At 73.0% G+C, this 57,671-nt stretch carries 46 protein-coding genes and 1 pseudogene (2 of these 47 running past the window's edge); 30 read left to right on the top strand and 17 right to left on the bottom strand.

Features of this window, described 5'->3' with window-relative positions:
* The 6 genes from ACFY1T_RS18695 to ACFY1T_RS18670 form a co-directional block, all read right to left on the bottom strand.
* Positions 1–13: the 5' end (the start) of a molybdopterin-dependent oxidoreductase gene (locus ACFY1T_RS18695; protein WP_390789116.1), read on the bottom strand. Its footprint begins 1,595 nt before the window's first position; only the first 13 of its 1,608 coding nucleotides appear in the window; the start codon lies at positions 11–13; its stop codon lies off the left edge, out of view.
* 172 nt (positions 14–185) lie between these two features.
* The gene (locus ACFY1T_RS18690) at positions 186–1,379 is read right to left on the bottom strand and encodes an oxygenase MpaB family protein (RefSeq protein WP_390789115.1); all 1,194 of its coding nucleotides are present in this window, start codon (positions 1,377–1,379) and stop codon (positions 186–188) included.
* 91 nt (positions 1,380–1,470) lie between these two features.
* A complete protein-coding gene (locus ACFY1T_RS18685; RefSeq protein ID WP_390789114.1) occupies positions 1,471–2,508 on the bottom strand; it encodes a polyprenyl synthetase family protein in 1,038 nt (345 codons plus the stop codon).
* Complete coding sequence (locus ACFY1T_RS18680; protein ID WP_390789113.1) at positions 2,501–2,896, bottom strand: hypothetical protein; 396 nt, start codon at positions 2,894–2,896, stop codon at positions 2,501–2,503. The genes ACFY1T_RS18685 and ACFY1T_RS18680 overlap by 8 nt, the downstream gene beginning before the upstream one ends.
* Positions 2,897–3,124: 228 nt before the next feature.
* The gene (locus tag ACFY1T_RS18675) at positions 3,125–5,479 is read right to left on the bottom strand and encodes an alpha-N-acetylglucosaminidase TIM-barrel domain-containing protein (RefSeq protein WP_390789112.1); all 2,355 of its coding nucleotides are present in this window, start codon (positions 5,477–5,479) and stop codon (positions 3,125–3,127) included.
* Between the two features lie 23 nt (positions 5,480–5,502).
* Entirely contained in the window at positions 5,503–7,185 is a 1,683-nt protein-coding gene (locus tag ACFY1T_RS18670; protein ID WP_390789111.1) for a ricin-type beta-trefoil lectin domain protein, read from the bottom strand.
* Between the two features lie 193 nt (positions 7,186–7,378).
* On the opposite strand from ACFY1T_RS18670, the gene ACFY1T_RS18665 reads away from it, so the two are divergent.
* Together ACFY1T_RS18665 and ACFY1T_RS18660 are read left to right on the top strand one after the other, a co-directional pair.
* Positions 7,379–8,023, top strand: coding sequence for a TetR/AcrR family transcriptional regulator (locus ACFY1T_RS18665; protein WP_390789110.1), 645 nt, complete (start codon positions 7,379–7,381; stop codon positions 8,021–8,023).
* Between the two features lie 13 nt (positions 8,024–8,036).
* A complete protein-coding gene (locus ACFY1T_RS18660; RefSeq protein ID WP_390789109.1) occupies positions 8,037–8,993 on the top strand; it encodes a serine/threonine dehydratase in 957 nt (318 codons plus the stop codon).
* Here ACFY1T_RS18660 and ACFY1T_RS18655 read toward each other — a convergent pair.
* A complete protein-coding gene (locus ACFY1T_RS18655; RefSeq protein ID WP_390789108.1) occupies positions 8,990–9,451 on the bottom strand; it encodes a universal stress protein in 462 nt (153 codons plus the stop codon). The two genes, ACFY1T_RS18660 and ACFY1T_RS18655, sit on opposite strands and share 4 nt — an antisense overlap.
* A gap of 195 nt (positions 9,452–9,646) precedes the next feature.
* Between ACFY1T_RS18655 and ACFY1T_RS18650 the strand changes: the two genes are divergently transcribed.
* The 10 genes from ACFY1T_RS18650 (at position 9,647) to ACFY1T_RS18605 (ending at position 22,018) form a co-directional block, all read left to right on the top strand.
* A complete protein-coding gene (locus ACFY1T_RS18650; RefSeq protein ID WP_390789107.1) occupies positions 9,647–10,006 on the top strand; it encodes a hypothetical protein in 360 nt (119 codons plus the stop codon).
* A gap of 450 nt (positions 10,007–10,456) precedes the next feature.
* Positions 10,457–11,791, top strand: coding sequence for an ABC transporter substrate-binding protein (locus ACFY1T_RS18645; RefSeq protein ID WP_390789106.1), 1,335 nt, complete (start codon positions 10,457–10,459; stop codon positions 11,789–11,791).
* Complete coding sequence (locus ACFY1T_RS18640) at positions 11,788–12,723, top strand: carbohydrate ABC transporter permease (RefSeq protein ID WP_390789105.1); 936 nt, start codon at positions 11,788–11,790, stop codon at positions 12,721–12,723. The genes ACFY1T_RS18645 and ACFY1T_RS18640 overlap by 4 nt, the downstream gene beginning before the upstream one ends.
* Positions 12,720–13,550, top strand: coding sequence for a carbohydrate ABC transporter permease (locus ACFY1T_RS18635; RefSeq protein WP_390789104.1), 831 nt, complete (start codon positions 12,720–12,722; stop codon positions 13,548–13,550). The genes ACFY1T_RS18640 and ACFY1T_RS18635 overlap by 4 nt, the downstream gene beginning before the upstream one ends.
* 57 nt (positions 13,551–13,607) lie before the next feature.
* Positions 13,608–16,637, top strand: a complete 3,030-nt coding sequence (locus ACFY1T_RS18630) for an alpha-mannosidase (RefSeq protein WP_390789103.1) — start codon at positions 13,608–13,610, stop codon at positions 16,635–16,637.
* Positions 16,638–16,811: 174 nt separating this feature from the next.
* Positions 16,812–17,471 carry a DUF4328 domain-containing protein gene (locus tag ACFY1T_RS18625; RefSeq protein ID WP_390789102.1) on the top strand — a complete coding sequence of 220 codons (660 nt, stop codon included), beginning with the start codon at positions 16,812–16,814 and terminating at the stop codon, positions 17,469–17,471.
* A 91-nt stretch (positions 17,472–17,562) separates the two neighbouring features.
* Positions 17,563–19,596 carry an FAD-dependent oxidoreductase gene (locus ACFY1T_RS18620; RefSeq protein ID WP_390789101.1) on the top strand — a complete coding sequence of 678 codons (2,034 nt, stop codon included), beginning with the start codon at positions 17,563–17,565 and terminating at the stop codon, positions 19,594–19,596.
* A gap of 236 nt (positions 19,597–19,832) precedes the next feature.
* Positions 19,833–20,246, top strand: coding sequence for a PaaI family thioesterase (locus ACFY1T_RS18615; RefSeq protein WP_390789100.1), 414 nt, complete (start codon positions 19,833–19,835; stop codon positions 20,244–20,246).
* Between the two features lie 6 nt (positions 20,247–20,252).
* Positions 20,253–21,530, top strand: a complete 1,278-nt coding sequence (locus ACFY1T_RS18610; protein ID WP_390789099.1) for an MFS transporter — start codon at positions 20,253–20,255, stop codon at positions 21,528–21,530.
* Between the two features lie 44 nt (positions 21,531–21,574).
* Complete coding sequence (locus tag ACFY1T_RS18605) at positions 21,575–22,018, top strand: SRPBCC family protein (RefSeq protein ID WP_030870287.1); 444 nt, start codon at positions 21,575–21,577, stop codon at positions 22,016–22,018.
* A gap of 22 nt (positions 22,019–22,040) precedes the next feature.
* On the opposite strand, the gene ACFY1T_RS18600 is transcribed toward ACFY1T_RS18605, so the two are convergent.
* Both ACFY1T_RS18600 and ACFY1T_RS18595 read right to left on the bottom strand, forming a co-directional pair.
* Positions 22,041–23,594, bottom strand: coding sequence for an alpha/beta hydrolase (locus ACFY1T_RS18600; protein ID WP_390789141.1), 1,554 nt, complete (start codon positions 23,592–23,594; stop codon positions 22,041–22,043).
* Positions 23,595–23,775: 181 nt separating this feature from the next.
* Positions 23,776–24,894 (bottom strand): PP2C family protein-serine/threonine phosphatase, encoded by a 1,119-nt coding sequence (locus tag ACFY1T_RS18595; RefSeq protein ID WP_390789098.1) that lies wholly within the window; start codon positions 24,892–24,894, stop codon positions 23,776–23,778.
* A 197-nt stretch (positions 24,895–25,091) separates the two neighbouring features.
* Between ACFY1T_RS18595 and ACFY1T_RS18590 the strand changes: the two genes are divergently transcribed.
* The 4 genes from ACFY1T_RS18590 (at position 25,092) to ACFY1T_RS18575 (ending at position 30,552) form a co-directional block, all read left to right on the top strand.
* Complete coding sequence (locus tag ACFY1T_RS18590; RefSeq protein WP_390789097.1) at positions 25,092–27,272, top strand: SpoIIE family protein phosphatase; 2,181 nt, start codon at positions 25,092–25,094, stop codon at positions 27,270–27,272.
* Positions 27,273–27,521: 249 nt separating this feature from the next.
* A complete protein-coding gene (locus ACFY1T_RS18585) occupies positions 27,522–28,187 on the top strand; it encodes a DUF4142 domain-containing protein (RefSeq protein ID WP_390789096.1) in 666 nt (221 codons plus the stop codon).
* A 9-nt stretch (positions 28,188–28,196) separates the two neighbouring features.
* On the top strand, positions 28,197–29,600 hold the full coding sequence (locus ACFY1T_RS18580; protein ID WP_390789095.1) for a DUF1996 domain-containing protein: 1,404 nt from the start codon (positions 28,197–28,199) through the stop codon (positions 29,598–29,600).
* A gap of 154 nt (positions 29,601–29,754) precedes the next feature.
* Positions 29,755–30,552, top strand: coding sequence for an RNA polymerase sigma factor (locus tag ACFY1T_RS18575; protein WP_390789094.1), 798 nt, complete (start codon positions 29,755–29,757; stop codon positions 30,550–30,552).
* A gap of 146 nt (positions 30,553–30,698) precedes the next feature.
* Here ACFY1T_RS18575 and ACFY1T_RS18570 read toward each other — a convergent pair whose 3' ends face one another.
* Positions 30,699–31,871 (bottom strand): PucR family transcriptional regulator, encoded by a 1,173-nt coding sequence (locus ACFY1T_RS18570; protein WP_390789093.1) that lies wholly within the window; start codon positions 31,869–31,871, stop codon positions 30,699–30,701.
* 652 nt (positions 31,872–32,523) lie between these two features.
* On the opposite strand from ACFY1T_RS18570, the gene ACFY1T_RS18565 reads away from it, so the two are divergent.
* The 5 genes from ACFY1T_RS18565 to fusA all read left to right on the top strand — a co-directional run bounded on the left by ACFY1T_RS18565 (position 32,524) and on the right by fusA (position 39,232).
* The gene (locus tag ACFY1T_RS18565; protein WP_390789092.1) at positions 32,524–33,513 is read left to right on the top strand and encodes a hypothetical protein; all 990 of its coding nucleotides are present in this window, start codon (positions 32,524–32,526) and stop codon (positions 33,511–33,513) included.
* Positions 33,510–34,958: an NADH-ubiquinone oxidoreductase-F iron-sulfur binding region domain-containing protein gene (locus ACFY1T_RS18560; RefSeq protein ID WP_390789091.1), complete on the top strand. Its 1,449-nt coding sequence runs from the start codon at positions 33,510–33,512 to the stop codon at positions 34,956–34,958. The genes ACFY1T_RS18565 and ACFY1T_RS18560 overlap by 4 nt, the downstream gene beginning before the upstream one ends.
* Before the next feature lie 154 nt (positions 34,959–35,112).
* Positions 35,113–36,141 carry an SCO0930 family lipoprotein gene (locus ACFY1T_RS18555; RefSeq protein ID WP_390789090.1) on the top strand — a complete coding sequence of 343 codons (1,029 nt, stop codon included), beginning with the start codon at positions 35,113–35,115 and terminating at the stop codon, positions 36,139–36,141.
* Between the two features lie 58 nt (positions 36,142–36,199).
* Positions 36,200–36,748: a hypothetical protein gene (locus tag ACFY1T_RS18550; RefSeq protein ID WP_390789089.1), complete on the top strand. Its 549-nt coding sequence runs from the start codon at positions 36,200–36,202 to the stop codon at positions 36,746–36,748.
* Positions 36,749–37,132: 384 nt separating this feature from the next.
* Positions 37,133–39,232 carry an elongation factor G gene (gene fusA / locus ACFY1T_RS18545; protein ID WP_390789088.1) on the top strand — a complete coding sequence of 700 codons (2,100 nt, stop codon included), beginning with the start codon at positions 37,133–37,135 and terminating at the stop codon, positions 39,230–39,232.
* 53 nt (positions 39,233–39,285) lie between these two features.
* Here fusA and ACFY1T_RS18540 read toward each other — a convergent pair whose 3' ends face one another.
* Positions 39,286–41,733, bottom strand: coding sequence for a SpoIIE family protein phosphatase (locus ACFY1T_RS18540; RefSeq protein WP_390789087.1), 2,448 nt, complete (start codon positions 41,731–41,733; stop codon positions 39,286–39,288).
* Between the two features lie 240 nt (positions 41,734–41,973).
* On the opposite strand from ACFY1T_RS18540, the gene panD reads away from it, so the two are divergent.
* From panD to ACFY1T_RS18525, 3 genes are read left to right on the top strand one after another with little or no spacing between them, the layout of a single operon-like run.
* Entirely contained in the window at positions 41,974–42,393 is a 420-nt protein-coding gene (gene panD / locus ACFY1T_RS18535; protein WP_030870250.1) for an aspartate 1-decarboxylase, read from the top strand.
* 15 nt (positions 42,394–42,408) lie between these two features.
* Positions 42,409–42,768, top strand: a complete 360-nt coding sequence (locus ACFY1T_RS18530; protein WP_390789086.1) for a GNAT family N-acetyltransferase — start codon at positions 42,409–42,411, stop codon at positions 42,766–42,768.
* A complete protein-coding gene (locus ACFY1T_RS18525) occupies positions 42,762–43,391 on the top strand; it encodes an aspartate/glutamate racemase family protein (protein WP_390789085.1) in 630 nt (209 codons plus the stop codon). Before ACFY1T_RS18530 ends, ACFY1T_RS18525 begins: the two co-directional genes overlap by 7 nt.
* 287 nt (positions 43,392–43,678) lie before the next feature.
* On the opposite strand, the gene gndA is transcribed toward ACFY1T_RS18525, so the two are convergent.
* Complete coding sequence (gene gndA, locus ACFY1T_RS18520) at positions 43,679–45,121, bottom strand: NADP-dependent phosphogluconate dehydrogenase (protein WP_390789084.1); 1,443 nt, start codon at positions 45,119–45,121, stop codon at positions 43,679–43,681.
* Between the two features lie 185 nt (positions 45,122–45,306).
* Between gndA and ACFY1T_RS18515 the strand changes: the two genes are divergently transcribed.
* Positions 45,307–46,554: a transglycosylase family protein gene (locus tag ACFY1T_RS18515; protein WP_390789083.1), complete on the top strand. Its 1,248-nt coding sequence runs from the start codon at positions 45,307–45,309 to the stop codon at positions 46,552–46,554.
* A gap of 105 nt (positions 46,555–46,659) precedes the next feature.
* Here the strand turns inward: ACFY1T_RS18515 and ACFY1T_RS18510 are convergent.
* Positions 46,660–47,415 (bottom strand): annotated as a pseudogene (locus tag ACFY1T_RS18510) (DMT family transporter); the annotation flags it as partial.
* Positions 47,416–47,675: 260 nt separating this feature from the next.
* On the opposite strand from ACFY1T_RS18510, the gene ACFY1T_RS18505 reads away from it, so the two are divergent.
* Positions 47,676–49,169, top strand: coding sequence for an SDR family NAD(P)-dependent oxidoreductase (locus ACFY1T_RS18505; protein WP_390789082.1), 1,494 nt, complete (start codon positions 47,676–47,678; stop codon positions 49,167–49,169).
* A gap of 87 nt (positions 49,170–49,256) precedes the next feature.
* Here the strand turns inward: ACFY1T_RS18505 and ACFY1T_RS18500 are convergent, their stop codons facing one another.
* Positions 49,257–49,784, bottom strand: a complete 528-nt coding sequence (locus ACFY1T_RS18500) for an HD domain-containing protein (protein ID WP_390789140.1) — start codon at positions 49,782–49,784, stop codon at positions 49,257–49,259.
* Between the two features lie 346 nt (positions 49,785–50,130).
* Between ACFY1T_RS18500 and ACFY1T_RS18495 the strand changes: the two genes are divergently transcribed.
* Together ACFY1T_RS18495 and ACFY1T_RS18490 are read left to right on the top strand one after the other, a co-directional pair.
* The gene (locus ACFY1T_RS18495; RefSeq protein ID WP_384706988.1) at positions 50,131–50,307 is read left to right on the top strand and encodes a hypothetical protein; all 177 of its coding nucleotides are present in this window, start codon (positions 50,131–50,133) and stop codon (positions 50,305–50,307) included.
* Positions 50,308–50,488: 181 nt separating this feature from the next.
* Positions 50,489–51,472, top strand: a complete 984-nt coding sequence (locus ACFY1T_RS18490) for an NAD-dependent epimerase/dehydratase family protein (protein WP_390789081.1) — start codon at positions 50,489–50,491, stop codon at positions 51,470–51,472.
* Here the strand turns inward: ACFY1T_RS18490 and ACFY1T_RS18485 are convergent.
* From ACFY1T_RS18485 to ACFY1T_RS18475, 3 genes are read right to left on the bottom strand one after another with little or no spacing between them, the layout of a single operon-like run.
* Positions 51,458–52,897 carry a lipase maturation factor family protein gene (locus ACFY1T_RS18485; RefSeq protein ID WP_390789080.1) on the bottom strand — a complete coding sequence of 480 codons (1,440 nt, stop codon included), beginning with the start codon at positions 52,895–52,897 and terminating at the stop codon, positions 51,458–51,460. The genes ACFY1T_RS18490 and ACFY1T_RS18485 overlap by 15 nt on opposite strands.
* A 20-nt stretch (positions 52,898–52,917) precedes the next feature.
* Entirely contained in the window at positions 52,918–53,451 is a 534-nt protein-coding gene (locus tag ACFY1T_RS18480) for a DUF1990 family protein (protein ID WP_390789079.1), read from the bottom strand.
* Positions 53,448–54,317 (bottom strand): YndJ family protein, encoded by an 870-nt coding sequence (locus tag ACFY1T_RS18475; protein WP_390789078.1) that lies wholly within the window; start codon positions 54,315–54,317, stop codon positions 53,448–53,450. Before ACFY1T_RS18475 ends, ACFY1T_RS18480 begins: the two co-directional genes overlap by 4 nt.
* A 214-nt stretch (positions 54,318–54,531) precedes the next feature.
* On the opposite strand from ACFY1T_RS18475, the gene ACFY1T_RS18470 reads away from it, so the two are divergent.
* Both ACFY1T_RS18470 and ACFY1T_RS18465 read left to right on the top strand, forming a co-directional pair.
* Entirely contained in the window at positions 54,532–55,959 is a 1,428-nt protein-coding gene (locus ACFY1T_RS18470; protein WP_390789077.1) for a DUF6777 domain-containing protein, read from the top strand.
* A 7-nt stretch (positions 55,960–55,966) separates the two neighbouring features.
* A protein-coding gene (locus ACFY1T_RS18465) for a SpoIIE family protein phosphatase (RefSeq protein WP_390789076.1) crosses the window boundary here: on the top strand, positions 55,967–57,671 show its 5' portion. Its footprint extends 359 nt past the window's final position; 1,705 of the gene's 2,064 nt are visible here — the first part of the coding sequence; its start codon is at positions 55,967–55,969; its stop codon lies beyond the right edge, outside the window.

Below are 57,671 nucleotides of genomic sequence, written 5' to 3'. Positions count from 1 at the left end.
CACGGGTCGTCATCAGCAGGTCACCGTCCGCGTCGCCGTCCGCCGGGGAGCCGGGCCTCCAGTGTGACTCCGACCGGTGCGGACCTGCGCCCGGCCGCGCCCGTTCGGGTCAGTGCCCGTCCGGGTCGGTCCCCCCGGGTCAGTGCCCGTCCGGGTCGGTCCCCCCGGGGCGGTGTCCGTGCGGGTCAGCGCACCGGCGCCGCCGGCGGCGGCACCCAGCGCCCGGTGCGCGGCGCCTTCACCCCGTACTCCGCCTTCAGCTCGGCCGGGATGGCGTGGTGCATGACCCGTCCCCGGGTCAGCGAGGACAGCTCGAAGCCCGCGAGCAGCGAGCCGGCCTTGTCCAGCGCCCACTCCGCGAGCGGGCTGCTGTCCTCGAGGCTCTCCAGCAGCCCGAGCACCACGGGGACGGCCCTGGCCGCCGTGTCCCAGGGGCCGCGCGGGACCTGCAGCCAGTCGCCGATGGTGTCGCCGACCAGGTAGCGGACGGTGGCCGGGACCATCGGGTCGAACAGCGTGCCGGGCACCACGTCCTCGTACAGCCGCAGCAGCTGGGAGTTGAGGACCACGCCCTCGGGGGAGGGGCCGAGGTGGCGCTGCAGGTAGAGGTCGCAGTACGCGCGGGCCCCGGCGAGGTCCTCCGGTACGGACGCGGTGTCGCAGCCCAGCAGGGCGGCCACGACCCGCCAGGCGTAGTAGTAGGCCTCCGCGCCCTCCTCGGTCATGTGGATGCCGAGCCGGTGCATGGCGTCGAGCACCAGCAGCGAGAAGAAGGTGTGCCCGGCGATCATGTCCTCCTGGCAGATGGGCATGCCGTCCCGCTCCACGTCCCAGTGGCCGCCGTGGCGCAGGTGGTGGCGGACCGCCGCGTGCAGCAGCCGGACCTTCTGGGCGGCCGGGATGAACTTGCTGCCCTCGGCGAAGGAGTCCGTCCGCATGAGGTACGTGACGAACTGTCCGGTGTTGGCCATCCGGCGGGAGGGGTACGCGAGCGAGTGCGTCGAGGACAGCAGCCGGGCCATCCGGGGGACGGCGTAGCTGACGGGCATCGCCGCGAAGGACAGGCCGGTGTTGATGTGGGCGGCGTTGTCCATGAAGAACAGCCGGGCCTGCTCCATGACGTCCCAGTCGACCCAGGCCGGGGGCAGGGCCGTGGCCTCGAAGTAGCCGCGCGCGGAGGCCGGGAGCCGCTCGGGGAGCGGGTCGCCGGAGGTGGTGAAGAACCGCATGAGCGTGTTGAAGTCGCCCACCTCGTCACGGTGGAACAGGGCGGCGACGGTGTCGTCGGCGAGCGGGTCGCCCTGGGTGGACAGGGCGTCGAGGGCGGCGTCGTCGTACCGGGGGCGCGGCGGGGCGGAGGGGGTCTCGGCGGTGGTCACGTGACTCGTCCTTCTCGTGTGTACGGGGCGGGTGCGGGGCGGCCGGCCCGGGCGGCCCCGTGGGCATCGGGTCCCGGGCGCGGGCCCGCGGCTACAGCGAGCGTTCGGCGGCGGTGCCGGCGAGATCGCGCAGTGCGGACCGCGCCTCCGCGGGCATCGGTACGGTGTCCAGCGCGTCGGCGGCGCGGGCGATGCGCTCCCGGATCATGTCCTCGACCTGCTGCCGCGCCCCGCAGCGCTCCATCAACGCGCGTACGCCGGCGGCCTCTTCGCAGCTCAGGTCGGGCCGGCCGACCAGTTTCGCCAGCAGCCGCCGCTCGTCGGCGTCCGCTGCGGCGACGGTCAGGGCGAGCAGCGCGGTCGGTTTTGCGTCCCGCAGGTCGTCCACGTTCGACTTGCCGGTCCTGGCCGGGTCGCCGAAGGTGCCCAGCAGGTCGTCGCGCAGCTGGAAGGCCTCGCCGAGCGGCAGCCCGTACGCGGAGAAGGCGTCGAGCAGGGCGCGCGGGCCCCCGCCGAGGGTGGCGCCCAGGTGCAGCGGCCGCTCGACGGTGTACTTGGCCGTCTTGAAGCGGGCCACCTCCAGCGACTCCGCGACCCGCGGGAGCGGCTCCGCCCGGGTGCGCAGGACCTCCAGGAACTCGCCCGCCATCGTCTCGCGCAGCACTGTGGCCCACAGGGGGACGGTCCGGGCCAGGTAGGCGCCGGGCAGTCCGCAGGAGCTGAAGACGTGGCCGGCGTAGCCCATCAGCAGATCGCCGAGGATCATCGCGAGGGCGGTGGAGCGCTGCCCGGCGGCCGCGGAAGCGGCGAAGGCGGCGTGTGCGGTGAGCCGGCCGTGCCGCATCCGGCTGTCGTCGATGATGTCGTCGTGCGTACAGGCGGCCGCGTGTACCAGCTCCATCGCGGCCGCGGCCCGGATCACCCCCTCGCAGTCGGGCTGCCCCGCCGCCCGCCAGCCCCAGTACAGGTAGGCGGCCCGGATCCGCTTCCCGTCCGCCAGGGAGCGGCGCAACTGATCGGACAGCGGCGAGAGTTCGGCGTGCAGTCCGAGCAGTGCCCGCTCCTCCTCGTCGGCCAGCCGGACCAGCACCTCGTCGATGCGCTCCTTGAAGCCGGCGTGGTCATGCACGGGGGTGGCCCTCGGAGGCGACCCGCTCGGCGGCCCGCCGGGCCATGGCCTCCAGGTGGTTCTCCGCTCCCGCGCCCGAGCGGCGGGCGGCCAGCTCGCCGCGCTTGCGCAGCTCCACCACCCCGTCGGTGAGCAGTTCGCGCAGGTCGGAGCGGCGCAGTACCTCCTGGGCCCGGTCGGCGGACTGCCGTAACTGGTCGAGGGCCAGATCGGCGACCCCGGCGGCGAGCAGCGCCAGCAGCTCCAGGGTCACCGGCGGGCTGCCGGGCGTGGAGTCCTGCTCCGGCCCGGGCTGCGCGGGCTGTTCCGCCGGCCCGGGCCGCCCCGGCCGTTCGTCCTGCGGGGACTGCCCGGGCTGTCGGGGCCGTTCGTGTCCGGTCTGGGACATGGTCCGTTCACTCCTGTGGGCGTCGGGCCGTGTGACGGCGTCGGAAGGGGCGGCCGCCGGATGTTCCGGCGGCCGCCCCTGAATGGTCCTTCCGTGCCAGTCAACCGAGTGCACGTCCCGTGCGTCGACCCACCTGACGTGTTCTCCCCCGCACGGGTAGCGGGATTCGCACGGCCGGGTGACGATCAGCGCATCATCCGATCGCCCCGCCCCGGGTGGTGTAGGAGGTCAGCGGGCCGCCCCCTCCGAGGACTTCAGGGCCGCCGCGACGGCCGCCGCGAGGGTGTGCGGATCCCCGCTCGGGCCGTCCGCCCCGCTCGGGTGCCGGGTGGTGCGCCGCGCCCACTCCTCCTCGTAGGCGTGCCAGTCGATCTCCCGGGGCGCCGCCCGCCGGACCAGGGACTCCTCCAGCGTCTCGAAGTACGCCGCCCAGCGGGGCGCGTACAACTCCTTGATCAGGCCGCTCCATTCGCGGTTCGCGTAGTCGTGCAGGAAGCCGCCCTCGCTGGTGCTGCGCCGGCCCCACACGCTCAGGATCGAGCGGGCGTCGTACTCGTACCGGTCCTGTTCGGCCTCGTCCGCACCCCAGGATCGGGCCGCCGACAGCCAGTCGCCGAGCAGGAAGTTCGGGTCGGAACCGGTGATGGCGTCCAACTGCCTTTCCCCGTCCGCCCATTCGGAGGTCAGGGCCCGGAACCGGGTCAGGTCCTTGGCCTCGTACGCCGCCTTGATCTTCGGCAGCAGCACCCGCGAGTGGTTGGCCAGCGCCTGCCGCGCGGTGTCGACCAGGTCGAAGCGGTAGGCGCTGGACCCGCGCAGCTTCGGATCCACCTTGAGCAGGTGGTCCAGGGCCCGGCGCACCCCGTCGGCCGGGTACCGCATCGACTTGGGGCTCCAGTAGGCGGCCCCCACCGCGCCCAGGCTCGGCCGGGCGGTGAACAGGCTGTCCTGGGACTCCGACCACAGGCCCGAAGAGGTGCTGTACGGGCCGGTGCGCAACTCCTCCCAGGCGGCCGCCGCCTCCTTGTCGGGCCGCCCGTAGCGGCGGGCCGCGAAATCGGCGAACCACGTGCGCTGGTCGATCGTCCCGGGCTCCCAGGCGAGATCGGTGAACAGGTCGAAGGCGGCCGGGTTGGTGCCGGTGGCCTCCGGAAGGTAGGCGATGCCCTTCAGCGCGCTGTTGGACTTGGCCCGCCAGGGGCCGAACCGCTCGATCCACACGGAGGTGTTCGCGCCGATCGTGGTGTGCCCGCCGAAGTTGTAGATCGTGCCCATCGCATACGGGGCGCCGCCCCAGCGCGCCTCGCGGTCCAGGCGGTTGTACCGGTCGGACAGGCCGTCCAGGATCAGCAGCTTCGAGGTGTCCACCCCGGCGAGCAGCTCCGCCTTCGGACTGTCCTGCCAGCCCAGCACCGCCCACATCGCGCCCGGGTGTGCGGTGTGCAGCGCCGACTGGACCGCCCGGGCGGCCGCCTTCACGTCGACGGTGCCCGCCGTCCCGCCCTCGTGCAGCGGGCTCATCCGGTACATCGAGCTGTCCCCGAACACGGCGCGCTGCTCCGTGTAGTACGCGGCGGCCAGCTTCGCGAACACCGGGGAGGTCGGGTCCAGCCAGTCGGGCCGGTCGAAGCCCGCCCAGTCGCCCTGAGCCACCGTCTCGGCGCCCGCGTTGCGGGTGGCGAACCCGGGCGGCACCGTGCCGAAGAAGCCGGGGAGCACCGGGGTCATGCCGAGCCCGCGCAGCTGCTCGGCGATCCGCCCGCCGAGCTCGGCGCGCTCCCGCATCAGCCGCTCGGAGACCGGGCCGCCGAAGCCGCTCAGGTTCTGCAGCAGCCACCAGCTCTGGTGTCCGGGGCCGGGGATCCACTCGCGCAGTTCGGCGGCGGAGTAGCCGAAGTCCTGGAGCGCCCGGTAGTACGGGTACTCGGCGCCGGCCTGGACGAACACCTCGTTGATGCCGTGCAGGGCGAGCAGGTCGATCTGCCGCTGGTGCTGCTCGAAGGTGCGGTACGCGCCCGAGTAGCCGTCGTCGGTGTCGTTGAGGGCGTACCGGTGCGGGACGAGGGCGCTGCGGGTGACCGGCGCGGGTACGGCGGGCAGCCGCGCGGGCAGCATCCCGATGCTGTCGCCCGGCCAGCCGATGTCGGCGCCGGCGACGTGCTGGAGGTACCAGCCCACGCCGGTGAGCAGGGTGGCCCCCGTGGAGGCGCGCACGGTGATCGCGCCGGCCGGGCCGGACACGGTGAACCGGTCGGCGCCGGCGGCCGGATCGGGCACGAGGGTGAACTGGGCGGCGTGGCGCGGCAGCAGCCGCTCCAGCGCGTCCCGCGCGGGCCCGACGTCGAAGGCGCGCGGCTTGGCCGCGCCGGGAGGTCCCGGCCGCGCCGCGGCCGGCCCGGGCGCGCCGCCGCGTACGGGCGCCGGCGCGGGACCTCGTACGCCGGGCACGTCGGCCGGGCCGGCCAGCGCGGGGGAGCCGGCCAGCGCGGGGGAGCCGGCGCCGAGCAGGGCCGCCAGGGCGGCGAGGGCGACCCGGCGGCGCAGCCGCGCGCGCCGCCGGTGCCGGGGAAGGGAGTTCGTCATCCGAGGAGTCACCGATCCGGGTGTCAGACGGGCAGGGACCAGGCCTGGTCGACGCGGTGGTCCCCGCAGTCGGTCAGGCGCAGCCGCTCGGCCGGGGCGTCGGGGGTGGCGGCCGCGGCGGGTGCCGTGAGGCACAGCCCGCTCACGTCCTCGACCAGCGCCCCGTCCCGGCGGTGCGTCCAGCTCTGGCCCGGCTCACCGGACGCGCAGGCGGCCAGTTCCACCACTCCGCCCTCGCCGGCCGACAGGCACTTGCCGGTCAGGCGCACGCTCGACTCCGGCCCGAGCACCCAGCGCTGGTCGCCGGCCGCGGTGCACGGCGAAAGGACCAGCGCGCCCACCCCGGTGGTGTTGACCCCGTCCACGCACTGCACGCCGTTCCCGGTGATCTGCCCGGTCGGCCGGGCCTCGCCGCACCCCTCGTGCGGGGTGAGCCGGAAGACCGCCGTGTCGTGTGCGGCCACCTTCCCGGTCAGGGAGGTCGAGACCTCGGCGCTCTTGCCGCTCCACAGGTCCTTCGCGTCGACCGTGCAGGAGTACAGCCCGACGTCGGAGAGCGGTACGGAGATGTCCCGCGCGCTGCCGGACCGGTTGAGCACGGCGACGGCGCGGTCGCCGTTCGCCAGCGGCCGGGCCAGCACCTCGAAGGTGGCGTTGGCGGAGAGGACGGCGCCCTGGCGGCCCATCGGGTCCTGGTCCAGCGCGATCAGGTCGCGGTTGCCGAGGGCGGCGAGCCCCGCCGGGGTGAGCTTGGAGACGTCGGAGGACAGGATGAACGGGGCCGCCATCATCGCCCACAGGCCCACCTGGCTGCGGCTCTCGGCCTCGGTGAGCCCGGGGGCGCCCGCGATCAGGAAGTCGGGGTCGTTCCAGTTGCCGGGGCCCGCGTACCGGCCGAGCCAGCGGTTGTAGCCGTAGTTTCCGAGCACCGAGCTCCACCGGGAGGTCGCGGGCGCGGCGGCGTTGTAGACCTTGATGTCCTTGCCCTCGCGCCACAGCTGGCCGGTCTCCCCGACCCAGCCGATGACCTTGTGCCAGTCGGATCCTCCCCACTCGCCCTGCTGGAAGTAGGCGGGGGCGGAGGCGGAGAGCACCATGGCCCGGCCGCTCGTGCGCAGGGCGTCGGCGACCGCGTTGTACGCGTCGCGGTACGCCTGCTCCTTCGTCGTCCCGGGCGGCACCCACAGGTTGCAGCCGTCCATCTTGACGTAGTCGACCTTCCACGACGCGAACTGCCGCGCGTCCTGGGCGTAGTGGCCCGGGCCGCCGCCGTCGGGGGAGCCGCTGCCGGGGTAGCGCTCGCAGGTGAGGGAGCCGGCGTCCTCGTAGATGCCGAACTTCAGGCCCTTGGCGTGCAGGTACTCGCCGAGCCAGGCCATGCCGTGCGGGAACTTCTGCGTGTCGACGACCAGGCTGCCGTCCGCGTCCCGGCTCTTGGTCATCCAGCAGTCGTCGACGGTCACCGTGTCGTACCCCTTGGCGGCGAGGCCGCTGGAGACGAGTGCGTCGGCGTTCGCGACCACCTTGGCCTCGTCGATGTCGCACATGTAGTGCGCCCAGTTGTTCCAGCCCATGGGCGGGGTGAGCGCGAGCGGGGTGTCCGAGGTGGCGTGGGGCTCGGCCGCCGCGGGGGCGGGGGCGAGGCAGAAGGCGAGCAGGGCGGCCGCGGTCAGACAGGGGAGCGACGCACGCAGGCGAGGCGGCACGGAGACTCCTTGAGGTGGGGGGCGTACCCGTGGGGCTGCAGTGGGCTCAGTGCAGCGGTGCGACTACCCTCTGTCAACATAAGTCGATGGATATGGCTCAATGACCAGCAATATGGCCGTAGTCGACGTCACACGATCGGGGAGTCCAGAGGCTGATACGTCGTATGTGTCGTTGGCTGATACGCTGTATCTCATGCCGAGGAGATCAGTGGCCCTGGACCGTGCGACACCCGAGGCGATCGCCGTCGCCGCCCTGCGCCTCCTCGACGAGGAGGGGCCGCACGCGCTGAGCTTCCGCGCCCTCGCGGAACGGCTCGAGGTCTCCCACGCCACCGTCCAGCGCCGCTGCACCGACCTCGCCGGGCTCCTCGACCTCTGCACCGAGCACCTCGCCGGGCAGCTGCCCGAGGTCCCGGCCGCGACCGGCTGGGCCGAGGCCGCCGAACTGCGGTTCACCGCCCTGTACCGGCTGCTCGTCGCGCACCCCGGGCTGCTGGTGCTCCGCGGCGGCCGCCCCTGGCTCGGCCGCCAGCTGCTGGCCCGGCTCGTCGAGCCCGCGCTCGCCGACAGCGTGGCCGCCGGGATGACCGCCGCCGAGGCGATGGAGGCGTACCGCCGCATGTACCTGCTCACCCTCGGCAGCGCCGCCTTCGTGGACCACCGGGATCCGGCCGGCGCCACCGCCGCCTCGCGGGCGGCCCTGGCCGCGCTGGATCCGCAGGAGTTCCCCGTGCTCACGGGCGGGCTGACCGACGTGCTGCCCGCCCTGACCGACCACGAGGTGTACTACGGCGCGCTGCGCCAGCTCATCGAGGCCAACCGGCCCGCCGCCGCCTGAACGGAGCCCCATCGTGGAACAGCAGCTCGACTATGCCGCCGTGCGCGCCGCCGCCGACCGGGTTGCCGGTTCGGTCCGCCCCGTCGCCGTCGTACCCGCCGCCGGAGGACTCTGGTACGCGCTGGAGTACCTCCAGCACACCGGGTCCTTCAAGGCCCGCGGCGCCCGCAACTTCCTGGCCGCCCACCGTGAGGCCGGCACCCTCCCGGACGCGGGCGTCACCATCGCCTCCGGCGGCAACGCGGGCCTCGCCTGCGCCTGGGCGGCCCGCGCGCAGTCCGTGCGCGCCACGGTGTTCCTGCCCGCCAACGCGCCGCGGGTGAAGGTGGAGAGGCTGCGGGGGTACGGGGCCGACGTACGGCTCGTGGGCGACCGGTACGCCGAAGCGCTGGCCGCCTGCGAGGAGTTCGCCGCGCGCAGCGGCGCCCTGAGCAGCCACGCGTACGACCACCCGCTCATCGCGGCGGGCGCCGGTACGCTGCTGGACGAGATCCGGGCCGGGCTGCCGGGGCTGGACACCGTGGTCGTCGCGGTGGGCGGCGGCGGGCTGTTCGCGGGGGTCGCGACCGCGGCGCGCGAGCACGGCGTACGGGTGATCGCGGCGGAGCCGGAGAACTGCCGGGCCCTGAACGCGGCCCTGGAGGCGGGCCGGGTCGTCGACGTGGCCGTGGACTCGGTCGCCGCCGACTCGCTGGGCGCCACCCGGGTCTCGGCGGCCGCGCTGGCCGCCGCGCGGGAGCGGAACGTACGGTCCGTCCTGGTCCCGGACCCGGCGATCACGGCGGCCCGGCGCGCACTGTGGGAAGAGCACCGGATCGTGGTGGAGGCGGGCGCGGCCACGGCCCTGGCGGCCGTCCGGACCGCCCGGGAGCCGCTGGGCGAGCGCGTGGCCGTCGTCCTGTGCGGTGCGAACACCGATCCCGGGGACCTGACGGCTCCCGAGAGGATCCAGTCCCAGTCCCAGCTCTAGTCCTGGTCCTCGTCCTGGTCGCCCTCGCGGACCACCACCACCGTGCTCGTCGCGTACTGCACCACCTGCTGGCTCACCGAGCCGAGCAGGGCGCCCTTGAAGCCGCCGTAGCCCCGGGTGCCGACGACCGTCAGGTCCGCCTCCTTGGAGGCGTCCACGAGCACCTGGGCCGGCGAGCCCTGTTCGACCCGGCGGAAGACGGGCACGCCCGGTGAGGTGCCGACGGCCGAGGCCACGGTGTCCGCGAGGCGACGCCGGGCCGTCTCCTCGGCGTCCACCAGCTCGTCGGGCGTTCCGGTGCCCATGGCGAAGGGGTTGGTGTTCCACTGCCAGCTCATGACGGCGTGCACCCGGCCGCCGATGGCCTTGGCCTGGGCGACGGCCCAGCGCAGGGCTTCCTTCGAGTGGTTCGAACCGTCGACGCCGACGACGATCAGAGGCTCGATGGTCTCGCTCACGGTGGGTTCCTCTCGTTTCGTCCGGATCGTCCTTGCTTCGTCTCTTGTATACACGGATGAGGGGGGCCGACCACGAACGGCGACGATCGTTGCGGGGGCCGAAGACTTTGGAGGACAGCGCGCGGTGCCGCCGGCTTGCGAAGGTCTGGGTGTCAGCGAGATCGGCAGGGTTCGGCAAGGTACGGAGGAACGGACGTGGCACAGCGCAAGGGCTGTCTCATCGGCTGCGGGGTGGCGTTGGTGCTCGGCATCGCGGCTGTCGGGGCGCTCGTCTTCGGGGTCGGGAAGGTCGTGGACGCCGCGGGGAAGACGATGCTCGAACCCGGTGTCTACCGGTCCGTGAACGTCGGCGACCCGGAGGACGCGGTCCGCGCCAAGATGCCGTCCGGGGAGAGCTTCATCAAGGCGGCCCTGAAGGAGGGCGGCCCGGCCGAACCCGAGGGAAGCACCTGCTCCTGGTACGTGTCCGCCGAGGACGGCGAGGGGGAGACGGTCTACCGCTTCTGCTTCAAGGACGGAAAGCTCGCCGAAAAGGTCGACTACCGGATGAAGTAGGGAGACCGGCGCCCGGCCGGAGCCGCGCGAGGGCGGGGGAGAGCCGGGGCGCGCCCCGCGAGGGCCTGCTCGGCCGCCGGACGGCGAGCGCTCGGGGGTGCGCCTCGACCGCGGGCTTCGGCTTCGGCGGCTGCCGGTCCGGTGCCAGGTAAAGCGCATTAGTGCGGGGGCTGTTGCAGCGCCGGTAAACAGTCAACATCCGGCGCCGTACGGGCGTTGTTATGCAATCGATATCGCGTTGTGGCGGGTTGGAACTAAAGCGCATTAGTGCAGGCCGTCGCGGTGTTGACTCGGGCGGTTTCCTCTGCCTGTACGGCCGCCGTCACCATTCGGGACCCACCGGTACCCGCCCATCCGGACTTCGGCCGCATTGACGCGATCTGGATTTGGGGTCAGCGTGGGCTGCGCGCTCCGACAGTGAGGCCGGAACTCCCCCCGAAGGTGGCGACGATGACCCGTTCGAACGCGACCCGTACAGCCGTCGCCACGCTCGTGGCCGGCACGTTCCTCTCGGTCTCCGCCTGTGGGGTGAGCGGGGGCGCCGCGGAGGTGCGGCAGGGCGCGAAGACCGGCGAAGTCGCCGGCGAGATCACCTTCCGCACCCTCCAGCTCAAGCCCAAGTTCACGGCGTACGTACAGGGCGTCATCGACGCCTTCGAGAAGAAGTACCCCGCGGCGAAGGTCAGATGGGAGGACGTCCCGGGCGACGGCTACAACGAGAAGCTCGTCGCCGACGCCCAGGCCGGCGCCCTCCCCGACGTGGTCAACCTCTCCACCGACTCCTTCCAGCTCCTCGGCGACCGTGGTCTGCTCGCCGACGTCGCGGGGCTCGACCCCGAGGTCGCCGAGGAGTACGTCCCCGGGGCCTGGGAGCAGTTCAAGCTCCCGGGGAAGGGCGACGGCGTGTACGCGTATCCCTGGTACGTGACCCCGGAGATCCTCACGTACAACAAGGAGCTCTTCGAGAAGTCCGGCCTCGACCCGGCGCAGCCGCCGACCAGCGTCGAGCAGTTCTTCGACTACGCCGACAAGATCGCCGCCGCGTCCGGCGGCCGGTACTCCGCCTTCATGGCCGACCCCAAGGGCCGCTTGCCCGGGGACTGGCAGAAGATGGGCGTACCGATCCTGAATGACGCGCAGGATCGTTTCGTCTTCGACACTCCCAAGGCCGTCGAGTGGGTCGGGCGGATGAAGGACCTGTACGCCAAGGGCGCCATGCCCAAGGAATCCCTCCTCAAGTCCGACGACATCAACCAGCTGTACGGCGGAGGCAAGCTCGTCTTCGGTCCCGGCTCCCCGGGCTTCGTCAAGGACATCAAGCAGAACGCCCCGCAGGTCTACGCCGGCACCCAGGTCGCCGGCGCCGTCACCGGCACCCTCGGCCACATCGGGATCTACGCCCAGTCGCTCGGCATCAAGAAGGACACCAAGCACCTCGACGCGGCCACCGAGTTCGCCAAGTGGGTCACCAACGGCCCCAACCAAGTGGAGTTCTCGAAGAACGCGACCATCTACCCGTCCAACGCCCAGGGCCTGGCCGATCCGCGCTTCGCGGACCGGGGCGACGGCAAGGACGCCGAGACCGTCGCCCGGGCGGTCGGCGCCGAGCAGCTGCGGAGCGCCGCGCTCGACGCCAACACCCCGGTCCAGTGGACCAACCAGGTCGGCGACGCGGTCGTGCGCGAGATGCAGAAGGCGATCCAGGGCGAGCAGGACCCGCAGACGGCCGTACGCAGGGCCCAGGAGGAGGCGAACCAGCTGCTCGCCAAGTCGGCGCGGAAATGACCGCCGACGCCAGACGCCGCCGCAAGGCCCTCGCGGCCATGGAGGCGGAGACCGGTCTGGTCCACCGCCGGTGGTGGACCCCCTACCTCTTCCTCGCGCCCGGCCTGGTCATGGTGGCCCTGTTCAGCCTCTGGCCGTTCGTCAACACCGTCATCCTGTCCCTCACCGACGCCCAGATCCTGCGCGGCGGCACCTTCGTCGGCTTCGACAACTACACCCGCGCCTTCGCCGACCCCGACTTCTGGACCGCCACCGGCAACAGCGTGCTGTACCTCGTGGTCGTCGTGCCCTGCCTGGTCCTGCTGCCGCTCGCGCTCGCCGTGCTCGTCCAGGCCAAGGTCCCCGGCATCGGATTCTTCCGCTCCGCCTTCTACACCCCGGTGATCGCCTCCGCCGTGGTCGTCGGCCTGATCTGGCAGTGGGTGCTGCGCAGCGACGGGCTCGTCAACACCGTGTTCCGGAAGCTGAGCATCGTCTCGGAGCCGGTCCCGTTCCTGACCGACAGCACCATGCTGCTGGTCTCCGCCATGATCGTGACCGTGTGGAAGGGGCTCGGCTACTACATGGTCTTCTACCTCGCCGCGCTCGGGAACGTGTCCCCGTCGCTCCACGAGGCCGCCGCGCTCGACGGCGCCGGCCCCGTACGCCGCTTCTTCAGCATCACCGTCCCCCAGGTGAAGCCGATGATGCTGCTGGTGGGCACCCTGTCGGCCATCTCCGCGCTGCGCGTCTTCACCGAGATCTACATCCTGGGCGGCGAGAGCGGCGGCCCCGGCGGCGGCGCCCGCACGCTGCCCTTCCTGATCCGGCAGGTCGGCCTCGGCTTCTCCGGCGAGACCGGCTACGCCTCGGCCATCTCGATCCTGCTGTTCCTGCTGACCCTGGTCTTCAGCCTGCTGGGCCGCCGACTGTCGAAGGGGGACGACGGGTGAGCGCCACGCCCCGGGGGCGGCTCGGACTCGCCGTCCGGTACGCCACGCTGGTCCTGATGCTCGTCGTGATGCTCGGGCCGATCGTCTGGCAGTTCCTGACCTCGATCCGCGGCCGCACCGAGAACGTGTACGACGGGGTGCTGCCCGCCCGGCCCACCCTCGACAACTACGCGCTCGTCGCCGACTCGTTCCCGCTGCTCCAGTACGTCGGCAACACGCTGATCGTGGCCGCCCTCGCTATCACCTCGAACATGCTGTTCGCGGCGATGGGCGGCTACGCCCTCTCCCGGGCCGGGTGGAAGGGCCGCAGGTCCGTCTTCACGGTGCTGGTGGCCACCCTCATGTTCCCCTTCGAGTCCGTGATGATCTCGATGTTCCTGACCGTCCGCGAGATGGGCCTGGTCGACACCCTCATCGGGGTCTGGCTGCCCGGCGCGGTCTCCGTCCTCAACATCATGATCATGCGCTCGGCCTTCCTCGCCGTGCCCAAGGAGGTGGAGGAATCGGCGGTCCTGGACGGTGCCGGCGAATGGACCCGGTTCACCCGGCTCTTCCTCCCCGCCGCCAAGGGGGCCCTGGCCGTCGTCTGCATCACCAGCTTCATCGGCGCCTGGGACGATTTCCTCTGGCCGCTCCTGATCCTCACCGACAGCGACCACTACACCCTCCAGCTCGGCCTGAAGTCCCTGGCCGGCGCCACCACCACCAACGACCAGCGGATCATCGCCGCCGGCGCGATGGCGGCACTCCTGCCGATCATGCTGCTCTTCTTCGCCCTCCAGCGTTTCTTCTTCAAGGGAGTGGGCGAGGGAGCCGTCAAGATCTGAGCCTCGCCCGCCCCCTCCTGCCGTCATACGAACCCTCCCTCCCTTGGAGCAGCCGTCATGCACGACGACCGCAGCATCACCGAGCACCGCCTGCGCAGGGTCCTCAAGGAGCGCATCAAGCCCGCCGTCCACTCCCGTGCGGTCCCGCTGGAGATCGGGCGCTGGGAGGCGCCGGGCGAGCCCGTGCCGGTCGCCGACGGGCTGGCGGCCCCGTACGAGCCCTGCGCGGTCGGCGAGACGTGGGGCCCGGCCTGGGGCACCACCTGGTTCAAGGTCACGGGCACCGTCCCGGCCGACTGGGCGGGCCGTACGGTCGAAGCCGTCCTCGACCTCGGCTTCGACCGCATGATGCCCGGCTTCCAGTGCGAGGGACTCGTCCACCGGGCCGACGGCGGCGAGGTCAAGGCGCTGAACCCGTACAACGACTGGGTGCGGGTGGCCGACGCGGCGGCCGGCGGCGAACGGGTCGAGTGGTACGTGGAGGCCGCCTCGAACCCGGTCCTGGTCGACCACGCGGCGACGTACGAGGGGGACCGGCAGACCAGCGGCGAGCAGCCGCTCTACCGGCTCGCCCGGATGGACCTCGCCGTCTTCGAGACCGAGGTCTGGGAACTCGTACAGGACCTCGAGGTCCTCCACGACCTGATGACGCAGCTCGGCGAGGCCGACGCGCGGCGGTACGAGATCCTGCGCGCGGTCGACGCGGCCCTCGACGCGGTGGACCTCGGCGACGTCCCCGGGACGGCCGCCGCCGCCCGCGCGCGCCTGACCGGCGTGCTCGCCGCGCCCGCCCGCGCCTCCGCCCACCGGATCAGCGCGGTCGGCCACGCCCACATCGACTCCGCCTGGCTGTGGCCGCTGCGCGAGACGGTCCGCAAGGTCTCCCGGACCGCGTCCAACATGGTCAACCTGATGGACGCGCACCCCGAGTTCGTCTTCGCCATGTCGCAGGCACAGCAGCTGGAATGGATCAAGACCCACCGGCCCGAGCTCTTCGAGCGGATCAAGAAGAAGATCGCGGACGGGCAGTTCGTGCCGGTCGGCGGCATGTGGGTGGAGTCCGACACCAACATGGTGGGCGGCGAGGCCATGGCCCGTCAGTTCCTGTACGGGAAGAAGTTCTTCCTGGACGAGTTCGGCATCGAGACCCACAACGTCTGGCTCCCCGACTCCTTCGGCTACACCGCCGCGATGCCGCAGATCGTGAAGCTGTCCGGCTCGAAGTGGTTCCTGACGCAGAAGATCTGCTGGTCGCAGGTGAACGCGTTCCCGCACCACACCTTCTGGTGGGAGGGCATCGACGGCACCCGTGTCTTCACCCACTTCCCGCCCGTCGACACCTACAACAGCGACCTCGGCGGCGCGCAGTTGGCGCACGCGGCATCCAACTACCGCGAGAAGGGCCGGGGTTCACGTTCCCTCGTACCCTTCGGCTGGGGCGACGGCGGCGGCGGCCCCACCCGCGAGCACCTGGCCCGGGCCCGGCGCCAGCGGGACCTCGAAGGCTCCCCGCGCGTGGAGATCGAGCGGCCCGACGCGTTCTTCGAGAAGGCGCACGCCGAGTACGCGGACGCGCCCGTCTGGGCCGGCGAGCTGTACCTGGAGCTGCACCGCGGCACGTACACCTCGCAGGCCAAGACCAAACAGGGCAACCGGCACAGCGAATCTCTGCTGCGCGAGGCCGAGTTGTGGGCGGCGAGCGCCGCGGTCCGGGTGCCGGGGTACGGGTATCCGTACGAGGACCTGGAGCGGATCTGGAAGACCGTGCTGCTCCACCAGTTCCACGACATCCTCCCCGGATCGTCCATCGCCTGGGTGCACCGCGAGGCGCGCGCGACCTACGCGCGGGTGCGGGAGGAGCTGCGCGGCATCACGTCGGCCGCGCAGTCGGCCCTGGCGGGGGAGGGCGCCGAGGAGCTGGTCTTCAACTGCGCCCCGCACGCCCGGCGAGGCATCCCCGCGGGCGGCGCGGGAGTGCCGCGGGCGGCCGCCGGGCAGCAGCCGGTCACGGTGGAGGAGCGGCACGGCGGCGGGCACGTCCTCGCCAACGGGCGGCTGCTGGTGGAGATCGACGGCCGGGGGCTGCTCGTGTCGGCGTACGACCTGGAGGCGCGCCGGGAGGCGCTGGCCCCGGGGCGGGCCGCCAACCTGCTCCAGATCCACCCCGACTTCCCCAACATGTGGGACGCGTGGGACATCGACGCGTTCTACCGCAACAGCGTGACCGACCTGGTCGGGCTGGACGCGCTGGAGGTGGCGCAGGCCGGCCCGGACGCGGTGACGGTCCGGGTCTCCCGCTCCTTCGGCCGCTCGAAGGCGGTCCAGTCGATCACGCTGCGGGCGGGGGCCAAGACGGTGGACATGGTCACGGAGGTGGACTGGCACGAGACGGAGAAGTTCCTGAAGGCCGCCTTCCCCCTGGACGTGAAGGCCGAACGGTCCGCCTCGGAGACCCAGTTCGGGCACGTGTACCGGGCGACCCACACCAACACCTCGTGGGAGGCGGCCAAGTTCGAGATCTGCGCGCACCGCTGGATCCACGTGGAGGAGCCGGGGTGGGGGACGGCGATCCTCAACGACTCCACGTACGGCCACGACGTGACCCGCGACGTGCGGCCGGACGGGGGCCAGACCACCACGGTCCGCCTCTCCCTCCTGCGGGCTCCGCGCTATCCGGACCCGGAGACCGACCAGGGCGGCCACACCCTGCGGTTCTCCCTCGCGCCGGGGGCGCAGATCGCGGACGCGGTGCGCGAGGGCCACGCGCTGAACCTCCCGGAGCGGGTGGTCCGGGGAGCGGCCCCGGTGGCCCCGCTGCTGGCCGTGGACAACGAAGCGGTCGTGGTCGAGGCGGTCAAACTGGCCGAGGACCGGGGCGGCGACGTGATCGTCCGCCTCTACGAATCCCGCGGCGGCCGCGCGACGGCCTCCCTGACCGCGGATTTCCGCATCGCGCAGGCATGCGAAACCGACCTCCTGGAACGACCCCTGCCGGGTCCCGCGGTCGCCGCTCCCGCGGCGGACGGCGCGGTCGCCCTCACCCTGCGCCCCTTCCAGATCGTCACGGTCCGGCTGCGCCGGGCCTGACGGATCGCGGCGGAACCCTGCCTGCGCGGGCCCGGGTTCCGCCGCCCGGTCCTCCGCGAGGTGTCTCGCGGGGCCGCCGTGGACGGGGCCGTGCCGGTGGCGTAAGTTCCTGGCTGCCCGCCCGCGTCGGCGGGCCTTTTCATGCCACCGTGCACCCATGGGGGGTTCCTCGTCATGTCCTTCGGCACCAGATCACTGCCTCCGCTCGGCCCGCCCCCGGTGCGCTCGCTGCTCCGCTCGCCCCGGGGGCTGGCCACCGCGCTGACGGTGCTGCTGGGGGTGTGCGCGGTGACCCGGCTGCTCCTGTTCGCCGCCGACGCCGGCTGGTACCTGGCCCTCGACGGCGCCCGGGACACGGATCCGTGGGGGCGGCTGCTCGCCATGGCCACCAGCCTGACCCTGCTGGCGATGCTCCCCACGGCCGTCGTGTTCGTCGTCTGGTTCCACCGGGTCCGGGTGAACGCGGGGGTCTTCGCCCCCGAGCTGTTCCGCCGGGGCCCGGGCTGGGCGATCGGGATCTGGTTCATCCCCGTCGTGGGCTGGACCTTCCTCGCGTACGGGATCGCCACCGGCGTGTGGGCGGCCGGTGCGCCGAAGTCCTCCCGGGCCGCCGCGCCCCTTTCCGCGGCCCCCGTCACCGCCTGGTCCGTCTCCTTCGGTGCGGCGATGCTCACCTCGCTGGTCTCCGGCCGGATGGGCGCCGCCGCCGAGGACGAGGCCGGGCTGCGCGCCGCCGAGCTGGTCGCCATGGCCTCCGACCTGCTCTTCGTCGCGGCGGCCGGCTTCGCCGTCGTCTTCGTGCGGAAGGTCTCTGCCATGCAGGCGCGGGCGTGAACTCCGCCACTTGGTTATGCACCTAGTTGCACAATCGGGCCCTCCTCGCCTAGAACAGGTTCATCACCCCCGTGCGAGGAGGCACACCCCAATGAGCACGCAGAGTCCCCAGAGCCGGTACCCGCACCTGCTGAGCCCCTTGGACCTCGGCTTCACCACGCTGCCGAACCGCGTGATCATGGGGTCGATGCACACCGGCCTCGAAGAGCACCAGGGCGGCTTCGAGCGGCTCGCCGCCTTCTACGCCGAGCGCGCCCGCGGCGGCGCCGGCCTGATCGTCACCGGCGGCATCGCCCCGAACGACGCCGGCCGCCCCTTCGAGGGGGGATCGCGCCTGACCACCGAGGACGAGGCCGCCGAGCACCGGGTGATCACCGAGGCGGTGCACGCCGAGGGCGGGAAGATCGCGATGCAGATCCTCCACTTCGGCCGCTACGCCTACCACAAGGACCTGGTCGCCCCCTCCGCCCTCCAGGCCCCCATCAGCCCCTTCGTCCCCAACGAGCTCAGCGACATCGAGGTCGAGCGCACCGTCGAGGACTTCGTCCGCGCCGCCCGCCTCGCCAAGCTCGCCGGCTACGACGGCGTCGAGATCATGGGCTCCGAGGGCTACCTGATCAACGAGTTCATCGCCGCCGCGACGAACAAGCGCACCGACCGCTGGGGCGGCGCGTACGAGAACCGCATGCGCTTCCCGCTGGAGATCGTCCGGCGCACCCGCGCGGCCGTGGGCGAGGACTTCATCCTCATCTACCGCCTCTCCATGCTCGACCTGATCCCCGGCGGCTCCACCCTCGACGAGGTCGTCCGCCTCGCCAAGGAGATCGAGGCGGCCGGCGCCACCATCATCAACACCGGCATCGGCTGGCACGAGGCCCGCATCCCCACCATCGCCACCTCCGTCCCGCGCGGTGCCTACACCTGGGTCACCAAGCGGCTGATGGGCGCGGTCTCCGTCCCCCTCGTCACCAGCAACCGCATCAACACCCCCGAGATCGCCGAGGAACTGCTCGCCGACGGCCGCGCCGACCTGGTCTCGCTGGCCCGCCCCTTCCTCGCCGACGCCGACTTCGTGGCCAAGGCCGCGGCCGGCCGCTCCGAGACCATCAACACCTGCATCGGCTGCAACCAGGCCTGCCTCGACCACACCTTCAGCGGCAAGATCACCAGCTGTCTGGTCAACCCGCGCGCCTGCCACGAGACCGAACTCGTCCTCTCGCCCACGCGGTCGAAGAAGCGCGTCGCCGTCGTCGGCGCCGGTCCGGCCGGCCTCGCCTGCGCCGTCTCCGCCGCCGAACGCGGCCACAGCGTCACCCTCTTCGAGGCCTCCGGCCACATCGGCGGACAGCTCGACATCGCCCGCCGCATCCCCGGCAAGGAGGAGTTCGAGGAGACCATCCGCTACTTCGGCACCCAGCTCGCCGCCCGCGCCGTCGACGTCCGGCTGAACACCCGCGCCGACGTCGAGACCCTCCAGGGCTACGACGAGGTCGTCGTCGCCACCGGCGTCACCCCCCGCACCCCCGACATCGAGGGCGTGGAGCGCGCCAACGTCGTCAGCTACCTCGACGTGCTGCGCGACGGCGCCCCCGTCGGCGAGCGCGTGGCCGTCGTCGGCGCCGGCGGCATCGGCTTCGACGTCGCCGAGTTCCTCACCGACAGCGGCGAGGGCGCCTCCCAGGACCCCGAGACGTACTTCCGCCACTGGGGCGTCGACACCGCGTACGCCGGACCCGGCGGGCTCACCGCCCCCGAGCGGCCCGCGCCCCCGCGCCAGGTCCACCTCCTCCAGCGCAAGGCCACCAAGGTCGGCGCGGGGCTCGGCACCACCACCGGCTGGATCCACCGCGCGGAGCTCAAGCACCGCGGTGTCGTCTCGGTCGCGGGCGCCACGTACGACCGCATCGACGAAGAGGGCCTGCACATCACCGTCGGCGGCGAGCAGCGGCTCGTCCCCGCCGACACGGTGGTGCTCTGCACCGGCCAGGAGCCGCGCCGCGACCTGTACGAGGCCCTCCTCGCGGCCGGCGTCCGGCCGCACCTGATCGGCGGCGCGGACGTGGCCGCCGAACTGGACGCCAAGCGGGCGATCCGCCAGGGCACGGAACTGGCAGCCACCCTCTGACCGGTCCCGGAGCCACGGCCCCGCCGCGGTCTGCGAGACGGTCCGCGCACCGCACCCCGGCCTACCGCGCGGCCGGCCACCCGGACGTCGAGTACCGCACCTACGAGGACGCCCGCCAGGAGCCGTTCAACGAGACGGACCGGGACGGGGTCGTCGCCGACGTGCTCGACCGGCCGGAACGGGTGGTGAGCCGAAAGGTGTTGTGGCGGCCGGGGCCCGGCCGCCACAATCTGCGGGTGACCTTGACACCCGCTGACGCAGACAAGATCCTCGCCGACAACTTCGCCCCCTGGGTGCTCGCCCTCGGGCTGACCGTCCAGGAGACGGGCGAGCGGCACGCCGTGCTGCGGCTGCCCTGGTCCGAGGAGCTGGCCCGGGACGGCGGCGGCATGTCCGGCCAGGCCCTGATGGCGGCGGCCGACACCGCCACCGTCATCGCGATCTCCGCGGCGCGCGGGGCCTACGGGCCGATGACCACGGTCCAGCAGTCGACCAGCTTCCAGCGGCCGGTGGTCGCCGCGGACGTGCTGATCGGGGTCCGGGTGACCAAGCTCGGCAAGCGCATGGCCTTCGCCGACATCACGATGACCCCCGAGGGAGCGCAGGAGCCGTCCGCGACGGCGTCGACGGTCTACGCCCTGCTGGGCTGAGCCGGGGTGCCGGCCCCGGTCCGCCATCCCCCGCTCTGGCAGAACCGCGACTTCACCGTCTTCTGGCTCGGCCAGGCACTGTCCGTGCTCGGCGGGTCGATCTCGCTGCTCGCGCTGCCCCTGCTGGTCTTCGAGGCCACGGGGTCCGTGGTCCAGATGGGCCTGATCACGGTCATCTCGGGGGTCGGGACCATCGCGACCGGGCTGTTCGCCGGGTACGTGGTGGACCGGACGGACCGGCGCCGCCTGATGATCGCCTGCGATCTCGTACGGGCGCTGCTGCTGGGCGCGGTGCCGTTCGTCTGGCTGGCCGGGCCTCGGATCTGGGTGCTGTACGTGCTGACGGCGCTGGCCACCGTCTTGAAGACGCTGTTCGACGTGGCGTACGTGACGGCGGTGCCGAACCTGGTCCGCGAGGAGCACCTGATCACCGCCAACGGGCGGCTGACGGCGACCTTCGCCTTCGGGACCCTGGTCGGGCCGGCCGCGGCCGGGTTCATCGCGGCCGGGGTCGGAGCGGACTGGGCCCTGGGGGTGGACGGGGCGACCTTCCTGGTCTCGGCCCTGAGCCTGCGGTGGGTGGCCTTCGGGCGGGAGGGCACCGCCGCCGCGCCGGCGGCCGGGGAGCCGGGAGCCTCCCGGGCCGGGAAGCTGCGCGAGATGTTCCTCGAAGGGTTCCGCTTCCTGTGGGCCCATCCCGTGCTGCGGGCGCTGACCGTTCTGCTCACGCTGCTGACCTTCGTCACCATGGGCGCCACCGACCTGCTGGTCTTCCGGATCCGGCACGACCTCGGGCTGGGGGCGGCCACCGTCGGCTCCGTCATCGCCGTCAGCGGGCTCGGCGTGGTCGGCGCGGCCTTCGCCGCCGCGCCGCTGCGCCGGACCTTCGGGTTCGGCGCCTGCTGGCTGGGGTCGGTGGCCCTGATCGGCGTGGCGATGGCGGTGACGGGCGTCAGCGGCAGCCCGCCGGTGATCGCCGTGGCGGCCGCCGTGTTCATGTTCGGGCTCACCCTCGGCGCGGTCTGCTCCCTGACCCTGCGCCAGGAGGTGACCCCGGATGCGCTGCTCGGGCGGGTCACCTCCGCCTTCTGGACCGTGCACGGTGCCTCCGGCCCGGTGGGCGCGGCCGCCCTCACCCTGCTGGCCGGCCGGCACGGGGTGCCGGCGGTCAGCGTGGGCGCCGGGGCGTTCTGCCTGGCCATCGTCGGGGCGGGGCTGCTGACGCCGCTGCGGGGGAGCCGGGCCGGGCGCGCCCGGGTGGCGGACGCCGCGCGCACGGGCTGAGGGTCTGCGATCGTGGATCGTGGGGAGCGTACGGAGGAGCAGTCATGTCCGGACAGTTCGAGTCGACCGTCGAGATCGACCGGCCCGTCGGGGAGGTCTTCGCCTATCTGGCCGACGGCCGCAACGACCCGCAGTTCAGTCCGCGGGTCCAGGAGATCACCAAGACGCCCGACGGCCCGACCGGTGTGGGCACCGTCTTCCGCAGCACGGTGAAGGACGCGGGGATGAAGACGGGCCGTGAGTTCCGCATCACCGGATTCGAACCGCAGAAGCTGATCCGCTGGACGGAGCAGAGCAAGAACCTGGTCACCGCCGAGGGCGGGTACGACTTCGAAGCCCTCTCCGGCGACCGCACCCGGGTCCGCATCTTCAACACCCTCGAAGGGCACGGACTGGGGAAGCTGCTGGTGGGCCTCGCGCTGAGCGCGGCCCGCAAGGACGCGCCCGACTTCGGCCGCCGGATCAAGGCCGCCGCGGAGGCGGCCTGACCGGCGGCCGAAGCCCGCGGGATCAGAACCTCCCGTCGCCGAGGACCGGGAAGCGCTGCGGGGACTGCGGGGCGATGTCGGAGCGGCGCTCCTGAGCGCCCGGCGCCGTCCGGCAGGTCACGTCCTGGGCGGGCAGCTTGCCCGTCGCCAGGTAGGAGTTGACCGTGGCGTTGGCGCAGGAGTTCGGGTCGGCGAGGTACACGCCGTGGCCCTCACCGCCCATCGCGAGCACCATCCGCGAGCCCTTGAGCGCCTTGTGCAGGCCCTGGCCGCTGACCAGCGGGGTCTGGGAGTCCCACTCGTTCTGCACGGTCAGCACGTTGGTCTTCGTCTTCATGGCCGTCGGCGGCTCGATGGGCCGCTGCCAGTAGGCGCACGGCTTGATGTTGGACGCGAAGTCCCCGTACAGCGGGTACTCGGCCTTGTCCTTCGCGGCCTCCCGCTGGTACTGCTCCGGGTAGCGGGGCCATTCCGTGTCCCCGCACACCACGGACCAGAACACGGCCGTGCCGTTGTCCGATGCCGGTTCGGCGGCCGGCTTCAGCAGCTTGCGCTGGGGCTCGGTCAGGTGGACGGGCTTGCCGTCGGCCGCGTCCTTCAGCGCCTTGACCAGGGGGGCCGCCTGCGAGGGGTAGAAGAACAGGGCGCGCGCGGTGCGGATGTCATCGCCCGTGAGCTTCGTGCCCTCGAACTCGATCGGCTCCTTGTCCGCCCGGGCCACGAGGTCCCAGAAGGTCTTGGAGACCGCGTCCGGGGTGTCGCCCAGCCCGTAGTCGGCCGAGCGCTCGGCCGTCCACTGCGTCCACCGCTTGAACGCGGGCTCCGCCTCGGTCGCCCACACCTGGATCATGCCCCGCCAGATGCGCTGCGGGTCCACGCCGCTGTCCAGCACGAAGCGGTCGCTGCGGTCGGGGAACATCTGCGTGTACACCGCGCCCAGGTACGTGCCGTACGAGTAGCCGACGTACGAGATCTTCTTCTCGCCCAGCGCGGCGCGGATCGCGTCCATGTCGCGCGCGGTGTTCCGCGTGGTGACGAAGGGCAGGAGGGAGCCGGACTTCTCGCGGCACTTGTCCGCGACCGTGCTCGCCCAGGCCACGTCCGCCGGGAACGTCTCCTCCTTGTACGGCCGGTCGATGTTCTGCTCGGCGTCGGTCAGCCCGCAGGTGATGGGCGTGGACGCGCCGACCCCGCGCGGGTCGAAGCCGATCAGGTCGTACTGGTCGCGCACGTCCTTCGGCATCAGCTCGTTCATCATCAGCGGCAGATCGAGCCCTCCGCCGCCCGGCCCGCCCGGGTTGAGCAGCATGGCGCCGTGCCGCTTGGCCGGGTTCTCGCTCTTGATCCGCGATATCGCGAGGTCGATCGTGCGGCCCTGCGGGCGCCGGTAGTCGAGCGGGACCTTGATCGTCGCGCACTCGTACGAGGCGGGCTGGTCGGCGTTGCAGCGCTGCCAGGCCGGCTTCTGCGGGGTGTACTCCGCAGCCGGGGCGGCCGAGGCCTGCGTCGCGGAGAGCAGCGGGACACCGGTCGCGACGAGACCGGCGGCGGCGAGCATGGGTGCGAGGCGTTTCATGTTCACGAAGAGCCGTTTCCTTCCGTGAATGCGATGGCCTCACCACCTTGTTGTACGAAGACCCCCGGGCGAATCATCCCGAAGGGCCGGTGTGCATGCGTCTCACGAACGAGCTCAAATCCGGACAACTGGCCGACACGCCACAGGAACTGACGTCACGGCGGATTCCGGATCCGCCGGTTCAGGCACCGCCGCCGATGCGCTCGATGGCCACCATCGCCGCGTCGTCGCCCAGACGTCCTCCGGGGGAGTGTGCCAGCAGGTCCGCGCACAGGTGGCGCAGCAGCGCGTCCGGACCGTCCCCCGGCCAGTCGGCGGCGCGCTCCGGCAGCGGATAGAAGGCGCCTTCGGCGTCCCGGGCCTCGATGACGCCGTCCGTGTAGAGCAGGACCACGTCGCCCGGCTCGAAGGAGAAGGACTGCGGGGCGAAGCCGGTGTCCACGTACTGCGTCAGGCCCAGCGGCGGCGCCGGGTGGTCCACCTCGAGGGGGATGGCCCGCCCCCCTCGCAGCAGCAGGGGCGGCGGGTGCCCGCAGCTGATGAGCCGCAGGGTCATGTCCTGATCGGGGACGTCCAGTACCGCCGCCGTGGTGAACGCCTCGCCGGGTTCGCCGGCCGGCTCGCCCGTGCCGTCGGGGTCGGCGGCCACGGCGGCCTCCAGGTGGGCGATCAGGGTCGGCAGGTCCGCCTCCTGGTGGGCGGCGGCCCGGAAGGCGCCGAGCACCAGGGCGGCGTCCCCGACCGCCTCCAGGCCCTTGCCGCGGACGTCGCCGATGATCAGCCGGGTGCCGTGCGGGGTGCGGCTGGCGGCGTACAGGTCCCCGCCGATCTGGGCCTCGGCCTCCGCGGCCAGGTAGACGGAGGCCAGGCGCAGCGGACCCATCCGGTCGCGCAGCGGCCGCAGGACCACCTCCTGGGCGGCCTCGGCGACCGAGCGCAGCTGCGTCAGCTGCTTCTCGTGGACCTCGCGCAGGTGTGCGAAGAGGGTGACGGAGATCGAGATCAGGACCAGCGCGATGATCTGGAAGGTGTGGTTCAGGTCGGTGGCGGTGGTCCGCACCACGGCGACCGCCGCCTGGGCCGTGACCGCCACCGCGCCGACGAACCCCGTCATCCAGGGCCCGGCGAAGGAGGCGGTGAGGGCCGGGGCCGCGACCAGGAACGGACCCAGGTGGACATCGGGCGGAGCCAGGACGTCCACCACCGTGACGACCGCGATGAGCGCGAAGGGAACCGCCAGCAGGGGCAGGCGCGGTTCGCCGACGTGGCGATGGCTCGGATGCGGCGGCCGGTGGTCCATGACTCCTGAATACACCGCGCCTATTGTTCCCGCGCACCGGCCGCCCTCCGTCGTACGGCCGTATCGGGGGGCGGCTGCGCTGCCGGTCCGGGGGAGTGGGGGGAGGATGGGAGCACCCCGGGCGCGGACCCGGGGCGAGGAGACCGAGCGGGCCGGTGCACCGCCCCTGCGGCAGCGGACGGGAAGGAGCGGCCGGCATGAGTACGGCGGACCCCTCCCCGGCCGAACCGGACCCGGAGCACGCGGACCTCGCGGCCCCGGACCACGGGGACCCGGAGCACCCTGCGCCGGACCCCGCGGGCGCGGAACCCTCGGGCGGCCTCTCCGTCGACCCCGCCACCGGGCCCGGCCTCCTCGACGTGCTCGGCGTCGCGGGGGTGGTCCTCGACGCGGAGGGGCGGATCGCACTGTGGAGCCCGCAGGCCGAGGAGCTGTTCGGCTACACCCCGAGCGACGCCCTCGGCCACTTCGCGGCGAAGCTGCTGGTAGACGAGGAGAACCTGGCCACGGTCCTCGCCCTCTTCGAGGAGGTGATGGCCGGCACGGGCTCCTGGGCCGGGGCCTTCCCCGTACGGAACAAGGACGGCACCACCCGCCTGGCGGAATTCCGCAACATGCGGCTGGAGGACGCCGAAGGGCGGCGCTACGCCCTCGGCATCATCTCCGACCAGGCCACCCTGCGGCGCATCGAACGCGACCTGGCCCTGTCGATGCGGCTGGTCGCGCAGTCCCCGATCGGTCTGGCCGTCCTGGACACCGAGCTGCGCTACGTCCTGGTCAACCCGGCCCTGGAACGGATCAACGGGCTGCCCGCCGCCGCACACATGGGCCGCCGCGTCCACGAGGCCCTGCCGCACGTGGACGCCGCGTCCATCGAGTCGGCCATGCGCGACGTCCTGTCCACCGGCCGGCCGCAGTTGAACCGCTTCACCACCGGCCGTACGCCCGCCGACCCCGAGCAGGACCACGCCTGGTCACTCTCCCTCTACCGGCTGGAGGACCCGGCCGGCCGGCCGCTCGGAGTCGCCGCCTCCATCGTCGACGTCACCGAACAGCACAAGACCTCGATGGCCGTCGCCCTGGCCCGCCAGCGGCTCTCCCTGATCGCCGACGCCTCCGTACGCATCGGCACCACCCTCGACCTGTGGGTCACCGCGCGCGAGCTCGGCGACATCGCCGTGCCGCAGCTCGCCGACCTCGCCACGGTCGACATCCTCGACGCCGTCCTGACGGGCGAGCACCCTCCCGGGGCCCCGACGGACGAGACCGTGCGCTTCCGCGCCCTCGCCGTCAAGGCCGCCCGCCCGACCCCCGCCACCCTCGCGGCCGACCCGGTCGGCACGATCGCCCGCTACGACACCACCCGCGTGGTCACCCAGTGCGTACGGGCCGCCCGCCCCGTGCTCGTGGCGCGGGTCACGGAGGCCGAGCTGCCCAGCGTCGCCCGGGACGCCGAGGCCGCCACCCTCCTCGCCGCGGCCGGGCTCCACTCGTACCTGGCGGTTCCGCTGATCGCCCGCGGTGAGGTCATCGGCGCACTCGGTCTCCAACGCACCGACAACCCGCTGCCGTTCGACCAGGACGACGTCCTGCTCGCCAGCGAGCTCGCGGCCCGCGCCGCCGTCTGCATCGACAATGCCCGCTGGTACCAGAAACAGCGGCACGCGGCCCTCGCCCTCCAGCGCCACCTGCTGCCCCACAGCCCGACGCCCACCCCGGGCCTGGAGATCGCCTACCGCTACCAGCCCGCCGAGGCGGCCGGTGAGGTCGGAGGGGACTGGTTCGACGTCATCCCGCTGCCGGACGACAAGACGGCCCTGGTCGTCGGGGACGTCATGGGCAGCGGCATCAACGCCGCCGCCACCATGGGCCAACTGCGCACCGCGGCCCGTACCCTGGCGGAGCTCGACCTGGACCCGGCCACCGTCCTGACCCGGCTCGACCACACGGCCACCGGGCTGGGGCACACCATGGCCACCTGCGTGATCGCCGTCTACGACCCGCACCGCAACCGGTGCCGCATCGCGACCGCCGGACACCTGCCGCCCGTACGGACGAGCCCCGGGCGCCCGCCCGAGCTGCTCGACCTGCCGACCGGCGCGCCCCTGGGGGTCGGCGGTGTGCCCTTCGAGGCCACCGCCCTGGACCTGGGCGTCGGCGACCAGCTCGTCCTCTACACCGACGGACTCGTCGAAACCCGGGACGAGGACATCGACATCCGCCTGCAGGCGCTCACGGCCCTGCTCCAGGACCCCGCCCGTCCCCTCGAGGAGACCTGCGACCTGTTGCTGGCCGAACTGCGCCAGCCGGACGGCCGCGACGACGTGGCCCTGCTCGTGGCCCGCACCCGCCCGATGCCCACGGCATCCGACAGCTAGCGCCCGCGAACGGTACCAGCCTTTCGGGGCGTTGACCGGATGTTTGTCCATTCGTGATGGTCCTTCCAAACAGGCACCACAACTGGCACTAGCGTCCCGTGGCACCCGGGGAGCGCGGGTGAATTGGACACGGGCAACTGCCGGAGCCCGAGCCGGCGCACCCCCTCCCGGTCCACGCAGCAAGGAGGCGCAGTGCTGTCTTTCCGTCGGTCGGCCGTCGGTGGCATGTCGGTGGCATCGAGACACGTGATGGCAACCGGCGTCGTCATCGGCGCCCTCGCCTTCACCCTGATCGCGTTGCTCATCCCCGTGCAGAAGTTCGGCGGGAGAAACGCCGCGGCCGCCACCGCTCCGGCGGCCGAGGACGACGGCGCCGGAATCCAGAGCACGGCCTTCGGGCCGCTGACCCCCCAGGACCGGGACTTCGTCCGCAAGGTACGGCTCGCCGGCCTGTGGGAGCTGCCCGCGGGGCGGCAGGCCATGCAGCGCAGCACACGGCCCGCGATCCGCACCGCGGGGGAGCACCTCGTCGAAGGCCACACCGAACTGGACCGCAGGGTCATGGAGGTGAGTCAGGCCCTCGGCATGGAGATCCCCAACCAGCCCAGCGTGCAGCAACAGGGCTGGCTCGACCAGATGGACAGGGCCCAAGGACCCCAGTACGAGCAGCTGTTCATCCAGCTGCTGCGCAGGGCCCACGGCAAGGTGTTCGCCCTCGTGGCCCAGATCCGGGCGCAGACCCGCAATTCGATGGTCCGGGCCCTCGCCACGGACGCCAACAGCACGGTCCTGGACCACATCACGGTCCTCGAGGCCAGTGGGCTCGTCGACTTCGACGGTCTCGCGGACGCCCCGTCGGGCACCCCCTCCGCACCCGCCCCCGCCTCCTCCCCCAATTCCCGACCGACGAAGTGAAGTGATCGCATGAGCCAAAAGGGCCACAAACGCCGTCTGCGGCCGAAGCACAAGATCCTCGCCGCGATGTCCGCCCTGGTCCTGGGCGGCGGCGGGGTCGTGCTCGTCTCGCAGGGCGCCTTCGCGGGACAGAACTCCCGCAGCGCGCCCGTGACCGCCACCATCGACTGCCCGGACGTGGGCGACAAGCTCGACAACGTCCCCGACCAGGCCCGCAAGGAGGTGGACGCGAACCTCGCGCAGCTCGACACCCAGGTCGCCGACGCCTACAAGCAGCTCTCCTCCGGCCAGGCCAAGAGCAAGACGCTGCTCGGCGGACTGAAGCAGCAGCGCGACAAGACCATCACCAACCTCTCCGACACGCTCGGGAAGGCGGGCCAGAAGCCCGCCGGACTGCAAGGGCTCAGCGGGTGCGTGATGAAGGAGGCGGCGGCCGCCGACCCGGCGGACGAGGCGGCCGCCGACAACGGAGCCCAGGGCGCCGCGAAGCAGAGCGCACCGCAGCAGCAGCAACAGCAGCAGCAGGCCAAGGGCGGCCCGGCCCGCAGCGACTTCGTCAACATCGGCACCGTCAAGCCCAACGTGCGCAAGCCCGCGGCCCGCGGCGGCGCCTCCACCGGATCGTTCGCCGTGCAGTGCGGGCGCAACGAGAACGGTCACTTCAACCCCGACAACGTCATCGTCGCGCCCGGTGTGAGCAACGGCGCCCACCACATGCACGACTACGTCGGCAACAAGACCACCGACGCCTTCTCCACCAACAACAGCCTCGCCCAATCCGGGACCACCTGCACCAACGGCGACCAGTCGACGTACTACTGGCCCGTGCTGCGCCTGCGCGACGGCAAGGCGGAGAAGGACGCGAAGGCGCCCGGCGGCGGCCAGGACGCCAACATCGGCACGATCCTGAAGCCGAAGCAGGTGACCATCGAGTTCAAGGGCAGCCCCGTCAGCAAGGTCGCGGCCATGCCCCGCTTCATGCGGATCATCACCGGTGACGCCAAGGCCCTCACCAACGGCAATGCCAACGCCAACGCGTCGTGGAGCTGCACCGGCTTCGAGAACCGCCAGCTGAAGGACAAGTACCCGGTGTGCCCCAAGGGCAGTGACGTCGTGCGGACGTTCAACTTCCAGAGCTGCTGGGACGGCAAGAACATCGACAGCGCCAACCACCGCACCCACGTGGCCTTCGCCGACAACAACGGCAACTGCAAGCAGGGGTTCAAGGCCATCCCGCAGCTGGTCCAGCGGATCGTCTACAGCGTGCCGCCCGGTTCCCGGTTCGCGGTGGACAGCTTCCCCGAGCAGCTCCACAAGCCGGTGACCGACCACGGGGACTTCATCAACGTCATGTCGAACGGCCTGATGGCCGGCGCGGTGCGCTGCATCAACGACGGGCGCGCCTGCCGCTGAGAACCCTCGGGACGGCGCCCCCCTCCCACCTCCCCCGCGTCGCCCCGAGAGCGGTGCCGGTCCGAAGCCGACTTCGGACCGGCACCGCACAGGCGTTTGTGCCACCGCCCGACGGGGTCCGTGACCGGGCCCTGAGACCCATACGAGGAGTGCCATGTCCGGCTCTCGTCACACCTCCCCTTCCGAGCCCTCGGACGGGGACCTCATACGGCGGCTGAGGGCGGCCTACGCCGCCGGCGAGGCCGATCCGGCCGCCTGCGAGCACCTGTACCGGCGGCACCGTGCCGCCGCTTTCGCATGTGCGCGCCGTTGTTCCAGGGCCCCGCAGGACGCCGAGGACCTCGTCTCGGAGGCGTTCATCCGCACCCTCCAGGCCGTCCGCTCCGGGGCCGGGCCGCGGGAGGTCTGGCGTCCGTACCTCCTGTCGGTGGTCCGCCGCACGGCGGTCGAGTGGCGGGACTGCGCCGGCCGGACCGTCCTGACGCCCGACATCGAGGCCTGGTGCCGGCCCGGTCCCGAAGGGGACGACCCGCAGCGCCGGCTGCTGGACAGCGAGGACCGCCGGCTCGTCGCCCGCTCCTTCCAGGCCCTGCCCGAACGCTGGAAGGCCGTGCTGTGGCACACCCTCGTCGAGGACGACTGCCCGCACGCCGTTCCCCAACTGCTCGGCATCACCCCGAGCGCGGTGACCTCGCTGGCCTTCCGCGCCCGTGAGGGCCTGCGCGAGGCGTACCTGCGGGCCCACCTGGACACGGCCGCCGACGCCCGGTGCCGCCATTACGGCAGCCTGCTCGGGGCGGTGATCCGGCGCCGCGGCTCCACGCCGCGCGGCCGCGGTCTCACCCGGCACCTGGCGGCCTGCCGGTCCTGTTCCCGCGCGTACGCCGAACTGCTGGACCTCAATGCCGCGCTGCGTGCCGGGGCGGCGTCCGCGGTCCTCGTCGGCCTGTAGGCGTGCCGGCCGGTGGACCCGTGGCACACGGCGGCCCCGGTCCCTCTGCTCCGCGGGGGCGGGGAGGGGGCCGGGGCCGAATCCGTGGGTACGGGGGAGGGTCGGGGGTGAGGGGTTCGAGGGTTCGGGGCCGGGGGCCCGGGGATCTACAGGCCGTTGACGCGGGCCATGCGCCCGACGCCGCCCAGCGGCCGGAAGTCGGTGGTGGCGACGCGCACCTTGCGGCCGATTCGCGAGTTCTGGCGGCGCACCTGGGCCATCAGGCGGCGGCTGCGCAGGGCCATTTCGAGCTCGAACCGGGTCCGCGGATCGCGCAGGCCGGGTCCGAAGAGCTTTTCCAGCTGCCGCATGCGGTAGCGCACGGTCTGGGGGTGCACGCTCAGTGCCTTCGCGGCCTCCGGGGCGCCGCCGCCCTCCAGCCAGGCCAGCAGGGTCACTTCGAGCCGCTCGCTCTGGCGCGGGGTCAGGCTGGCCAGCGGCCGCAACCAGCGTGCGGCCAGCGCGTGTGCCAAGGGCTCGTCCTGGAGCAGCAGGAGGGTGGAGAGGTGGTCGTCGACGAAGAGGGCCCGCGCCTCCAGACCGGGGCGGTTGGGGGTGAGGGACAGCAGTCGAAGGGCCCACCGCAGGGAGGAAGCGGTGTCGCGGGGGGCGACGGGGTGGCCGACGGCGGCGAACCGGCCGCGCAGCAGGGCCTCCAGCGAGGCCCGGGTCTCCGGGTCCGGGCTCGGCACCAGCAGACAGGGCTGGCCGCCGACCATGCCGGCCAGTCCGTCGTCCAGGACGGCCGCCAGCTGCTGTGTCTCGCCGGGGGTGGCGAGGGCGATGGCGCGTATCTCCGCCGGGAGCGGCCAGTTGGCCGCGGCGGCCAGCTCGGAGAGGGCAATTTCAGCCATGGGCATGTCACTAGTGAGTGCGGAGAACAGCTCACGCCTGGCCCGTTCGGTGCGGGTGCCGAGCCCCTCGCGGGGAACGACCGTCAGGGGGGACAACTGCCCTCGCTGGCGGGGGACCCGGATGCCGACCGGCGGGCCGCGGTGTTCCTCATCCTCTTCCTCCTCCTCTTCCCCCCGGTGCGGGTGGTCGTGTTCGGCCGCATAGTCCTCCTCTTCCTCATCCTCGTCGGGGTGGGCGTGTTCCGCGGCCTTGTTCTTTTGCTGCGGCGCGGGTTCGCGGTACCCGAGGGCGGTGAGCAGGGCCACTTCGAGCCGCTGTCTGACCACCTCCTCGTCGAGCTCGTCGACGAGGGCGGAGAATCCGGGGAGCTCCTCCCTCAGCTCCTCCATCATCCCCGCGGTGAGCGCGGGGAGTTCCCTTCGCACGACCCGGGTCCATTCGCCTCGGGGACGGGCCCAGATGCGGTTCAGAAGTTCGCACATTGTTACCTCGTTCATGCCGGGGTACGGCCTGCCCCGTGGGAGGGTGACAAGCCTGTCGAGGCCGCCTTCCTCCCCCCTCTGCGCCAGTGCGGACGGGGGAGTCGAGCGCCTCGTACACCCTCCAGGAGAGTGCCATCCACTTGCAGTCCCGCGACTTTGCCTGAGCTTTGCCGACGGGGAGGTGTGATGGCGGACAAGGCGTAACTCTTGTTGCCACCGCACCGTTGGAAGGGAATCTTCCGGGGCTGTCCGGTGTGACGATGCCACGCGCGCCAGAACTTGTCACGATTAGATAAATACTGTGGAGGCGTTGCGAAGGTCCACGATGCTTCTGCACTCCGGCCCCCGCTCCCGGCCGGTGGGACCTCATCTCCCGCCCGCCGCGGAGCAGTTCCGTCGACTACCCCGGGCGCCGAGTGCGCGGTCGAGTGCCTCGGGCCTGGGCGTATGGGAGAACTACATGCCCCTGTCCCCAGCCCGTACGCCCCGCTCACACCGGGCCCGCAGCACCAGACGCCATGCCGGCGTGGCCGCTGCGGCAGCCGCAGGCCGGCGGGCCGTCCGGAGGCCGCCCCTGCTGTCCCCCGCCGGAGGCGTGCGTCCCGCCACACTCGTCGTCGCCGCCCTCACGGGCCTGCTCGCCCTGTCCGTGGCGGCCCGCGCGGGCGCCCTGAGCCATCTCTGGGACTTCCTCGACTTCGGGGCGGGCGTCCTCGCGCTCGTCTCGCTCACCTCCGCCGTCCTGTGGGGCCTCGCGGCCACCGACCGTACGGTGCTCACCTCCGGGCACCGGCTCGTCGCCCAGGCGGCGCACCGCGGCCTCGCCGTCGCGGGGCTGGGCTTCCTGCTCCTGCACATCTGGGTCAAGGTCGCCGAGGCGCAGACGGGGGTGGCCTCCGCCTTCCTGCCGTTCACGGACCAGGACCAGCCGATCCTCATCGGCCTCGGCACCCTGGCCGGATACATATTCGTCTCCACGGCGGTCTCCGGAGCGGTCCGCAGTGCCTTCGCCACCAAGGGCCGCTCCCTGTGGTGGCGGGCCCTGCACTTCGGCGCGTACCCGGCGTGGGGCGCGGCCCTGGTGCACGGGCTCAAGGCCGGCCGCCCCGCCAGCGGCTGGGTGACCGTGTCCTACGCACTCTGCCTCGCCGGGGTCGCCGGCGTGCTCGCCATACGGCTCCGGGCCCGGCTGCGCGCCGCTCCCGTGCGCCCGGTGGCCGCATCGGCGGCAACCCCCCAAGGCGCGCCGCCCCGGCCCAGGAAGCCTCCGCAGCGCTTCGTCCGGCAGCCCGCGGAATGGGCGGCCGAGCGGCTGACGGCGCGGCTGGCCCGGCAGTCGGACCGGCGTGCCGTCCCGCAGCAGCCGGATCCGGCCACGGCCCCGGTCGGGGGCGCCTTCGTGCCCTCGCCCCGGCAGGCCCTGGAGCCCACGACCGAGATCCTCCCGCCGTACGGGACGGCGCCGTACGCGCAGTCGTACGGCGCCGACGCGTACGAGACGGTGGTCATCCCGAGCGGCATCGGGGCCGGGCCGGGAACGGACCGGTCCGGCGGGTCGTACGGCGGGATGCGGGGCCGTCAGTGACCTCGATCGTCGATCCCGCCCTCGGGTGCGTCGGCCAGCCCAGGCTGCTGGCCGGACTCGACGTGCTGCCGCGACTCGACCGTGCCAACCACCTGGTGGTGCACGGTCCGCTGCCGCAGTACACCTCGGGCGATCTCGTGGAGCTCGCCGAGGGCATCGACCTGCGGGGCCGCGGGGGAGCGGGTTTCCCGTTCGCCCGCAAGCTCAAAGCGGTCATCCGGTCCGCCCGGACCAAGGAGGGGCGGACCGCCGTCGTGGTGAACGGCACCGAGGGGGAGCCGAGCTGCCTCAAGGACGCCGCGATGCTGCTGCACTCCCCGCACCTGGTGCTCGACGGAGCCCTGCTGGCAGCCGACGCGATCGGCGCCGAGGAGATCGCCATCGGGGTGACCAGGGACGACGTGGAGCAGTCCCTGCGGGCCGCCGTTGCGGAGCGCGGCGTGCCCGGCAACCGCCTGCGCGTCGGCAGGCTTCCCGAGCGCTTCGTCTCGGGAGAGGGAACCTCCCTCGTGAACGGCCTCAACGGGGGGGACGCCGTCCCCAACGGGCAGAAGGTACGGACCAGCGAGCGGGGTCTGAGCGGACTGCCGACCCTGCTGTCCAACACCGAGACGTACGCCCAGCTCGCCGTCGCGGCCAGGATCGGCGTGCCGGGATTCCGCTCGGTCGGCCTGGAGTCCGAGCCGGGCACCGTCATGTTGACGATCAGCGGTTCGACGGTCGTCGAGGCGCCGCTCGGGACCTCCCTGGCGTACGTCCTGGAGCTGTGCGGCTCGTCCCCGGGCCAGGGCGTCCTGGTCGGCGGGTACCACGGCAAATGGCTGACGCCGGCGGCGGCGCGGACCGCCCTGCTCTCCCGGGAGTCGCTGTCCTCCCTCAAGGCCACGCTGGGGGCGGGTGCGGTCCTGCCGCTGCCCGAGGACACCTGCCCGGCCGGCGAAGTGGCCCGCGTGATGCGCTGGATGGCGGACGAGACCGCCGGACAGTGCGGCCCGTGCGTCAGGGGCCTGCCCTCGCTCGCCGATGCCGTGGACGCCCTCGTGGCCGGCGGCGGCAGGCCCGCCCTGGAGGCGGTCGAGGCGCGGATGCGGGGAGTGCTGCGGCGCGGCGCCTGCAGCCATCCCGACGGCACCTCGGCCTTCATGGCCTCCGCGCTCGCCGTCTTCCCCGACGAGATGCGCGACCACGCCCTGGGCAGCGGCTGCGGACGCCGTGTGCTCGGGGCGCTGCCCCTGCCCGAGGACGAGAACCCCGAACGGCTCGTCGTGGATTGGACGCTGTGCAAGGGGCACGGGCTCTGCGTGGACGTGCTGCCCGACGTGGTGCGGCTGGACCGCGACGGCTACCCGGCCGAGGCCGTCATGTCGGTCCCCGGAAGGCTGCGGCCGATGGCGCTCCGCGCGGTGCGGCGCTGCCCCGCGCTCGCCCTGCGCATTCAGGAATGAGCCGGCGGTAAACGGCTGCCGACGAGGGCAGTTCAAGGGTTAGCGCGATCTGATAAATTCCCGCTCATTCGAATTCGGTGAACCCGCCAGGCCTTATGAATAAGGCAGTAGACGAACCCCCCGGGTTCAACCCGAAGGAGAGATCGTGAACAAGATGCGTCGTATCTCAACGGTCGGATCGGTGGCCGCGGTTCTGCTGCTGGCGGCAGGTTGCGGAAGCAGCGACAACGGCGCCGCACGCAACGCGAATTCCGTACAGCCGGCGGGTGCCGGCAAGGCCCTCGGAGGCGCATACGACACGGGCTACGGAGCGGGCGGCTACGGGGCGGGCGCCGCCGGCTCCGGATCGGGCTCGGACGTCGGATCGGGCTCCGGCAAGGCCGGTTCGGCCGGGCAGCTGGCCGTACGCGACATCGCGAGCGTGGGCAGCGTGGTCACCGACAGCGCCGGCATGGCCCTCTACCGCTTCGACAAGGACACTCCCAAGCCCCCGAAGTCCAACTGCGAAGCGGACTGCGCCGCGGTCTGGCCCGCGGTCCCGGCGGACGACGCCTCGGCCGCCGCGGGCATAGACGCCGCCCTCCTCGGCTCGGTGGACCGGGCCGACGGCAGCAAGCAGCTGACCCTCGGCGGCTGGCCGGTGTACCGCTACGCGAAGGACACGAAGGCGGGCGAGGCGAAGGGCGAGGGAGTCGGCGGCACCTGGCACGCACTGGCACCGGACGGCAAGAAGGCGGTCGACAAGAAACAGAAGGCCGGCGGCGACAGCGGCGCTGGAATGGAAATGGGGGCAGGGTCGGGAGGAATGGAGATGAAGACGGGCGCGGAGCTTTCCGTGGCCGACAACGAGAAACTCGGCAAGATTCTGGTGGACGGCCAGTGGCGCACGCTCTACCGATTCGACAAGGACAGTGCGTGGCCGATGAAGTTCGGCTGCCTCGGGGCCTGCCTGGACACGTGGAAGCCCGCCGCGGCGATCGACAAGTCGAAGGCCGAGGGAATCGCCGGCAAGCTGGTCGGATCGGTGAAGCGGCCCGACGGCAGCGAGCAGCTGACGATCGACTGCTGGCCGGTCTACACCTTCACCGGGGACACCGAGCCGGGCCAGGCGAACGGGCACAACAAGCAGGGTCTCTGGTTCGCGGTCACGGCCGAGGGCAAGAAGGTTCCGCCGTCGGCGTAGTGCGCCTGCCACCCCCTCCGATCCAGCCCGGTCCCGACCCCCTGTGAGGCAGTCAGCCATGCCCCGTTCACCCCGTACCGCCGCTTCCGCCGCCGCTGCCGCCGCGCTGCTCGCGACGCTGCTGTGCGGCGGCTGCGCCGCCCGGGTGGCGGCCGGCCCGCAGGCTCCGCCCGACCCGAGCTCGTCCGCCGCCCAGGACCCGGCCGCCCGCCCCGCCCCGCTCCAGACGATCGCCGACGCCCTCGGCTGCACGCCCGAGACGACGGTCGACGCGGAGGAGCTCCGGGAAGGGGCGTGCGGATCGGGCCAGGAGGGCTTCCGGATGGCCACCTTCACCAGCGAGCAGGGCCGCCAGACCTGGCTGACCGAGGCCCAGATGTACGGCGGCACGTACCTCGTCGGCCCCACCTGGGTCATCACGGCGGCCTCCGCCGAGGCACTGGCCGGCGCCCACACCCGCCTCGGCGGAACGATCCAGACCGTCTCCGGGCACGGCTCCTCCGCCCACGACATGCCCCACGACCCCTCGTCCGACCCCTCGCACGACGCCTCTCCCGGCACCTCCCACGCCGGCGGGCACGACTCCCCGAGCCCCGCCGCGTCCTGAGGGGGCGTCCGGCCCGGCCCGCGAGAAATTGCGGTGCCGGGCCGCTGCCGTGTCCCTACACTCGCTCCCATGCCGCCACGCGACGTGGTGCGCACTTCGTCGACGAGAGGGGAGCCGGGCCATGTGTCACCGCATCGCCGTCTTCGTTCCCCGGTCCCGGTACGACGTGATCCTGGTGTCTCCGTCTTCCCGATGACGGCTGCGCGGCCGCCATCGGATGTCCGCGACGACTGACACGACCCCCTCCCCGGTGCGTCCCCGCACGCCCGGGCATGCGCGGGTACGCCCTCGGGCCCCATCGTGTTCCTCCGTGCCCCCGGCACGTCCTTCGTCCGCCGGAAATCGCGCCGCCCCTTTCACGAACTTCCGGAAAGACCTCGGGCCATGCGCACCCACCTCAACACCTCGACCACCATCCGCAATCTCGGCATCCTCGCGCACGTCGACGCCGGCAAGACCACCGTCACCGAGCGCATCCTCTACGCCACCGGGACCACCCACAAACGCGGCGAGGTCCACGACGGCACGACCGTCACCGACTACGACCCCCAGGAGCGCGACCGTGGCATCACCATCTTCGCCGCCGCCGTCAGCTGTACGTGGGACGGCCACCACGTCAACCTGATCGACACACCGGGACACGTCGACTTCTCCGACGAAGTGGAGCGCTCCCTGCGCGTACTCGACGGGGCGGTCGCGGTGTTCGACGCCGTCGCGGGCGTCGAACCGCAGAGCGAGTCGGTATGGCGGCAGGCGGACCGCCACGGCGTGCCGCGCCTGGTGTTCGTCAACAAGATGGACCGCGTCGGCGCCGACCTCGACCGGGCGGTGGCGTCCGTACAGGAGCGGCTCCACGTCGCGGCGCTGGTCGTCCAGCTGCCCATCGGCCAGGAGGACGGATTCCGCGGCGCCGTGGACCTCGTGCGCATGCGCGCGCTGGTCTGGGGCGACGAGCCGGACTCGTTCGCGGAGGTTCCCGTACCCGATGCCCTCCAGGAGGAGGCGCGCGCCCGCCGGCGGCTGCTGGAGGAACGGGTGGCGGAACTCCACCCGGCCGCCCTGGAGGAGTACTGCGCCACCTCGGCGCTCTCCGCCGCCACGCTGACCGCCGCGCTGCGCGACCTGACGCGCAGCGGCGAAGGCGTCGTCGTGCTCTGCGGCTCGGCCTACCGCAACCGCGGGGTCGAGCCGCTGCTGGACGCCGTCGTGTCGTACCTCCCCTCGCCGGTGGACATGCCGCCGGTACGGGGAACCCGCGGCGCGGCGGTGGAGGAACGGGCCGCCGACCCGGCGGCGCCCTTCGCCGCGCTCGCCTTCAAGGTGAACGCGACGGCCACCGGACGGATGACCTGCCTGCGGGTCTATTCGGGAACGATGAGGAAGGGGGACACCGTGCTGGACGCGGGCACCGGCCGGACCGAGCGGATCGGACGGATCCTGCGCGTACAGGCCGACCGCCACGCCGAGGTGGACCAGGCCGTGGCCGGGGACATCGTCGCCGTGGTCGGGCTCAAGGGCACCCGCGCCGGCTCCACGCTGTGCGCCCCGCAGGCGCCGCTCGTCCTGGAGCCGCCGAAGTCCGCCGCACCCGTGGTGTCCGTGGCCGTCGAGGCGGTCGGCAGCGCCGACACGGGCCGGCTGTCCGCGGCACTGGCCCGACTGGTCGAGGAGGACCCGTCGCTGGTGGTGCGGACGGATCCCGAGACGGGCCAGACGGTCCTGTCGGGGATGGGCGAGCTGCACCTGGAGGTCGCGGTGGAGAAGGTCCGCCGCAGCCACGGGCTGCGGATCGCCGTGGGCCGTCCGCGGGTGGCGTACCGGGAGACCGTCGTGCGCGGGGTGTCGGGGCTGGTGTACCGGCACGTCAAGCAGGAGGGCGGCGCGGGCCAGTTCGCCCACGTGGTCCTCGACGTCGAGCCCCTGGAGGACCCGGCCGACGGCGCCGGCGGCGCGGGCGGCCACGCCGGCGACGGCACGTTCGCGTTCCGGTCGACCGTCGTCGGCGGGCGGGTGCCGCAGGAGTACGCCCGCGCCGTGGAGGCGGGCTGCCGGGACGCCCTCGCCGAGGGCCCCCTCGGCGGTCATCCGGTGACCGGCCTCCGCGTCACCCTGACCGACGGGGCCACGCACTCCAAGGACTCCTCGGAGATGGCGTTCCGGGCGGCGGGCAGGTTCGCGCTGCGCGAGGCCCTGCGCGCCGCCGGGATGGAGCTGCTGGAGCCGGTGGCCGAGGTCGTGGTGACCGTGCCCGACGACGCCGTCGGCGGGGTGCTGGGCGATCTGGCGGCCCGCCGCGGACGGGTCTCGGGCTCGGCCGCGCGGGCCGGGACCACGGCGGTCACCGCCACCGTGCCGCTGGCCGAGCTGTTCGGTTACGCGTCCCGGCTGCGCAGCCGCACCCAGGGCCGGGGGACGTTCACCACCCGGCCCGCGGGCCTCGCCCCCGTCCCGGAGGCGGCGTACCGGCAGGCGTCGGCCGGCTGAGGGCCGCCTTCCGGGCTGGGCCGCCGCCCCCGCCACACGGCGGGGCGCGGCGCTCAACCCTTCCCGGGGGAGGCTTCGGCCTCCTCCAGGAACCCCTCGGGGAAGGGCTGTTCGGCCCAGATGGTCTTGCCGCGGGCGTGGTAGCGGGTGCCCCACAGCTGGGCCAGCTGCGCCACCATGAACAGCCCGCGCCCTCCCTCGTCGGTCTCCTCCGCGCGCCGTACGTGCGGGGAGGTGCTGCTGCCGTCCGACACCTCGCAGATCAGCTCGCGGTCGCGGATCATCCGCAGCTGGATCGGCTCGGTGCCGTAGCGGATGGCGTTGGTGACCAGTTCGCTGACCACCAGCTCCGTGGTGAACTCCAGCTCCTGCAGGCCCCACAGGGCCAGCTGCCGCGTCGCGAGCGTCCGGGCGCGCGCCACGATCTCCGGTTCGGCCGGAAGGTCCCACGTGACGTGGTGCTCGGACGGCAGCTCGTGCAGGCGCACCATCAGCACCGCCACGTCGTTCTGCGGCAGCACCGGGAGCAGCCGGCCGATCACCGCGTCGCAGGCCTGGTCGAGCCCGTTCGGCGGGGTGAGCGCGACGCCCGACAGCGCCTCCGGCAGGCGCTCGAGGCCGAGGTCCACCTCCCGGTCCGGCGCCGCGACCAGGCCGTGGCTGTACAGCACCAGTACGTCCCCGTCGGTCAGCCTCATCTCGGCGCTCTCGAACGGCGAACCGCCGTGGCCGAGGGGCGGCCCGCCGGGCAGGGCCACGATGGCGGGCTCCCCGCCCACCGGGGCGAGGACGGGCGGCGGATGGCCCGCGCACGCCACCGCCAGCTGCCGCGTGATCGGGTCGAAGACGGCGTACGCGCAGGTCGTCCCGGCCGCGCCGCCGCGCCGCGACCCGCTCGCCCCGTCGTCGCCGTGCTCGTCCACGAACCGGTGGATCTGGTCGTCCATGTAGGAGAGCAGCTCGTCGGGGGAGAGGTCGAGGTCCGCGAGGGTCCGCACGGCGGTCCGCAGCCGGCCCATGGTCACCGCGGCGTTCAGGCCGTGCCCCTGCGCGTCGCCCACCACCAGCGCCACCCGCGCGCCCGACAGCGGGATCACGTCGTACCAGGCACCGCCCAGCTCCGCCTGGCCGTGCGCCGGCAGGTAGCGGGTCACCGCCTCCAAGGCGCCGAGCACGGGCAGCCGTTGGGGCAGCAGGCTGCGCCGCAGGGCCAGGGCCGCCGTGCGCTCGCGCGTGTAGCGGCTCGCGTTGTCGATGCAGACGGCCGCGCGCGCCGAGATCTCCTCGGCCAGCAGGACGTCGTCCGGCTCGAAGCCGTGGGCGCGGGCGTGCCGTACGAAGACGGCGGCGCCGAGGACCGCCCCGCGGGCCGACATCGGTACGAGCAGCCAGGAGTGGACCCCGTACGCGCGGACCCGCGCGGCCTGCCCGGGGTCGACCGGGGCGAGCTCCGCGATCAGCTCCTCGCCCGTCAGCAGCAGCGGTTCGCCGCCGGCCATGGCCCGGGTGAACAGGGAGCCGGGCCCGGTGGTGAAGGGGTCGGGATCGCCCGTCGCGACCGTCGCCTTCACCGGTATCCCGGGTGCGGAGGACGTCGCCGCGCGCAGCAGGGTCACGGTCTCGCCCACCGTGCCGACGAGCGGCTCCTCGCCGCCGAAGACCAGGGCGGGCAGGTCGACGTAGGCGTGGTCGGCGAACTCCGGTACCGCCACGTCGACGAGCTCCTGCGCGGTGCGCAGCACGTCCAGCGTGGTGCCGATGCGCGTGCTCGCGTCGTTGACCAGCGCCAACCGCTCGCGCGCCCGGGCCCGTTCGGTCACGTCGGCCACGGTGTGCGCGAGCGCGATCAGCTCGCCGGAGCTGCTGCGCAGCGGGAGGATGGTCTCGGACCAGACGTGCTGCCGGTCGGGATCGCCGCGCAGCAGGCCCCGTACCTCGGTCTGGACCAGCGCCTCACCGGTCTCCAGGACATGGCGCTGCCGTGCTTCGAGGGCCGCCATGTCCAGCAGGTCGGGCGGCGCCACCTCGGACATCGTGCGCCCGACGAACTCCTCGTTCGCGAAGCCGGCACCGCGCCGCAGGGCGTCGTTCTGGGCGATGAAGCGCAGCTGGGTGTCGAAGACGTCGATGAGGAAAGGGGACTCGGTGAACAACCCCCTGATCAGGGCCTCGCTGAGCTCGCGCCGCCGGGTGGCGTCGGTGTCCGTCGCCTGGATCAGCCACTGCCGCTCCCCGGTCGTGGACGACATGGGCCGCGCGTGGAGCGCCACCTCGACCGCACGCCCGCTCCGGTGCCGCAGCACCGCGTGCCCGAGCTCGGAGCGCGCGAGCAGCAGATCGGCCCCGCGCAGTCCGTGGACCTCCCGGGCGGTGTACCCGAGCAGCCGCTCGGCCCCCTGCCCCCACCCGATGACCACCCCGCGCGCATCCAGCAGGGCGTAGGTCTCGTCGCCCGGTTCCGCAACCACGCCGGAGGCATCGTGGAACACCGGGTCGTGCATCACTGCGCCCCACTTCCCGATCCGCGGAACGACTCTCTGCGTACTGCTTCCGATTATCGCTCTGCGTCACCGCTTGTGCAGCCTGGGTCGAGCCCCGCCGGAGGCCCCCTCCGCCCTGCCCGCCGAGCCCGGCCCGGTCTGGTCGGGGAGCCCGCGGCTGCGTAGGCTGGCCCCGCCCTTGCGAGGCGGCCCTCGACCTGCACACCGCAGGCGGGGAGCAGACACACCGGGAGTCGTTCCATGCTGCGCACCATGTTCAAGTCCAAGATCCACCGGGCCACGGTCACCCAGGCCGATCTGCACTACGTCGGCTCCGTGACCGTCGACGCCGATCTGCTCGACGCGGCGGACCTGCTGCCCGGGGAGCTCGTCCACATCGTGGACATCACCAACGGGGCGCGGCTGGAGACCTACGTCATCGAGGGCGAGCGCGGTTCCGGGGTCATCGGGATCAACGGCGCCGCCGCACACCTCGTGCACCCCGGGGACCTCGTCATCCTCATCAGCTACGCACAGGTCGAGGACGCCGAGGCAAGGGTGTTGAAGCCGCGCGTCGTGCACGTCGACGCGGACAACCGCATCATCGAGCTGGGTGCGGATCCGTCCGCCCCGGTGCCGGGAACGGACCAGGAGCGCAGCCCCCACGCGGTGGCTGTCTGAGGGGAGTCGGGGACCATGTCGCAGACCGGGGCCGGGGCCGTCGAGTTCAAGGACGACCGGAAGGCGGGACGGCTGCTCGCCCTCGAGGGCGGGGAGGTGGTCGGCGTCATCGCGTACTTCGTGCTCGACGCGGCGCCCCACGCCCTCGTGGCGGTGCACACCGTGGTCGAGCCGGGGCACGAGGGGCGGGGCATCGCCGGGGACCTGGTGAAGACCTTCTACGGGATCGCCGCGGCCGAGGCGGTGCCGGTCGTCGCGCTGTGCCCGTACGCGGCCGGCTGGGCGGCCAGGCACCCCGACCAGGCGCCCGGGGCGCCGGCCGGGGTCGTCGCCGCGGCGAAGGCGCAGCTCGACAGGGACCCCGATCTGTGGTGACCCCCCTGACCCTGCTGCACACCTCGCCGGTCCACGTGCCGGTCTTCGACGCCCTGCGGGACCGCGACCACCCCGGCGCCGTACTGCGCCACCTCGTGGTGCCGGAACTGCTGGAGCGGGCCCGGGCGCAGGGCCCGGACGCGGTGGTCCCGGCCCTGCGCGACCTGCTGGCCGGCTCCGCGGGCCCCGTGCTCGTGACCTGCTCGACCATCGGAGCCGCCGCGGAGTCCCTGGCGCCGGAGCTCGGCGTCCGGGTGCTCCGGGTCGACCGCCCGATGGCCGCGCGGGCCGTGCGCGGGGGCCCGCGCGTCGCGGTGCTGGCCACCGTGGAGTCGACGCTCGCCCCGACGGTCGCCCTGCTGGAGGAGGAGGCCGAACGGGCCGGCCTCCCGGTGTCGGTCACCACGCACGTGGTCGCGGACGCCTGGCCCCGCTTCGAGGCCGGCGACACCGCCGGCTACCTGGCCCTGGTGGCCCGGGCGGCCGACGCGGTCACGGAGGCGGACGTCGTGGTCCTGGCCCAGGCCTCGATGGCGGAAGCCGCGGCGCGGGCGAAGAGCGCCCTCCCGATCCTCTCCAGCCCCGCACCCGGCCTCACGGCGGCCCTCCACGCGGCCCGTTGATCCTTCGGAGTAGTACCGGGCTTCGACGGGCGTAGGGGAGTGGATCCGGGGAAGGTGGGGCTTATGGTGCGAAACGTAGAGATGACTGAGCCGCCCGTTCCGGGACCCGACCCGGTGCCGCCCGTACCCGTGCCCGACCCGTTCCCGGATCCCGGACCGATTCCGCAGCCCGTGCCGCCGGTGCCCGCGCCGGTGCCCGAGCCCGACCCGATCCCGCCGCCGCCCGGGCCCGCGCCGATCCCGCAGCCCGGGCCCCTGAGCGGCACGCGGAGCGGGCCCGTACGGACTCAGGCCGTACGGACCTCGGAGCGGTCGCCGCTCCAGAGGGTGTGGAACGAGCCCTCGCGGTCGGTGCGCCGGTAGGTGTGCGCGCCGAAGAAGTCACGCTGGCCCTGGGTCAGGGCCGCCGGGAGCCGCTCCGCGCGCAGCGCGTCGTAGTACGCCAGGGAGGCGGCGAAGGCCGGCACCGGGATGCCGTGTGACACGGCAGCCACGAGGACGGCACGCCAGTCCTCCTGGGCCTCGCCGATCTCCTGCGCGAAGCCCGGGTCCGCCAGCAGGCTCGGCAGGTCCGGCTGGGCGTCGTACGCCGTGCGGATCCGGTCCAGGAACGCCGCCCGGATGATGCAGCCGCCCCGCCACAGCGAGGACACGGCGCCCAGGTCCACGCCCCAGCCGTACTCCTCGCTGCCCGCCTGGATCTGGTGGAAGCCCTGCGTGTACGAGACGATCTTCGAGGCGTACAGGGCCTGCTCCACCTGGGCGGCGAAGGCGTCCGCCGCCTCCGCCGACAGCGGCGCGGCCGTCGGGCCCGCGAGCCCGCGGGAGGCCGCACGCAGATCGGCGTGGCCCGAAACCGCACGGGCGAAGACCGCCTCCGCGATGCCCGACACCGGCACGCCCAGGTCCAGCGCGATCTGCACGGTCCAGCGGCCGGTGCCCTTCTGCTCGGCCGCGTCGGCCACGACGTCGACGAACGCCTGCCCGGTCTCGGCGTCCGTGTGGGCGAGCACCTCCGCCGTGATCTCGATCAGGTACGAGTCCAGCCGGCCCCGGTTCCAGCCGCGGAAGGTCTCCGCGATCCGCGCGGGGGAGTAGCCGGCGACCTCGCGCAGCAGGTGGTAGGCCTCGGCGATGAGCTGCATGTCGGCGTACTCGATGCCGTTGTGCACCATCTTGACGAAGTGTCCGGCGCCGTCGGGGCCGACGTGCGAGACGCACGGCGTGCCGTCCTTCGCCTTCGCCGAGATCTTCTCCAGCATCGGACCGAGCGAGGCGTACGACTCGGCGGAGCCGCCCGGCATGATGCTCGGGCCGAGCAGCGCACCCTCCTCGCCGCCCGAGATGCCCGCGCCCACGAAGTGGATGCCCTGCTCGCGCAGCTCCTTCTCGCGCCGCCGGGTGTCCTCGAAGTGGGCGTTGCCGCCGTCGATGATGACGTCCCCCGGCTCCATCAGCGGGGCGAACTCGCGGATCACGGCATCGGTCGGCTCACCGGCCTTCACCATGATGATCAGACGGCGCGGCCGCTCCAGCGCGTCCACGAACTCCTTGGCGGACTCGGCGGCGACGAAGGAACCTTCGTGCCCGAACTCCTCCACCAGGGCGGTGGTCTTCGCGGCCGTGCGGTTGTGGACCGCGACCGTGTAGCCGTTGCGGGCGAAGTTCCGGGCGAGGTTGCTCCCCATCACCGCGAGCCCGGTGACGCCGATCTGGGCGGTGCTGCTCATGCATGCGCTCCTGAGTGCTTCGATGTGCGGGTGGGAGCGACGCTACATGGGCGAAGATGCCGCGAGCCGTCCCGCCATGCGAATCAATGTCAACTTCCCCGGGTGTGCGCCCTGTTGCGCCCCTTGTCATGCCCTGATCGCGCCGTTAAGTTGTGCGGTTCCTGATGTCTTCAATGGGGGCTCCCATGGGTGTACGGGGTCGGCACCGCCGGTACCAGCCGAGCAGCATCAACCGCGCCTCGCTCGCCGTCACCGCCGGTGGCGCGGGACTCGCACTCCCTCTGATCGGCGCCGGAACCGCCCACGCCGCCTCGGTGGACACCTGGAACAAGGTCGCGGACTGCGAGTCCACCAACAACTGGCACATCAACACCGGCAACGGCTACTACGGCGGGCTCCAGTTCAGCCAGAGCACGTGGCGCGCCTTCGGCGGCACCGCGTACGCCGCCCGCGCCGACCTGGCCACGAAGGACCAGCAGATCGCCGTCGCCGAGAAGGTCCTGGGCGGACAGGGCCCGCAGGCCTGGCCGGTGTGCGGGAAGCAGGCCGGCCTCTCGCGCAGCGGCCCCGCGCCCGCCGTCTCCCCGCAGGGCCAGGGCCAGGGCGTGAAGGTCCAGGTCCAGGTCAAGGAGGCGAAGCCCGCCGCCCCGCCGGCCACCACGCCGCGCCCGACCGGCACCTCGGTCCTGCCCAACCCGTACGTGGTCGCGCCCGGCGACTCCCTCTCGGCGATCGCCACCCGCCAGCACGTCGAAGGCGGCTGGCAGGCGCTGTACGAGACCAACCGGGCCACCGTGGGCAGCGATCCGAACCTGATCCTCCCCGGCCAGCGGCTCACCCTGCGCGTCACCGCCGCGCCCGCCCCGCCGGCGGCGCCGCCCGCCCAGAACCCCGAGAAGCCGCCGCGGACCGCCGAGCCGGTCAAGCCGGTGGAGCCGAACGCGCAGAAGCCGGCTCCCGAACCCGCGGAGAAGCCGGCCGAGAAGCCCGCCCCCGCTCCCGCCTCAGCCCAGCAGCAGCCGGCCCCGGCCGGCTTCGTCGCCCCCGTGGACGCCGCCATCGGCACCGCGTACCACGTGGCCGGATCGTCCTGGTCCAGCGGCTACCACACGGGCATCGACTTCCCCGTCTCCACCGGAACCTCCGTGAAGGCCGTCGGCCCCGGGTCCGTCGTCTCCGCGGGCTGGGCCGGTGCGTACGGCTACCAGGTCGTCATCCGGCACGCCGACGGCCGGTACTCCCAGTACGCCCACCTCTCGGCCCTCGGGGTCAAGGCCGGGCAGCAGGTCTCCGGCGGGCAGCGGATCGGCCGCTCCGGCTCCACCGGCAACACCAGCGGACCCCACCTGCACTTCGAGATGCGCACGGGCCCCGGCTACGGCTCCGACATCGACCCCCTGAAGTACCTCCGGGGCCGCGGCGTCAGCATCTGACCCCCGTACGTGCGGCGGCACGACCGCGAGCAGGATCAGGCCGGCCGCCGCCAGTACGCCGCTGGCCAGGGCGGCCGCCGTGCCCGCCGCCCCGAACCGGAAGCCCTCGTCGAACAGCGAGATGCCGACCGCCGCCGCGAGCACCGGATTGACCACGGTCAGCGTGGCCAGCGGCGCGGCCAGCCCCGCGCCCCGGTAGGCGGCCTGGGAGAGCACCAGCCCGCCCGAGGCCAGGACGGCTATCGCCGCCAGATCGGGCCACGTGGCGCCGAGCGCGCCGAGCGTGTCCGGGGCGAAGGAGGGCTGCTCGGCGTTCTCGGCCACCGACTTCGTGAACACGGAGGCCATGCCGAAGGCCGAGCCGGCCGCGACCGCCAGCAGCACGCTGCGCGGCACCGGCCGGTGGGTCCGGTGCGCGGCCAGGACCAGCGCGGCCATCCCGGCTGCGGTGAGGATCAGCAGCAGGCTCCGCTCCCCGCCCGCCAGCGGCCGGTCCGCATTCGCGTCCCCGCCCGTCAGCGCCAGCAGCCCGGCCAGCCCCACCGTGGCCATCACCGCCCCGCGCCAGGCCGCCGCACCCGCCCGGCGGTGCACGAAGAGGGCCGCCATCGGCAGCGCGAAGACGATGGTCAGCGCGCCGAGCGGCTGGACCAGGCTCAGCGGGCCGTACGCGAGGGCCACCACGTGCAGCAGGGCGCCCAGGCCGTTCAGCCCGACCGCACACCACCAGCCGGCCCGGCGCAGCGGCGCGTACGGGCGGTCGGGGGTGCTCGCCGCGACCTGCTCCTGGACGATCGCGCCGCCCGCGTACGCGAGGGCGGAGACCAGGCAGAGCAGGACCGACAGCGCAAGGACACTCATGAATTCCACAATGCCCGACCTCAGCGGCCTATTCCTCCGCCTACAGGTGGTCACCAGTCATACCCCAGGCATACTCCAGAAGGAGTACAGCGGCCCCCGCCGTCCACCGACCGGGCGCTGCCCGAGGTGACCGCCCCGTCGCGGTGCGTGAGACGTGGTGCGACGGGTTTGGTTCCGGGCGCGTCGGATCCGTACAGTGGCGGTTTTGGGACTTCCGCAGCAGGCGGATGCGGACGAGTGAGCAAGGAACGGCAGCGGCCATGACGGTGACCGAAGACAACCACGTGAGCGCGGACGACCACGCCTACGGGCCGGGCATCGACCCCGAGCGGCTGGCGCTCTGCCTCAGCGTCCTCGAGGAGCTCGACAAGATCGACGTCGACCACCCCGACGCCATCACCGTACGCCGCGCCACCGCCGGCCTCTACCGCACGGTCAAGCAGCGCCGCCGCCAGGAGCGCCGCGCCGCCAAGACCGCCAACGACAAGGCCGTCACCGAGGCGACCGCGACCGGCTCCGCCGAGCGCATCGACGACGAGACCGAGGGCATCCTGCCCTCCTCGGTCACGGAGGCCGGCCGGATCGCCGGGATACTCCAGCGCCCGCGCTCCTGCTACATCTGCAAGACGCGGTACGTCGAGGTCGACTACTTCTACCACCAGCTCTGCCAGGACTGCGCCGGCCACAACCGTGCCAAGCGCGAGGCCCGCGCCGACCTCGCCGGCAAGCGCGCGCTGCTCACCGGCGGCCGGGCCAAGATCGGCATGTACATCGCGCTGCGGCTGCTGCGCGACGGCGCCCACACGACGATCACCACCCGCTTCCCCAAGGACGCGATCCGCCGCTTCAAGGCGATGGAGGACTCGGCGGACTGGATGCACCGCCTGGAGGTCGTCGGACTCGACCTGCGCGACCCGGCCCAGGCCGTGGCCCTCGCCGACCAGGTGGCCGAGGCCGGCCCGCTCGACATCCTGATCAACAACGCGACGCAGACGGTGCGCCGCCTGCCCAGCGCGTACGCCGCGCTGGTCGAGGGGGAGGGCGCCCCGCTGCCGGCCGGCGAGCTCCCCGCCCACCACGTCATCGGTGCGTTCAACTCCGGCGCGGTCGACGGCCTGGCGGCGCTGCCGGTCGGCGTCAGCGGGCTCGACGCGCAGAAGGTCGCCGACCTCGCCCTGGTCGCGGGCAACGCCAGCATCGAACGGCACCTCGACGGCACCGCCATCGACGCGGGCGGCCTGCTGCCCGACGTCGTCGAGACCAACACCTGGGTGCAGACCATCGACCAGATCTCCCCGGTGGAGCTGCTGGAAACCCAGCTGTGCAACTACACGTCGCCGTTCATCCTGATCAGCGCGCTGCGCCCGGCGATGGCCGAGGCCGCCCGCCGTGCGGCCAGCGGGCGTGCGTACGTGGTCAACGTCTCCGCGATGGAGGGCGTCTTCAGCCGCGGCTACAAGGGCGCCGGGCACCCGAACACCAATGCCGCCAAGGCCGCGATGAACATGGTGACGCGCACCAGCGGCCAGGAGATGTTCCAGACCGACCGGATCCTCATGACCTCGGTCGACACCGGCTGGATCACCGACGAGCGCCCGCACTTCGACAAGCTCCGCCTCGCCGAGGAGGGCTTCCACGCCCCGCTCGACCTGGTCGACGGCGCCGCCCGTGTCTACGACCCCGTCGTCCGCGGCGAGGCCGGCGAGGACCTGTACGGCGTCTTCCTCAAGGACTACGCGCCCGCCAACTGGTAGGCCCCGCGCCCGGCGGCCCCGCGCCGGTCGCCCCGCGTCCCGGTCCCGTGCCCCGGTCCCTCTCGAAGGGGCCGGGGCACGGCCGTCTCAGGGCGTGTGCTCGTACGCCCGCGCCGCCACCAGCTCCAGGACCGGACGCCAGTCCTCCATCACGCCCGCGTCGAGCCCGACGACCTTGCCCGCGTCATCCGCTTGGCGCAATGTCACCGCCGATTCCGCGTCCGGATCGGCCTCGAAGGCCCGGACCTCCGCCGCGTCCATGAGCCCGCCCTGTGCGCGCAGCGTCAGCGCGCTCTGCGGGGACAGCGCCCGGTCGGGCTCCACGGCCGCCAGGTACCGCTTGGCCGGCACGTGCAGCCGGACCAGCCGGGCCACCCGGTCGCCGAGCAGCGGACGGATCGCTTCCGCCGCGTGGTCGGCGTGGCCGGCGTCGTCCCCGGGGAAGAGCAGATGGCCCAGGTCGTGCACCAGGCCGGCGACTTGGAGCTCCTTGTCGAACGGATGCGAACGGCGCAGCAGTGCCGCAGTCTGTAGCCCATGATCGTGCAGATCGACCGGGTCTCCGCTGCGGTCGGGCGTGTCCCACGCCCCGCGGCACGCGAGCAGCAGTTCCATCAGCTCCTCGATGCTGTCGACCCCCGGCACTCCCGGCACTCCGGACCTCGCCGTCACCGTCGCTCCCTCCGCCGCCCGCACTCCGGTCGTGTCACCGGCGTCGAGCAGACCACCCGAGTCGGTCACATCGGCGGACGACTTCCTGAATTCCGGGCGAAATCAAGCCGTCGAGGGGATTTTGCCAATCCATCGAGCGGAGGCGCGCTCATATGTGTACTCTGAGTCGCACAGACCGGCCGTATCCAGGCCACGCTCCACCAAGGCGCCACCGCGTCCGGAAACCCTTTATCCCTTGTGCCCGGCGCGCGGCTCGCCCACCGGGTTGCGCGACACAAAGGAGTGCGCGGTGACAGACACGACGACGAAGTCCGAGGAGAAGCCGAGGACGTACCAGGGGGCGCGGTTCCGCCCTCACGTCGACGAACTCGGAAGCCTCGAAGTCTGGGCCCGGTCCGCCCCGATCCGACTGGCCGGCTACGAGGACGACCTGGCGGAGCCCCACATCCTGCCCGGCATCGACTAGCACGACCGTCACGCAGCGCCCCCGTGCCACCCGGCGACGGGGGCGCGGTGCTGTGCGGGCGTGCGCGCCCGCCGACCGCCCGGGACCCGCGGGAGGTTCCCGCCGGCCCTACGCCGTGAGCGTCATCGCTGTGGGCGATCAAGGCTTCCGGCCGGGCCCCCGGCCCCGCACGCTGGACCGCATGAAGCTACTCATGCTGGGCGGTACCGAATTCGTCGGACGAGCGATCACCGAAGACGCCCTGGCCCGGGGGTGGGAGGTCACCGTCTTCCACCGCGGGCACCACGCGCCGCCGCCGGGCACCTCCGCCCTGCACGGCGACCGCACCGCGCCCGGGGGCCTGGACGCCCTCGCCGCGGGGGAGTGGGACCTCGTCGTGGACACCTGGAGCGGCGCCCCGACCGCCGTGCGCGACAGCGCCCGGCTGCTGGCCCCCCGCGCCGGGCGGTACGTGTACATCTCCAGCCGCTCGGTGTACGCGTACCCCGCCCCCGCCGGCCTGACCGAGGACGGGCCGGTGGTCGACGGCTCGGCCGACGCCGGATCCACGGCCTACGCCGAGGACAAGCGGGGCGGTGAGCTCGCCGCCGTCGAGGCCTTCGGGGACCGGGCCCTGCTGGTACGCGCCGGTCTGATCCTCGGGCCGTACGAGAACGTGGGCCGGCTGCCCTGGTGGCTGGACCGGACCGCCCGCGGCGGCCCCACACCGGCCCCCGGCCGCCCCGGACTCCCGATCCAGTACATCGACGTACGCGACCTCGCGCACTGGACCCTCGACGCGGCCGAGGCCGGGCACGGCGGCCCGTACGACGTGGTCTCCCCGTCCGGGCACGCCACGATGGGTGCGCTCCTCGAGGCCTGCGCGGCCGTGACCGGCGGCGGCGCCGAGCTCCGCTGGATCGACCAGGACAGGATCGCGGAGGCCGGAGTGGAACCCTGGACCGAACTGCCGATCTGGCTCCCCGAGGGCGAACTGCACGACTACATGTTCGGCGGGGACGTCTCCAAGGCGCTGGCGGCGGGCCTGAAGTGCCGCCCGGTCGAGGAGACCGTGGCCGACACCTGGGCCTGGCTCCGTTCCCTCGACGGCCCCCTCCCCCTGCGCCACGACCGCTCGGCCAAGGGCATTTCGGCGGAGCGGGAGGCGGTGCTACTCGGGCTCTGACCAGGAGGACCCGGCGAGGCGGGTCGGGGGGAGGTACTCGCGCAGCAGCGTGCGGTGCCACCACGCGCCCGTCTCGCGCAGCTCCCGCCAGGTGGTGAACCGGTAGCGGTACAGCCTGGCCCGTACGTAGAGCGGCGGGGCGTCCGGGAAGGGGTTGTGGCGGAGCAGCCGCAGCGTGTCCCGGTCGCCCGCCAGCAACCGCTCCACGAAGGGCCCGAACCAGTCCCGCGCGTAGTCGGGGGAGAGCGCGGCGAACCATATCAGCCAGTCCAGCCGCAGGTGGTACGGGGCGAACTGGCGCGGAATCCGGCGCAGATCACCCGGTTTCCCCTTGAACCCGTACTCCCGCCACACCCCGTCCTCCCGCGGCACGCGGTCGGCGGTCCCCTCGACCACCACCTCGTCCCGGATCCGGCCCACCGTGCCGAAGGCCCCGTACGTGTTGACCAGGTGCAGGGAGTCGAAGGAGCGGTTCATCACCTGGCGCCGCGAGATCATGTTCAGCACCGGATGCCGGCTCAGCACCAGCACCAGCACGGTCACCGCGCACACCAGGACCGCGAACCAGACGGGCGCGCCGTTCGCGGCCGCGGCCGGCGGCGGCCCCGCGAGCCCCGTGAAATCGACCGCCGACAGGGCCGCCGTGATGGTGATCCAGTTCAGCCAGGCGAAATTGCCCGACAGCACCAGCCACAGCTGCGTCGCCACGATGATCCCGGCGGCGTAGGAGGCCACCGGCTGCGGAGTGAACAGCAGCACCGGGACCACCAGTTGGGTCACGTGGTTGGCCGCGCACTCCACCCGGTGCAACGGCTTCGGCAGATGGTGGAAGAACCAGCTCAGCGGCCCCGGCATCGGCTGGGTCTCGTGGTGGTGGTAGAGGCAGGTCAGCTTGCGCCAGCAGGGGTCCCCGCGCATCTTGATCAGCCCGGCGCCGAACTCCACCCGGAAGACCACCCAGCGCAGCAGCCACAGCACCAGCACCGGTGGTCCCACCCGGGCGTTGCCCAGGAAGACGGCGAGGAAGCCCACCTCCAGCAGCAGCGACTCCCAGCCGAAGGAGTACCAGGTCTGCCCCACGTTCACGATCGACAGGTACAGCAGCCACAGCAGCGCCCACATCCCCATGGCCGCCCCCAGCGGGACGAGGTCCCCCGCTCCGGCGGCGAGGGCCGCGGCCACCGCCGCCCCCGCCCAGGCGCAGCAGGCGAAGAGCCTGTCCGAGTAGCGCAGTTGGAACAGGCTCGGGGCGCGCCGGAAGGGCACGTACCGCACGAGGCGCGGCACGGGCAGCATGCCGTGCGCGCCGATCAGGGCCCGGAACTGAAGGGCGGCCGCGACGAAGGCGAAGAGGTAGACGCCGGCGAGGGCCCGCTGGAAGATCAGCCGGCCGAGCCAGTAGCCGGGCGCCGTGAACCAGTCCATCCCCTCCAGTATCGGGCGGATCAGGCCGCGGCGGCCAGCTTGCGCAGAGTGCGGCCCAGCCATCGGGCGTAGCGCAGCTGGAGGAAGGGGACCACCGGGCCCGCGAGCCGGGTGTACCAGGCGTCCGGGCGGCTGAAGGCGGTCACCTCGAACCACACCGCGCCGTCCGGGTCCAGGGACACCATGAAGGACTCCTCCCCGCACTCCGGGTGACCGGCCAGCGTCCCGTAGGCGAAACCGATGCGCGCGGGCTCGTACGCCGTCCAGATCACCTCGCACGGAGCGCTGATCCGCAGCGGCCCCCAGCCGATCCCGACCACCACCCGGCTCCCGGGGCGGACCGCGCCGTGGCCGGCCCGGACCAGCATGCCCGAGGCCCGGTGGGCACCGAAGGTGGTGACGGCGGTGCCGGCGGCCTCGAAGGCGGCCCGTCCCCGACCGATCCGGGTGCGGTGGTGCAGGTGGTGGTAGCCCGCGGGCAGCGGCCGCCGCCGCGTCGCGCCCCGGTCGGGGTAGTTGACGGTGTCACGGCCGGCGCTGATGAGGCGGGTCATGGCGTGATCTCCATTCGGTCGACGGTCAGCCGGCGCCAGGCCAGCAGCGAGCACAGGGCGAAGCCGAGGGCGTTGCCGAGACCGTGGGTCGCGGCCATCCAGGTCAGCGTGGGGTGTACGAGGCCGGTGGCTTCGCCGAGCGCCCACCACAGGGCGAGCAGCATGGTGGCCACCAGCACCGCGGCCGAGGTGGCCAGCAGCGCCCCGGTGGCGCGGTCGCGGGCGCCGGGGCGGATCTCCCGCCAGGTCGGCAGCGCCACCGCCCACATCCCGCCGGTCAGCACCACCGCGCCGGCGAGCTCCGCCCAGTCGTCCACGAAGTAGCCGAGGAGGACGAGCAGGGTCCCGCCGGGGACGCTGTAGGCGGCCCAGCGCGCCAGGGCCGTACTGCCGGGCGCGGTCGCGGTGGCCCGGCAGACCAGGCCGGCGACCAGGGCGGCGGTGAACCCGGCGAAGTGGAAGTGCGGCACGGTCAGCGCCAGGATGTCCAGGTCGAAGCCGAACAGCCGGTATCCGGCGCGCTCGGCGACGAGGGCGGTCCCCGCGACCGACGGCGCGACCAGCGCGGTGAGCACGGCGATCTCGGCCGGTGCCGGGGGGCCGCTCCGGGCGTCCGGCGTGCGGAGGGTCCGCAGCAGCCGGGCCGGGGCCCGGGCCGCGAGCGCCAGGGTGGCGGCGGCGTACAGCGCGGCCGGCACGGCGGCGGTCGCCCCGCGCGGCAGCCAGAGGCAGACGGCCCCGGGGACGGCGAGCAGCGGCCAGACGCGTGCCGTCGTGCGCAGCCCGGCCGGGTCGATCAGGCGGAGGCCGGCGGGGATCACGTAGAGCATGCCCAGGGTGACGATCAGATGCACCAGTACCGTCACCGTGGGCTCCCCTCCGCGCGCGGCCGAACGCTTTGAACGCGTTCAACTCACGGTCGTGACCTTACGAGGTTCCTTGAACATGTTCAAGACGCGATCCGGGTTCTGCCTCCGGTCCGCCCTCGCGCCGACCCCGCTCCCCCGCGCCGCTCCGGTTGCGACCCTCCTGCGGATGCGGCAGACAGGAGGGAGCAACCGGGGCGAAAGGGAGATTCACGTGCACGTACCGACACCTCGTCAGGCTCCACGCCGTCACACTCCGGTCCGCGCCGCCCTCTTCACGCTCCTCGGTCTGCTCGCCGCGGCCTGCGGCGCCCCCGAGGAGCCGAAGAGCGCGGCCGGTCCGGAGAGCCAGGAGGTCCTGCTCCAGCCCGTGGGCTCGGCCGGACCCGACCCCTTCACCACCACCTCGGCCACCGGCGAGTCCGCACCGGCGCAGCCTCCGCTGCCCAACGCGACCGGTCAGGGCATCCGGACCGTCAACGCGGCCACGCCCGGCCTCTACGCCGGCACCAAGCGGCTCGGCAGCTGCGACGTGGAACAGCAGCTGCGCGCGCTCACCGAGGACGAGGCCAAGGCCAAGGCCTTCGCCCAGGCCGTCTCCGTCGACCGGGCGAAGCTCCCCGAGTTCCTGCGCGGCCTGACGCCGGTCGTGCTCCGCGCCGACACCCGCGTCACCAACCACGCCTTCCGCGGCGGACGCGGGGACGCCTTCCAGTCCGTCCTGCAGGCCGGCACCGCCGTCCTCGTCGACGACCACGGCATGCCCCGGGTCCGCTGCGCCTGCGGAAACCCGCTCCAGGCGCCGCGCGCGCCGAAGGGCTCCCCGGCGCTCAAGGGCGACCAGTGGAGCGGCTACCAGCCCCACCAGGTCATCGTCATCGAACCGACCCCGCACCCGATCAAGAGCCTGGTCCTCGTCAACATCGCCGACAACACCTGGCTGGAGCGCAAGACCGGCGACGACGGCGCCCAGGACGCCACCCCTCAGCCCCTCCCCGCCTTCGACCCGGCGGACGGCATCCCGACCGGCCCCGTGACCCCGCCCGCCGCCGCCCCGGCCGAGCCGTGCGCCCCGCCCGAGACCGGCAACGACGCCGGCGCCGGGACGAACGGCCTGGCCAGGACCGCTCCGCCGGCCCCGCCGAAGCCGCCGGCCGGTCCCGGTGGGGTCCCGGCCCCCGAGGCCACGGACTGCGTACCGGCCCAGGGCGAGCAGACCGGTCCGGACCAGCAGGCGCGCCCCGACCAGCAGGTCCGGCCGGACCGCCCCGGCCAGGCTCCGCCGCAGACCCCGCAGACCCCGCAGAAGCCGCAGCGGCCCGGGCAGCCCCCGGCCGCGCCGCGGTCCGACGCGCCCCGGAACCAGCCGGGCGACGCACCCGCGGACGGCTTCGCCGAGCCGGGGCTCCCGCAGGAGGCCGACGGCTCGATGCCGCGGCGTCCCGACTCCGGTGACCCGTTCGCCCAGGGAGACCCGTTCGGCCAGGGTGACCGGTTCGGCCAGGGTGACCCGTTCGGCCGGGGCGACGACCCCTTCGCCCCGTCCGGCCAGGACGGCGGGGACGCCCCGTACGACCCCTTCGGCGGCCCGGACCGGCAGCGACCGCTCGCGGACCCGGCGGGCTCCTTGGAGCGCGCCTGACCGGCCCGTGTGTCATGGTGGATCGGTGCCGACCACCGTATCGCTGCCGGACGACTGGCCCGCACACCCGGACCGGTCGCTCTCGCTGAACCGCATGGGCAGTTTCGACTGGGACCTGGAGACCGGTCTCCTGCACATGGACGCAGCGGCCCTCGAGGTGTACGACATGACGCCCGGGGAATACGACGGCCGGCCCGAATCCCTCGGGCCGCGCGTCCCGGCCGACGAGGCGACGCGGCTCGACGCGCTCGTCTCCAGCGTCCTCAAGAGCGGCGACGACAGCTACGGCGCGTACTTCCGGATCCGCACCCAGGACGGGCAGCTGCGCTGGACGCACACCCAGGGCCGCGTCGTGCGCGCCCGCGACGGCCGCCCGTTCCGGATCATCGGCATCGTCCGCGACGCCACCGAGGAGCTCAGCCACTCGGCCGAGCGCCTCGGCCTGGACGAGGAGCGGCGCCGCCAGACCTCGGTGGTCGAGAGCACCACCGCCGCCCTCGCGCACGCCCGGACCGTACGGGACGTCATCGACGTCATCGGCGACGCCCACGGCCTGGAGCGGCTCGGCTCGATGGGCATGGTGATGGGGCTGGTCGAGGCCGGGCGGATCCACCTCGTGGCCGAGGGGCCCGCCGACAGTTTCGTACCCGGCACCCGGTACACCCGGATCGACGAGCAGTACCCGATGAGCGAGGTCGTCCGCTCCCTGCAACCGCGCTTCCTCGACTCGGCGAAGGAGTTCGCCGAGGGCTATCCCGATCTCTGGTCGAAGATCTCGTCCATGGACATCTCGGCGGCCGCGTACCTGCCGCTGATCGCCCAGGCCCGTCCGATCGGCGCCATCGGACTGCTCTACCAGGACAAGGACGGCTTCACCCAGGACGAGCGGAACCTGCTGATCGCACTGGGCAGCAGCATCGCGCAGAGCCTCCAGCGCGCGATGCTGCTGGAGCAGGAGCACGATCTGGCGGAGGGGCTGCAGCAGGCGATGCTCCCGCGCCGGATCCCCTCGGTACCGGGCGCGGAGATCGCCGTACGGTACCGCTCCGCCCGGATGGGCCAGGACATCGGCGGCGACTGGTACGACGTCATCCCGCTGCCCGGCGGCCGGGTCGGGGCCGTCATCGGCGACGTCCAGGGCCACGACACGCACGCCGCGGCGGTCATGGGCCAGCTGCGGATCGTGCTGCGCGCGTACGCCGCCGAAGGGCACGCGCCGGGCACGGTCATGGCACGGGCCTCCGTCTTCCTGCACGAGCTCGACACCGACCGCTTCGCGACCTGCACGTACGTCGAGGCCGACCTCGCCACGGGCGTCCTGCAGGTGGTCCGCGCCGGGCACATCGACCCGCTCCTGCGCACCCGGGACGGGGACTGCCGGCGCCTGCCGGTGGAGGGCGGGATGCCGCTGAGCCTGTCGGCGGAGTTCGGCCGCCTGGAGTACCCGGTGACCACCGTGGAACTGGACCCGGGGGAAACGCTCGTCCTGTGCACGGACGGCCTCGTGGAGCACCCGGGCGCGGACCTGGACGACGGGATCCAGCTGCTCACGGCGCTCGTCCGGAGCGGGCCCTCGGACCTCGCGCGCCTGGCGGACCGGCTGTGCGGGGTGATCGACGAGCGCGGCGGCGACGACGACATGGCGCTGCTCCTGCTGCGCCGCCAGGCGGAGGACGTCCCGCAGGGCGGCGGCCGCCTCCAGCAGCACGTGG

This window comes from Streptomyces sp. NPDC001194, assembly GCF_042896985.1.
Lineage (GTDB): Bacteria > Actinomycetota > Actinomycetes > Streptomycetales > Streptomycetaceae > Streptomyces.
The sequence above is the reverse complement of the archived record's forward strand: the minus strand, read 5'-3'. Positions and strand labels throughout refer to the sequence as shown.

Bases quoted from the DNA above. Each gene is read 5' to 3' on its own strand.
- ACFY1T_RS18680 (WP_390789113.1), bottom strand. From the start codon at position 2,896: ATGTCCCAGACCGGACACGAACGGCCCCGACAGCCCGGGCAGTCCCCG.
- ACFY1T_RS18675 (WP_390789112.1), bottom strand. From the start codon at position 5,479: ATGACGAACTCCCTTCCCCGGCACCGGCGGCGCGCGCGGCTGCGCCGC.
- ACFY1T_RS18665 (WP_390789110.1), top strand. From the start codon at position 7,379: ATGCCGAGGAGATCAGTGGCCCTGGACCGTGCGACACCCGAGGCGATC.
- ACFY1T_RS18645 (WP_390789106.1), top strand. From the start codon at position 10,457: ATGACCCGTTCGAACGCGACCCGTACAGCCGTCGCCACGCTCGTGGCC.
- ACFY1T_RS18640 (WP_390789105.1), top strand. From the start codon at position 11,788: ATGACCGCCGACGCCAGACGCCGCCGCAAGGCCCTCGCGGCCATGGAG.
- ACFY1T_RS18630 (WP_390789103.1), top strand. From the start codon at position 13,608: ATGCACGACGACCGCAGCATCACCGAGCACCGCCTGCGCAGGGTCCTC.
- ACFY1T_RS18625 (WP_390789102.1), top strand. From the start codon at position 16,812: ATGTCCTTCGGCACCAGATCACTGCCTCCGCTCGGCCCGCCCCCGGTG.
- ACFY1T_RS18620 (WP_390789101.1), top strand. From the start codon at position 17,563: ATGAGCACGCAGAGTCCCCAGAGCCGGTACCCGCACCTGCTGAGCCCC.
- ACFY1T_RS18605 (WP_030870287.1), top strand. From the start codon at position 21,575: ATGTCCGGACAGTTCGAGTCGACCGTCGAGATCGACCGGCCCGTCGGG.
- ACFY1T_RS18600 (WP_390789141.1), bottom strand. From the start codon at position 23,594: ATGAAACGCCTCGCACCCATGCTCGCCGCCGCCGGTCTCGTCGCGACC.
- ACFY1T_RS18595 (WP_390789098.1), bottom strand. From the start codon at position 24,894: ATGGACCACCGGCCGCCGCATCCGAGCCATCGCCACGTCGGCGAACCG.
- ACFY1T_RS18590 (WP_390789097.1), top strand. From the start codon at position 25,092: ATGAGTACGGCGGACCCCTCCCCGGCCGAACCGGACCCGGAGCACGCG.
- ACFY1T_RS18585 (WP_390789096.1), top strand. From the start codon at position 27,522: ATGGCAACCGGCGTCGTCATCGGCGCCCTCGCCTTCACCCTGATCGCG.
- ACFY1T_RS18580 (WP_390789095.1), top strand. From the start codon at position 28,197: ATGAGCCAAAAGGGCCACAAACGCCGTCTGCGGCCGAAGCACAAGATC.
- ACFY1T_RS18575 (WP_390789094.1), top strand. From the start codon at position 29,755: ATGTCCGGCTCTCGTCACACCTCCCCTTCCGAGCCCTCGGACGGGGAC.
- ACFY1T_RS18555 (WP_390789090.1), top strand. From the start codon at position 35,113: ATGCGTCGTATCTCAACGGTCGGATCGGTGGCCGCGGTTCTGCTGCTG.
- ACFY1T_RS18550 (WP_390789089.1), top strand. From the start codon at position 36,200: ATGCCCCGTTCACCCCGTACCGCCGCTTCCGCCGCCGCTGCCGCCGCG.
- fusA (WP_390789088.1), top strand. From the start codon at position 37,133: ATGCGCACCCACCTCAACACCTCGACCACCATCCGCAATCTCGGCATC.
- ACFY1T_RS18540 (WP_390789087.1), bottom strand. From the start codon at position 41,733: ATGCACGACCCGGTGTTCCACGATGCCTCCGGCGTGGTTGCGGAACCG.
- panD (WP_030870250.1), top strand. From the start codon at position 41,974: ATGCTGCGCACCATGTTCAAGTCCAAGATCCACCGGGCCACGGTCACC.
- ACFY1T_RS18530 (WP_390789086.1), top strand. From the start codon at position 42,409: ATGTCGCAGACCGGGGCCGGGGCCGTCGAGTTCAAGGACGACCGGAAG.
- gndA (WP_390789084.1), bottom strand. From the start codon at position 45,121: ATGAGCAGCACCGCCCAGATCGGCGTCACCGGGCTCGCGGTGATGGGG.
- ACFY1T_RS18515 (WP_390789083.1), top strand. From the start codon at position 45,307: ATGGGTGTACGGGGTCGGCACCGCCGGTACCAGCCGAGCAGCATCAAC.
- ACFY1T_RS18505 (WP_390789082.1), top strand. From the start codon at position 47,676: ATGACGGTGACCGAAGACAACCACGTGAGCGCGGACGACCACGCCTAC.
- ACFY1T_RS18500 (WP_390789140.1), bottom strand. From the start codon at position 49,784: ATGGAACTGCTGCTCGCGTGCCGCGGGGCGTGGGACACGCCCGACCGC.
- ACFY1T_RS18490 (WP_390789081.1), top strand. From the start codon at position 50,489: ATGAAGCTACTCATGCTGGGCGGTACCGAATTCGTCGGACGAGCGATC.
- ACFY1T_RS18485 (WP_390789080.1), bottom strand. From the start codon at position 52,897: ATGGACTGGTTCACGGCGCCCGGCTACTGGCTCGGCCGGCTGATCTTC.
- ACFY1T_RS18480 (WP_390789079.1), bottom strand. From the start codon at position 53,451: ATGACCCGCCTCATCAGCGCCGGCCGTGACACCGTCAACTACCCCGAC.